This is a genomic window from Halobacillus sp. Marseille-P3879 (genome assembly GCF_900240285.1).
In the GTDB taxonomy this organism is placed as follows: Bacteria; Bacillota; Bacilli; order Bacillales; family Halobacillaceae; genus Halobacillus_A.
Genome location: NZ_OESS01000002.1, coordinates 1,150,946 through 1,208,616 on the forward strand (window position 1 = coordinate 1,150,946; position 57,671 = coordinate 1,208,616).

51 protein-coding genes, 2 tRNA genes and 2 other annotated features (2 of these 55 running past the window's edge) are annotated in these 57,671 nt (G+C 40.5%); of the genes, 5 read left to right on the forward strand and 48 right to left on the reverse strand.

The features are described from left to right. The 4 genes from C1A12_RS13765 to C1A12_RS13775 all read right to left on the reverse strand — a co-directional run. Positions 1-569, reverse strand: partial view of an A24 family peptidase gene (locus C1A12_RS13765; protein ID WP_101844469.1) — the 5' portion only. Its footprint begins 184 nt before the window's first position; the window shows 569 of its 753 coding nt (coding positions 1-569); it begins with the start codon at positions 567-569; the stop codon falls past the left edge of the window. Positions 570-713: 144 nt separating this feature from the next. After that, complete coding sequence (locus C1A12_RS21125) at positions 714-869, reverse strand: hypothetical protein (protein ID WP_159462194.1); 156 nt, start codon at positions 867-869, stop codon at positions 714-716. Between the two features lie 314 nt (positions 870-1,183). Next, complete coding sequence (locus C1A12_RS13770) at positions 1,184-2,464, reverse strand: folylpolyglutamate synthase/dihydrofolate synthase family protein (RefSeq protein ID WP_101844471.1); 1,281 nt, start codon at positions 2,462-2,464, stop codon at positions 1,184-1,186. A gap of 67 nt (positions 2,465-2,531) precedes the next feature. Further along, positions 2,532-5,174, reverse strand: coding sequence for a valine--tRNA ligase (locus C1A12_RS13775; protein ID WP_101844473.1), 2,643 nt, complete (start codon positions 5,172-5,174; stop codon positions 2,532-2,534). Between the two features lie 56 nt (positions 5,175-5,230). Next, positions 5,231-5,458, reverse strand: a binding site (T-box leader). An 86-nt stretch (positions 5,459-5,544) separates the two neighbouring features. On the opposite strand from C1A12_RS13775, the gene C1A12_RS13780 reads away from it, so the two are divergent. Next, positions 5,545-5,733: a hypothetical protein gene (locus C1A12_RS13780; RefSeq protein ID WP_101844475.1), complete on the forward strand. Its 189-nt coding sequence runs from the start codon at positions 5,545-5,547 to the stop codon at positions 5,731-5,733. Here the strand turns inward: C1A12_RS13780 and C1A12_RS13785 are convergent. From C1A12_RS13785 to hemA, 7 genes are all read right to left on the reverse strand, one after another. Next, positions 5,730-6,653 carry a LysM peptidoglycan-binding domain-containing protein gene (locus C1A12_RS13785; RefSeq protein WP_101844477.1) on the reverse strand — a complete coding sequence of 308 codons (924 nt, stop codon included), beginning with the start codon at positions 6,651-6,653 and terminating at the stop codon, positions 5,730-5,732. The genes C1A12_RS13780 and C1A12_RS13785 overlap by 4 nt on opposite strands. A 133-nt stretch (positions 6,654-6,786) precedes the next feature. Continuing rightward, entirely contained in the window at positions 6,787-8,070 is a 1,284-nt protein-coding gene (gene hemL, locus C1A12_RS13790; protein ID WP_101844479.1) for a glutamate-1-semialdehyde 2,1-aminomutase, read from the reverse strand. A gap of 17 nt (positions 8,071-8,087) precedes the next feature. Then, positions 8,088-9,065 carry a porphobilinogen synthase gene (gene hemB, locus C1A12_RS13795; RefSeq protein WP_101844481.1) on the reverse strand — a complete coding sequence of 326 codons (978 nt, stop codon included), beginning with the start codon at positions 9,063-9,065 and terminating at the stop codon, positions 8,088-8,090. A gap of 4 nt (positions 9,066-9,069) precedes the next feature. After that, entirely contained in the window at positions 9,070-9,831 is a 762-nt protein-coding gene (locus C1A12_RS13800; RefSeq protein WP_101844483.1) for a uroporphyrinogen-III synthase, read from the reverse strand. Further along, positions 9,831-10,760, reverse strand: coding sequence for a hydroxymethylbilane synthase (gene hemC / locus C1A12_RS13805; RefSeq protein ID WP_101844485.1), 930 nt, complete (start codon positions 10,758-10,760; stop codon positions 9,831-9,833). The genes C1A12_RS13800 and hemC overlap by 1 nt, the downstream gene beginning before the upstream one ends. A gap of 17 nt (positions 10,761-10,777) precedes the next feature. Then, positions 10,778-11,596 carry a cytochrome c biogenesis protein gene (locus C1A12_RS13810; protein ID WP_101844487.1) on the reverse strand — a complete coding sequence of 273 codons (819 nt, stop codon included), beginning with the start codon at positions 11,594-11,596 and terminating at the stop codon, positions 10,778-10,780. 14 nt (positions 11,597-11,610) lie between these two features. After that, a complete protein-coding gene (hemA, locus tag C1A12_RS13815) occupies positions 11,611-12,984 on the reverse strand; it encodes a glutamyl-tRNA reductase (protein WP_101844489.1) in 1,374 nt (457 codons plus the stop codon). 261 nt (positions 12,985-13,245) lie between these two features. Here hemA and C1A12_RS13820 point away from each other — a divergent pair, with 261 nt between their 5' ends. Continuing rightward, positions 13,246-13,725 (forward strand): LiaI-LiaF-like domain-containing protein, encoded by a 480-nt coding sequence (locus C1A12_RS13820; protein ID WP_101844491.1) that lies wholly within the window; start codon positions 13,246-13,248, stop codon positions 13,723-13,725. Between the two features lie 122 nt (positions 13,726-13,847). Here C1A12_RS13820 and yihA read toward each other — a convergent pair whose 3' ends face one another. The 7 genes from yihA to C1A12_RS13855 form a co-directional block, all read right to left on the reverse strand. Beyond that, positions 13,848-14,435, reverse strand: a complete 588-nt coding sequence (yihA, locus tag C1A12_RS13825) for a ribosome biogenesis GTP-binding protein YihA/YsxC (RefSeq protein ID WP_101844493.1) — start codon at positions 14,433-14,435, stop codon at positions 13,848-13,850. After that, entirely contained in the window at positions 14,425-16,689 is a 2,265-nt protein-coding gene (gene lon / locus C1A12_RS13830) for an endopeptidase La (RefSeq protein ID WP_373420470.1), read from the reverse strand. Before lon ends, yihA begins: the two co-directional genes overlap by 11 nt. A gap of 372 nt (positions 16,690-17,061) precedes the next feature. Then, on the reverse strand, positions 17,062-18,339 hold the full coding sequence (gene clpX / locus C1A12_RS13835; RefSeq protein WP_101844497.1) for an ATP-dependent protease ATP-binding subunit ClpX: 1,278 nt from the start codon (positions 18,337-18,339) through the stop codon (positions 17,062-17,064). Between the two features lie 301 nt (positions 18,340-18,640). Then, positions 18,641-19,927, reverse strand: coding sequence for a trigger factor (gene tig / locus C1A12_RS13840; RefSeq protein ID WP_101844499.1), 1,287 nt, complete (start codon positions 19,925-19,927; stop codon positions 18,641-18,643). A 174-nt stretch (positions 19,928-20,101) separates the two neighbouring features. Further along, entirely contained in the window at positions 20,102-21,082 is a 981-nt protein-coding gene (locus C1A12_RS13845) for a hypothetical protein (RefSeq protein WP_101844501.1), read from the reverse strand. Positions 21,083-21,345: 263 nt separating this feature from the next. Continuing rightward, complete coding sequence (locus C1A12_RS13850; protein WP_101844503.1) at positions 21,346-21,942, reverse strand: YitT family protein; 597 nt, start codon at positions 21,940-21,942, stop codon at positions 21,346-21,348. A gap of 288 nt (positions 21,943-22,230) precedes the next feature. Next, positions 22,231-25,638, reverse strand: coding sequence for a hypothetical protein (locus C1A12_RS13855; RefSeq protein ID WP_101844505.1), 3,408 nt, complete (start codon positions 25,636-25,638; stop codon positions 22,231-22,233). 186 nt (positions 25,639-25,824) lie between these two features. Here C1A12_RS13855 and C1A12_RS13860 point away from each other — a divergent pair, with 186 nt between their 5' ends. Further along, on the forward strand, positions 25,825-26,262 hold the full coding sequence (locus C1A12_RS13860; RefSeq protein ID WP_101844507.1) for a VOC family protein: 438 nt from the start codon (positions 25,825-25,827) through the stop codon (positions 26,260-26,262). Between the two features lie 190 nt (positions 26,263-26,452). On the opposite strand, the gene C1A12_RS13865 is transcribed toward C1A12_RS13860, so the two are convergent. The 16 genes from C1A12_RS13865 to C1A12_RS13940 form a co-directional block, all read right to left on the reverse strand. Then, positions 26,453-26,674: a hypothetical protein gene (locus C1A12_RS13865; protein ID WP_101844509.1), complete on the reverse strand. Its 222-nt coding sequence runs from the start codon at positions 26,672-26,674 to the stop codon at positions 26,453-26,455. 143 nt (positions 26,675-26,817) lie between these two features. Beyond that, a complete protein-coding gene (locus tag C1A12_RS13870; protein WP_101844511.1) occupies positions 26,818-27,024 on the reverse strand; it encodes a hypothetical protein in 207 nt (68 codons plus the stop codon). Positions 27,025-27,265: 241 nt separating this feature from the next. Then, a tRNA-Arg gene (locus C1A12_RS13875) sits at positions 27,266-27,339 on the reverse strand. Between the two features lie 22 nt (positions 27,340-27,361). Beyond that, positions 27,362-27,435: transfer RNA gene (locus C1A12_RS13880), tRNA-Gly, on the reverse strand. Between the two features lie 259 nt (positions 27,436-27,694). Further along, positions 27,695-28,219, reverse strand: coding sequence for a metallophosphoesterase (locus C1A12_RS13885; RefSeq protein ID WP_101844513.1), 525 nt, complete (start codon positions 28,217-28,219; stop codon positions 27,695-27,697). Between the two features lie 18 nt (positions 28,220-28,237). Further along, positions 28,238-28,834, reverse strand: a complete 597-nt coding sequence (locus tag C1A12_RS13890; protein ID WP_101844515.1) for an XTP/dITP diphosphatase — start codon at positions 28,832-28,834, stop codon at positions 28,238-28,240. A 2-nt stretch (positions 28,835-28,836) separates the two neighbouring features. Continuing rightward, positions 28,837-29,604 (reverse strand): ribonuclease PH, encoded by a 768-nt coding sequence (rph, locus tag C1A12_RS13895; protein WP_101844517.1) that lies wholly within the window; start codon positions 29,602-29,604, stop codon positions 28,837-28,839. Between the two features lie 118 nt (positions 29,605-29,722). Beyond that, the gene (locus C1A12_RS13900) at positions 29,723-30,802 is read right to left on the reverse strand and encodes a GerMN domain-containing protein (RefSeq protein ID WP_101844519.1); all 1,080 of its coding nucleotides are present in this window, start codon (positions 30,800-30,802) and stop codon (positions 29,723-29,725) included. Positions 30,803-30,887: 85 nt separating this feature from the next. Further along, positions 30,888-31,709 carry a glutamate racemase gene (gene racE / locus C1A12_RS13905; RefSeq protein WP_101844521.1) on the reverse strand — a complete coding sequence of 274 codons (822 nt, stop codon included), beginning with the start codon at positions 31,707-31,709 and terminating at the stop codon, positions 30,888-30,890. 23 nt (positions 31,710-31,732) lie between these two features. Beyond that, on the reverse strand, positions 31,733-32,176 hold the full coding sequence (locus C1A12_RS13910; RefSeq protein ID WP_235001599.1) for a MarR family winged helix-turn-helix transcriptional regulator: 444 nt from the start codon (positions 32,174-32,176) through the stop codon (positions 31,733-31,735). Between the two features lie 151 nt (positions 32,177-32,327). Beyond that, positions 32,328-32,552, reverse strand: coding sequence for a response regulator transcription factor (locus C1A12_RS13915; RefSeq protein ID WP_101844523.1), 225 nt, complete (start codon positions 32,550-32,552; stop codon positions 32,328-32,330). 93 nt (positions 32,553-32,645) lie between these two features. After that, entirely contained in the window at positions 32,646-33,293 is a 648-nt protein-coding gene (locus C1A12_RS13920) for a response regulator transcription factor (protein ID WP_101844525.1), read from the reverse strand. Next, positions 33,290-35,614, reverse strand: coding sequence for a sensor histidine kinase (locus C1A12_RS13925; protein WP_101844527.1), 2,325 nt, complete (start codon positions 35,612-35,614; stop codon positions 33,290-33,292). Before C1A12_RS13925 ends, C1A12_RS13920 begins: the two co-directional genes overlap by 4 nt. 122 nt (positions 35,615-35,736) lie before the next feature. Next, positions 35,737-36,501, reverse strand: a complete 765-nt coding sequence (sdhB, locus tag C1A12_RS13930) for a succinate dehydrogenase iron-sulfur subunit (protein ID WP_101844529.1) — start codon at positions 36,499-36,501, stop codon at positions 35,737-35,739. A 15-nt stretch (positions 36,502-36,516) separates the two neighbouring features. Continuing rightward, complete coding sequence (gene sdhA / locus C1A12_RS13935; protein WP_101844531.1) at positions 36,517-38,268, reverse strand: succinate dehydrogenase flavoprotein subunit; 1,752 nt, start codon at positions 38,266-38,268, stop codon at positions 36,517-36,519. A gap of 53 nt (positions 38,269-38,321) precedes the next feature. After that, positions 38,322-38,942, reverse strand: a complete 621-nt coding sequence (locus C1A12_RS13940) for a succinate dehydrogenase cytochrome b558 subunit (protein ID WP_101844533.1) — start codon at positions 38,940-38,942, stop codon at positions 38,322-38,324. Positions 38,943-39,235: 293 nt separating this feature from the next. Between C1A12_RS13940 and C1A12_RS13945 the strand changes: the two genes are divergently transcribed. Beyond that, on the forward strand, positions 39,236-39,670 hold the full coding sequence (locus tag C1A12_RS13945) for a YslB family protein (RefSeq protein WP_235001600.1): 435 nt from the start codon (positions 39,236-39,238) through the stop codon (positions 39,668-39,670). Positions 39,671-39,685: 15 nt separating this feature from the next. On the opposite strand, the gene uvrC is transcribed toward C1A12_RS13945, so the two are convergent. The 12 genes from uvrC to zapA all read right to left on the reverse strand — a co-directional run bounded on the left by uvrC (position 39,686) and on the right by zapA (position 52,849). Then, a complete protein-coding gene (gene uvrC, locus C1A12_RS13950; protein ID WP_101844536.1) occupies positions 39,686-41,476 on the reverse strand; it encodes an excinuclease ABC subunit UvrC in 1,791 nt (596 codons plus the stop codon). Positions 41,477-41,588: 112 nt separating this feature from the next. Continuing rightward, the gene (trxA, locus tag C1A12_RS13955; RefSeq protein ID WP_101844538.1) at positions 41,589-41,903 is read right to left on the reverse strand and encodes a thioredoxin; all 315 of its coding nucleotides are present in this window, start codon (positions 41,901-41,903) and stop codon (positions 41,589-41,591) included. A 228-nt stretch (positions 41,904-42,131) separates the two neighbouring features. Next, entirely contained in the window at positions 42,132-43,112 is a 981-nt protein-coding gene (locus tag C1A12_RS13960) for an electron transfer flavoprotein subunit alpha/FixB family protein (RefSeq protein WP_101844540.1), read from the reverse strand. A 27-nt stretch (positions 43,113-43,139) separates the two neighbouring features. Then, positions 43,140-43,913, reverse strand: a complete 774-nt coding sequence (locus C1A12_RS13965) for an electron transfer flavoprotein subunit beta/FixA family protein (protein ID WP_101844542.1) — start codon at positions 43,911-43,913, stop codon at positions 43,140-43,142. 17 nt (positions 43,914-43,930) lie between these two features. Next, positions 43,931-44,704, reverse strand: a complete 774-nt coding sequence (locus tag C1A12_RS13970) for an enoyl-CoA hydratase (RefSeq protein ID WP_101844544.1) — start codon at positions 44,702-44,704, stop codon at positions 43,931-43,933. A gap of 17 nt (positions 44,705-44,721) precedes the next feature. Next, positions 44,722-45,309 (reverse strand): TetR/AcrR family transcriptional regulator, encoded by a 588-nt coding sequence (locus C1A12_RS13975; protein ID WP_101844546.1) that lies wholly within the window; start codon positions 45,307-45,309, stop codon positions 44,722-44,724. Positions 45,310-45,395: 86 nt separating this feature from the next. Then, positions 45,396-47,105: an AMP-binding protein gene (locus C1A12_RS13980; protein WP_101844548.1), complete on the reverse strand. Its 1,710-nt coding sequence runs from the start codon at positions 47,103-47,105 to the stop codon at positions 45,396-45,398. Between the two features lie 210 nt (positions 47,106-47,315). Beyond that, the gene (locus C1A12_RS13985; RefSeq protein WP_101844550.1) at positions 47,316-47,723 is read right to left on the reverse strand and encodes a DUF350 domain-containing protein; all 408 of its coding nucleotides are present in this window, start codon (positions 47,721-47,723) and stop codon (positions 47,316-47,318) included. Positions 47,724-47,741: 18 nt separating this feature from the next. Next, the gene (locus C1A12_RS13990; protein ID WP_101844553.1) at positions 47,742-50,090 is read right to left on the reverse strand and encodes an endonuclease MutS2; all 2,349 of its coding nucleotides are present in this window, start codon (positions 50,088-50,090) and stop codon (positions 47,742-47,744) included. Between the two features lie 19 nt (positions 50,091-50,109). After that, entirely contained in the window at positions 50,110-51,825 is a 1,716-nt protein-coding gene (gene polX / locus C1A12_RS13995; RefSeq protein ID WP_101844555.1) for a DNA polymerase/3'-5' exonuclease PolX, read from the reverse strand. A 189-nt stretch (positions 51,826-52,014) separates the two neighbouring features. After that, the gene (locus tag C1A12_RS14000) at positions 52,015-52,563 is read right to left on the reverse strand and encodes a CvpA family protein (RefSeq protein WP_101844557.1); all 549 of its coding nucleotides are present in this window, start codon (positions 52,561-52,563) and stop codon (positions 52,015-52,017) included. 1 nt (position 52,564) lies between these two features. Then, the gene (zapA, locus tag C1A12_RS14005) at positions 52,565-52,849 is read right to left on the reverse strand and encodes a cell division protein ZapA (RefSeq protein ID WP_101844558.1); all 285 of its coding nucleotides are present in this window, start codon (positions 52,847-52,849) and stop codon (positions 52,565-52,567) included. A 135-nt stretch (positions 52,850-52,984) separates the two neighbouring features. Here zapA and rnhC point away from each other — a divergent pair, with 135 nt between their 5' ends. Next, positions 52,985-53,917: a ribonuclease HIII gene (rnhC, locus tag C1A12_RS14010; protein WP_101844560.1), complete on the forward strand. Its 933-nt coding sequence runs from the start codon at positions 52,985-52,987 to the stop codon at positions 53,915-53,917. 34 nt (positions 53,918-53,951) lie between these two features. Here the strand turns inward: rnhC and pheT are convergent, their stop codons facing one another. After that, entirely contained in the window at positions 53,952-56,378 is a 2,427-nt protein-coding gene (gene pheT / locus C1A12_RS14015; RefSeq protein WP_101844562.1) for a phenylalanine--tRNA ligase subunit beta, read from the reverse strand. A 12-nt stretch (positions 56,379-56,390) separates the two neighbouring features. Continuing rightward, positions 56,391-57,425, reverse strand: coding sequence for a phenylalanine--tRNA ligase subunit alpha (pheS, locus tag C1A12_RS14020; protein WP_101844564.1), 1,035 nt, complete (start codon positions 57,423-57,425; stop codon positions 56,391-56,393). Between the two features lie 44 nt (positions 57,426-57,469). Further along, positions 57,470-57,671, reverse strand: a binding site (T-box leader) (it continues 22 nt past the right edge of the window).

Genomic DNA, 57,671 nt, shown 5'->3' on the forward strand with positions numbered 1-57,671 from the left:
TTAGGCCCTAATGCTAATCCAATAACACCGAACAGCTTCATATCTCCTCCTCCCATGCCTCCACGGCTGACAAAAATAATTACCGCCGTTCCCATCAAACCGACAAACGCACCTGCGACCGAACTCCACCAGGGCTCTGCAGGAAAAATAAAGCGATACATAACAATGAGTCCTGTAAAGATTAATAAAACCTTATCTGGTATGATCATATATCTTAAATCGCTCACGAAAATGATATGAAACATAGATACTAACAACAAAGCCAGGAAAAGCGGGGGCTGAAATTCATACAAATAATAGCTGTAACTAAACCCGGCACCTGTAAAACATTCCATAGCTGGATAGATAGGAGAAATTTTTTGCAGACAATAACGGCAGCGGCCTTTTTGAATACAATAGGAAAAAACAGGAAAAAGCTCAAACCATTTCAATGTTACAAGACATTCAGGACAATAAGATCGGTTCCTCTTAAACAATTCTCCTTTAGGAACTCTCATTCCTACAACAGTGTAAAATGATCCAAGAATTAAGCCTGTGATCAGGAAATAAAAAAGAAGTAATATGTGCATATTTTGCTCCTTATGAGGTATTGTGGGGAAAAGGTAGAGGGGGATTTTTCTACCTTCATAGTTATTGTCTTATAATATAAAACCCATTGCTTCCATAGGGGAGGCTGGTTATCCTGAAGATTGCGGGGGGGGAGTATGTTAGAATTAACCCGGTACGCTGACCGAGCCATGTATGTGGATCTGTTTTAGCTTCTCATAGCTGGCGACACGGTTTCGGCCTCTTTGTTTGGCTGACAGTAATCGGAATACTTCTTCCTTGTATGTAATGCTTGCTTTTACCTTGTTCCCATGTATCACCACTAACACACTCCTCCTCTGTTAAATCAATCTCCGGCAGGCGTAAAAAGCTGACTCCGTTTGTTAGAAAGACAGGATGGTCTCCCATAAGTAATGGATAGAGAGCTACAATAGAAGCGAGGATAACAAATCCGATTATATCTATTTTGTACGCAGCAATTGGAAAGAAATTAAATACAGGGAGAGTGGCCAAACTGTCAGCCAGATTCCATAAATAAAGAGCTTCTTTTGCTTTGAAATCAATAGAGCCTCATTCTTTCTCTTTATGCATATTTTAGAAATTTCAAATAATTATAATAATACCACACCCCTTCTTTCTATTCAAAATATTTCCTAATATCGGAAATGAAATATAGAGATCCCGATATAACCAGGACATCATCCCTAGTCAAGTTATTTAAAATAGTTTTCAGGGCCTCCTGTTGATCATCGATAACAATACTAGGAGTGATCGGTGAAAGTTCGGCTATTTCCCTCGGGTGCAGAGCTTTTGGAAAGGAAAAGGTCGTAAACCATGCTCCGCTGATAATGGGTTCATACTCCCTTAGCATTTCTGTTACAGGTTTATCCTGGACAGCAGCATACAACAGGTATATTTTCTTATCTGGATAATGCGCTTTTAGTGTGTTTGTTAAAGCAACGGTTCCTTCACGATTATGGGCCCCATCCAGGATCACGGTTGGTTCTTCTTGAACGACTTCAAATCGCGCAGGCCAACTAGTAGAACTGATAGCACTTTGATAAAATTCTCTTTGAATTAAATAACCCAATTTCTTCAGCATCTCTATTGAAGCCAATGCAAGACCTGCATTATATATCTGATGTATCCCTTTCATTTGCGTATACAATTTAGCAGAGGAGTAGTCAGCTGATTGAAAATAAAACGATTCTCCTCTGGTCGTGCTCTCATCGTGAATAACCTTAAAATCTTTTCCTTCTGTTAAAAGATCAGCGTCCTGACTGAGGCATTCTTTTCTAATTACATTTAGGGCATCTACCTGCTTAACGCAAGTGAGAACGGGTTTTTCCTTTTTAATAATCCCGGCTTTTTGATAGGCAATCTCTTCATAAGACTCCCCGAGCAAGGATGTATGGTCCTTTCCAATATTTGTAATTATACTAAGGATAGGATCAACGATATTAGTTGAATCATAACGGCCGCCTAGTCCTGTCTCAAAAATAACAAAATCAATTCCACGTTCTTTAAAATATAAGAAAGCCATTGCAGTGATAACTTCAAACTCTGTTGGTTCTCCCCAAACCGTTTTTCCCAGTTCTTCGGCCAGAGGTTTTACAGTTAAAACGAGTTCTATCAATTCATAATCGGAAATTGGTTCTCCATTTATACTAATCCTTTCATTAAACCGAACAATATAGGGTGAAGTAAAGGTCCCAACAGAATACTCTTGTTCCTGTAATAAATTTCTTAAAAAAGACACGGTAGAGCCCTTCCCATTCGTTCCTGCCACATGTATGGCATTTAAATGGTGTTCTGGGTGCTCCATCTTATTCATCATCCATTCCATACGCTTTAAGCCAGGCTTCACTTTAAACTTCTCTCTAGTATGTATCCAGTGTAATGCATCATTATATTCCATGGACTCGACCTCCTTATTTCATAAAAGAGGAGAGTATTCCAAAAGCCGAATACCCTCCAAATTAGTTTTAAGCCTTTAATTCTTTCATTCTTGCTTCTACCTTTGCCCGTTTATCTAAATAATCATTTTCTTTCTTTCGTTCTTCGTCGACTACATGCTGAGGAGCTTTACTCACAAAGCCTTCATTAGCCAGTTTCTTCTGAACTCGAGCAACCTCTTTATCCCATTTTTCCCATTCTTTCTCTAATCGTTTAATTTCATCACTAATATTGATTAACCCTGCAAGTGGTAAATATAATTCGGCACCAGTCACGACAGCAGACATCGCTTTCTCAGGAGCCTGAAGGTCTACAGAGATTGTTAATTCACTAGGGTTACAAAACCGTTCTAAATAGCTTCGGTTATTTTCAAGTTCAGCAGCAACATCTTGATCTTTAGCTTGAATCAACAATTGAATTTCTTTTGACATAGGTGTATCTACTTCTGCACGGATGTTACGGACTGAACGAATAATCGACACCAATCGTTCCATTTCACTTACTGCCTGCTCATTGTGGAACTCTTTTCTTACGGCTGGCCATGAAGCCCGGGTAATCGATTCTCCTTTATGAGGCAGATGCTGCCAGATCTCCTCCGTAATGAACGGCATAAATGGATGAAGCATTCTCATTGTCTGATCTAGTGTATAAGCTAAAATGGAGCGAGTAGTATGAATACGCTGCTCATCTTCTCCATAGAGCGGAAGTTTTGCCATCTCTATATACCAGTCACAGAACTCATCCCAGATAAAGTTATATAAATGACGCCCCGCTTCCCCAAACTCATAGCGGTCGATGTTCTTTGTCACCTGTTCAATCGTCTGGTTTAAACGCGTTAAAATCCAATCATCAGCTACTGATTTTTCACCAGACAAATCGATATCATCATACTTAATATCACCCATGTTCATCAACGCAAAACGAGAAGCGTTCCAAATTTTGTTCGCAAAGTTCCATGTGGATTCTACTTTTTCCCACTGGAAACGCAAATCCTGACCGGGTGAAGACCCTGTGGAAAGAAAATAGCGTAAGGAGTCCGCACCGTATTTCTCGATAACATCCATAGGGTCTACGCCATTTCCTAACGATTTACTCATCTTTCTGCCTTCTGCGTCTCGTACCAATCCATGAATAAGCACATCTTCAAATGGGCGGCGATCAGTAAACTCGATAGATTGAAAAATCATACGGCTTACCCAAAAGAATATAATGTCATAACCTGTCACAAGTACATTGGTAGGGAAATAACGTTTAAAATCATCATTCGACTCATCAGGCCACCCCATTGTAGAGAACGGCCATAAAGCTGACGAGAACCACGTATCTAATACATCCTCATCTTGTTCCCAGTTTTCTGTGTCTGCTGGTGCTTCCTTCCCTACATAAAGTTCTCCTGTTTCTTTATGGTACCAGGCTGGAATACGGTGACCCCACCATAGTTGACGTGATATACACCAGTCACGAATGTTATCCATCCAGTTCAAGTAGGTTTTCTCAAAACGATCGGGAACAAAGCTGACCTTATCATCGGTGGATTGGAGGTCGATTGCCTGTTTAGCCAAAGGCTCCATGTTTACAAACCATTGTGTTGATAAATAAGGTTCTACAACAGCCCCGCTTCGCTCTGAATGTCCTACTGAATGTACGTGCTCTTCAATGTCAAAAAGGACACCACTTTCTTGAAGATCATTTACGATTTGTTTTCGGCACTCAAATCGATCCATGTCTTTATATTTTCCAGCATTCTCATTCATAGTCCCGTCTTCATTCATCACCAGCACACGCTCCAGGTCGTGGCGATTACCGATTTCAAAGTCATTGGGATCATGAGCAGGTGTAATCTTAACCGCTCCGGAGCCAAATTCCATATCAACATAGTCATCAGCAACGATATCAATTTCACGTCCTATAATAGGCAGGATGGCTTTTTTGCCGATTAAGTGCTTATACCTTTCATCTTTCGGATGTACAGCCACTGCCGTATCACCAAGCATTGTTTCCGGACGAGTAGTAGCGACTTCAATCGCACCTTCCTCATCTTTCAGTGGGTAGCGCATATGGTAAAAGGCGCCTTGAACATCTTTATACTCGACTTCAATATCGGAAAGAGCTGTTTTAGTGGAAGGATCCCAGTTAATAATGTATTCCCCACGATAAATAAGATCTCGTTCATATAGCTTCACGAAAACCTCTTTCACCGCTTCTGAAAGTCCTTCATCAAGAGTGAATCTTTCCCGGGAATAATCGAGGCCGAGGCCAAGCTTTTCCCATTGAGTACGGATAAACTGTGCATACTCTTTTTTCCATTCCCATGATTTATCAAGAAAAGCTTCTCTTCCAAGATCGTAACGCGAGGTCCCCTGTTCCTTTAATTTTGCTTCTACTTTAGCTTGAGTGGCGATTCCTGCATGATCCATACCAGGAAGCCAGAGTACATCGTACCCCTGCATTCTTTTAACGCGTGTGAGAATATCCTGAAGGGTTGTATCCCAGGCATGCCCCAAATGCAGTCTTCCTGTTACATTGGGCGGCGGAATTACGACCGTATAGGGTTCTTTGTTCTCATCCTGCTCAGCTTCAAAAAACTTTCCATCAATCCAGTATTTGTAGCGATCCTTCTCTACAGTAGAAGGGTCATATTTGGTCGGCATCGAAACATTTTTATCTTCCATCAATTTTCCTCCTTCATAATTCATAGCTAAAAAAACAAAAAATCCTTTTCGTCCCTAAAAAGGACGAAAAGGATTGCTTTTCCGTGGTACCACCTTTATTTGCAAATCGATATATTTGCACACTTCATAACAGATAACGGCTTCTAACCGGCCCCTTTTACTCTTCTTTCAAAGGAACTGCATCCCGGGCGACCTTCCATTAAACTGAATTCCGGAAAACTCTCACCAACTGTCTTCCTCTCTGAAGGATAGCTTAATGTACTCTTCCCATTCACGGCATTTCACATATAGTCATTAATATTCATATTGTATATAGAATGTATGGTTGAAGTCAACTATTTATAAAAATAAATGGAGAGGAGGAAAATAAATGAGCCGCATGTACCGCTACCGCCTGCCACCGTGGTGCCGTCACTGGCTGTATGTTATTGAGAAAGCTACTGTGCCGATATGCATTTACCAGCTTATCCGCACACTCATCTTCCCCACTACAATCGACGTCTTTCTTCTCGGATTATGCATTGGTTTACATTTAGCATTCCGATTTAAATGGATTTAATTCGGAATATACACAATTTGACCAGGTGCTACTTCATCCTCAACTTGATTGACTTTTTCTAATTGCTTAACAGGTACTTCATATCGCTCAGCAATCATTTCAATCGTTTCATCTTCTTGAACAATATACATTTTCATTTGAGAATACGTTTCATCTCTATTTGGAAAAAGGTGCTGAAATATTTGTTTAAATCCATTCACGGATGGGGGTGAATCCTCTTGCCCTCCCTCCGTTACGTCTATATCTTCATAAAACTCGGCATCTTGCTCCTGATTTTGTTCCACTTCTTCTGCATTATGATTTTCTTCCAGTTGAGGCTGAAAGAATTCAGAAAAGGACTGAGTGTGTTGTTTTCTACTGCTCTCGTCTAGTTCCTCTGTTTCTTCTTCTCTCATTTCTCCAGGAGTTTCGGTTTCTTGCTGCACTTCGTCTTTATAATGAACCGGACCGATTGTTATCACTTCATTGTCTCTTTGTTCAGGTTCTTTATTCTTCTCCTGAAGGATCCCATTCATATTCAATTGAGCATGAAGTGTTAAATTATTGGGTTCTGGAAGCTCGTAATCAAAGCCCTCAATATCAATAACCACTTCATCCATACTTAAAACGCGCTCTTTTGAAACTGTAATTTCCACAGGAAAAGAATGGGTAAATTCAGATACCCCTTCTTCTTCAGCGTCGTCAACATCAAGTACCCGGCCAACGGGCGGAGTTTCTGCATTACGGTAGGGTTCAACTGTATCATCCGCTACATATTCTCCATACAGCTCAACTGTTCCATGCAGTCTTACCTCACTGCCTAAATCAGTGATAGAAATATTAGGCTCCAGGGAGATACCAATTAATTCACTTACCCCCTGTCCTTCCTTAAACCAAAGCGATTCATCTAAATAAAATGAAAATTCCTGATTATTCTGCATTTCAAATGTCCCCTCCCTAATTAATCAACAAAGCCACCTATTACCACTCTATGCAGCAGTTTCTTTGATATACATAGGAAAGAAGATTACATAGAAAAAAGGCATAGCCAAATGACTACGCCTTCTCATTAGTTTATAGTGTTCTAAATACTGCATCAACAGCCTGGATTGTTTTTTCAATGTCCTCATCTGTATGGGCTGTTGAAAGAAACAAACCTTCAAACTGTGAAGGAGGAAGAAAGATCCCTTGGTCAATCATGCCTCGATAGTAAGCAGCAAAACGTTCTAGATCAGACTGTCCAGCCGTTTCAAAGTTCTCTACCGGACCTTCATTAAAGAAAACACCAACCATAGATCCAGCACGGTTAATTGTTAAAGGAACGGAATGTTCTTCAGCAGCCGCCTCAAAACCTTCTATTAAACGATCCACTTTTTTGCTAATACTGCTATACGCCGACTCATCCATCGCCTTAAGAGTTTCATAACCCGCTGTCATAGCTAGTGGATTTCCAGAAAGTGTACCAGCCTGGTAGATATCTCCAACAGGGGCAACACGCTCCATTATTTCGCGTTTACCTCCATAAGCTCCAACCGGAAGTCCACCTCCTATCACTTTTCCTAAACAAGTCATATCAGGAGTGACGCCAAAGTGACCTTGTGCACAGTGATAACCTACTCTAAACCCCGTCATAACTTCGTCAAAGATAAGAACAGTTCCATTTTCTTCAGTGAGCTGACGAAGCTCAGCGAGAAAACTTTCTTTAGGCGGCACAACTCCCATGTTTCCAGACACTGGCTCAATAATGACAGCCGCCAAATCATCTCCAAACTCATCGAATACATATTTTACACTTTCTAAGTCGTTATATGGCACTGTGATGGTATTTTGAGCTATAGACTCAGGTACACCAGGGGAATCTGGAAGGCCGAGCGTTGCCACACCAGAACCTGCTTTAATCAGCAGGGAATCACCATGACCATGATAGTTTCCTTCAAATTTCAGAATTTTATTTCTACCCGTATAACCTCGCGCTACACGAAGTGCACTCATGGTAGCTTCTGTGCCAGAGTTAACCATTCTAAGCATTTCTATCGATGGTACACGATCGATAACCAGGTTAGCCAGATCATTTTCCAGAGTCGTAGGAGCACCAAAACTGGTCCCTAATGCTGCAGCTTCTTTTAACGCCTCTACTACCCTGTCATCTGCATGCCCCAAAATAAGCGGGCCCCAGCTTAAGACATAATCAATGTACTCATTGCCATCAATATCGGTTATTTTAGAGCCTTTCCCTTTTTCCATAAAAATGGGGTCCATATCAACCGATTTGAATGCTCTTACTGGAGAGTTCACGCCACCAGGCATTAAATTCACAGCTTCTTTATAAGCTTCAACTGAACGATCAATTTTTTTCATAAATGAAACACCCTTCCTTACTGATCTAAATAGCGAGCTGCATCTTTGGCAAAATACGTGATAATTAAGTCAGCCCCTGCCCGTTTCATGGAGGTCAGCTTTTCCATTACGATTTCCTCTTCGTTTACCCACCCATTAGCTGCGGCAGCTTTAACCATCGAGTATTCACCACTGACGTTGTAGGCTACAAGGGGGAGGTTAAATCGGTCCTTCACTTCGCGCATAATATCAAGATAAGATAAAGCCGGTTTGACAATCAAAAAATCGGCTCCTTCCATTACATCGGACTCCGCTTCACGGATGGCTTCTATCCGATTAGCAGGATCCATTTGATACGCACGCCGATCTCCAAACTGCGGGGAGCTGTGAGCCGCATCCCGGAACGGTCCGTAATACGCCGATGCATACTTAACGGCATAAGACATCACTGGAATATGACTATACCCAGCTTCATCCAGCCCCTGTCTGATTGCTGCCACAAACCCGTCCATCATGTTTGAAGGAGCAATGATATCAGCTCCTGCTTCCGCCTGACTTACAGCAGTTTTGGCAAGCAACTCTAATGAATCATCATTGGCAATATCACCATCACGAACAATTCCGCAATGTCCGTGATCAGTGTATTGGCATAAGCACGTGTCAGCTACTACTGTTAACGAAGGGTGAGCTTCTTTAATGTGGCGAATAGCTCTTTGAACAATTCCATGCTCATTATAAGCTTCACTCCCTAACTCATCCTTCTCCTCCGGCACGCCAAATACAATCACAGACCTGATTCCCAGCTGTACCAGTTCAGTCATCTCTTCTGATAAGTGGTCTAAGGAAACATGATGTACTCCGGGCATGGACTTAACAGGGTTTCTAATATTTTCTCCTTCAACGACAAAAATAGGATAAATTAAGTCTTCCTTTTGTAACCTTGTTTCACGCACTAAAGACCTCATCGATTCGGTTCGCCGTAAGCGTCGATGCCGCTTAAATTGTAAATCTTTCATGTCATTAACCCTCTTTCAAAAAGTAATCAACCATTTGCTGTACCATTTCTTCAACAATAAATATCGAAGGAAAATAAACTTTTTCAAATCCAAGTTCAGCGGCTTTCTCAGCTGTCGTTGATCCTATACAAAAACACGGTATTTCTAAAACCGATTCTTTGCATTCTTTAGTAATGTTAGTAAATGCCTGCACTGTAGAAGGACTTGTAAAAGTTAAAGCATCAAGAGAAGAGAGGTGTGGAGTAACGGTCTCTGACTCTTTTAATAGTAGGGTATCATAGACGGTTATTGATTGAAAAAGAATCCCCTTTTTAACAAAGATATCAGAAATTGTGTCCCGCGAAAGATTCCCGCGTACATAGAGAACCTTACCTGGAGCAGAATCGGCAGTAACAAATTCTTTTGCCATATGGTCACCATCGTATGTAGAGGGATAAAAGTTAACTTTTAAGCCCTTTTTTTCGGCAGCCTCTTTTGTTTTCGTTCCAACCACAGCTATTTTACAATGTTCTGGAAAATTTATTATTCCACAACGATCCAGCCACTTCAAAAAAAACTTCACGCCATTGGAGCTTGTAAAAAACACCCAGTTATAGTCGTGAAGTTTAGATAAGATACGTACATTTTCTTTAGACTCATGTAATTGAAAATCGATAAGAGGTATGTGAACAGAATGAGCACCAGCCCGTTCCAATTGATTAATGAGAGCCCCGGCTTGAGACAAAGGCCTTGTTACCAGGACCTTTTTGCCTTTTAATGGCCTCATTATTCACCATACTCCTCTTTTGCCTTCTCCACGATTTCCACCGCTCCACGTTCCTTCAGAAGATCAGCAGCTTGTTTACCTACCGCGATCGGGTCCTTTCCTTTCACTGTTTCATGTAGAATAGCTGAACCATCCGGCTTCCCAACTAAAGCTGTCAATGTAATTTCTTCACCTTTAAGGGTAGCATACCCGCCAATCGGCACCTGACAGCCTCCGTTTAAATCATGAAGAAATTTCCGTTCGCAGGCTACCGTAATATCCGTATATTCGTCATTTATTTTTTTCAGATAGTCGATAAGTTCCTTATCATTCTCGCGGCATTGAATAGCAAGAGCCCCTTGTCCAACTGCGGGCACACACACGTCCGGCTCTAAATATTCAGTTACAAGCTCGCTGCTCCAGCCCATCCGCTTCAAACCGGCAGCTGCCAGTATAATTGCATCGAAGTCTTCTTCTTTAAGCTTACGTAATCTCGTATCAATATTACCTCTAATCCATTGAATCTCGAGATCAGGCCTAAATGCTTTTATCTGAGCCCCTCTGCGCAGGCTGCTCGTACCGACTACCGCACCCTCTTTGAGATCCTTTAAGCTAACGTGATCGTTTGAAATAAAGGCATCTCTGTGATCTTCACGCACAGGGACTGAAGCGACCATCAGTCCGTCAGCCACAACAGCAGGCATGTCCTTCATACTGTGGACCGCCATATCTATTTCTTTGTCGTACATAGCTTGTTCAATCTCTTTTATGAATAAACCCTTTCCGCCTACTTTAGAAAGCTGAACATCTAGAATACGGTCCCCTTTAGTGGAAATTCGTTTGATTTCAAAATCATAAGATGGATCAACCTGCTTCAATTGTTCAATCACCCATTCCGTCTGGGTAATCGCTAAATTACTTTTCCGTGAACCTATAACGATCTTACGCAATGAAAGTCCTCCTCAAGTTAAAAGTGAAAATTTGATAATGAGCCAAATAGAAAGAAATTAATGAGTAGAAATAGAAAAGCTGCACTATTGAAAATAGCAATCGCTCTTCCCTGGTAGCCTTTAACAACCCGCAGGAATAAGTAGACTCCATATACAATCAGTACAAGGATGGAACCCAGCGTTTTAGAATCATACCAGTAAAAACTGTCTTCGGACACATACCCCCATGTTACTCCCAGAATTAATCCAATTAATAAGAGAGGCATGGCTAGTACTATCGCTATATATGAGAAGTGATCTAACTTGGTAAGATCCCCTAGCCGAAATAATTTTGCGTTCCATTTCTTTTGTTTCAACAGTCGATACTGCAGCAGATACATAATTGAAAATATAAAAGACAGAGTGAAAAAACCGTAGGAAATAAGAGCAAGTGTAATGTGGACAACGAGCATTTCGTGTACCAAAGCCACACCTTGATCATCCAGTACACTTTGAGCCCGGGTTGATATGTGAATAAGCATAACAAAGAACCCAAGCAAATTGGTAAAGAACACAAGAAAATCCACCTTGAACAATCGGTTAATCACTAAGGAAAACGTTACAAGGATCCAGGCATAAAAATACAGTCCATCATATATATTCATTATGGGAAAGTTCCTGTTTATAAAAACCTGCACGAATAAAAAAAGGGTTTGTAAACCCCAGACCAAACTAAGTAACCAGAAGGCAGCTTGATTGGCCTTCCGGTTATTTTGTATAAAATCAATAAAGTATCCAATTAAACTAAGACCATATAGCAAGAGGACTAATTCATACACCCATTTGAGATCAAACATGGCTGACTCCACCCTTAAGAATTCACTATCTTGCTAAGTGTGGGGAAGGAAATAGATTCTTCTTCATTTGACTTTACGGTACTCTCGTTTTTTTTCTCCTGCTTTTGGGATTCCTTTTCCACTTGTTCCTTAATTCCGAAGATTTGAGTAAATAACCGCAAGGATTCTTCAGCATCCGATTTCGCACTCAATTCCTTCGCTTGAAGAATTGGCTCTTTAAGCATTTGGTTAATAATGCTCTTCGTGTGCTTTCGAAGCACTTTCTTTTCCCGCTCTGTCAAATCAGGCATTTTTCGCTCAATACTTTCCATCGTTTCCGCCTGAATATTTAATGCTTTTTCGCGTAGAGCTGAAATTACTGGTACCACTCCTATGGTTTGGAGCCATTCCTTGAATTCAACGATTTCCGCTTCGATCATTAAACTGATCTCTTCAGCTGCCTGCTTTCTAACCGCAAGGTTTGCATCAACAATTCCTTGTAAATCATCGATATCATATAAGAACACGCTTTCCAGATTTTCCATCGATGGATCAAGATCTCTAGGAACAGCAATATCAACAAAGAACAGCGGCTTTCCTTTACGGCTTTTGTGAATCGGCTCCATTTGCTCTTTCGTGAGGACATAGTCTGCAGCCCCTGTAGAACTGATGACAATATCAGCATCTTTTAAAACACCCTCAAGGTTTTCCATGGTGACCGCTTGTCCATTAAACTGCTGAGCTACCACTTGCGCTTTTGCCAATGTGCGATTCATTACAGTAACCTTTTTCACACCTGACCCGTGCAAATTCCTGGCCGCAAGCTCACCCATCTTTCCTGCCCCGATAATAACGATGTGTTTATGAACTAAATCACCAAAGATCTTACGGGCTAATTCAACAGCTGCATAACTGACTGATACTGCATTTTCTCCGATCCCAGTATCTTTATGAGCTTTTTTAGCCATCGTTACTGCCTGCTTAAACAGCTGGTTAAATATTGTGCCTGTGGCTTTAACTTCCTGGGCCTGTTGAAAAACCTGCTTAATCTGACCAAGTATTTGGGTTTCACCAAGCACCATGGAATCAAGTCCAGACGTTACACGGAATAAATGCTCAATCGCTCCATCCGCTTCATATACAGTGAGAAACGGAGAAAAGTCTTCCTTCTCCATCTCAAACCAATCTGCTAAGAATTGTTTAATGTAGTAACGTCCAGTATGAAGCTGATCTACCACTGCATATATCTCCGTACGGTTGCAGGTAGAAATAATAACATTTTCCAGAACACTCTTCTGGCTGTTCAAATGCTTCATCGCCTCTGAGAGCTGCTCTTCTGAGAAAGTAAGCTTTTCCCGAATTTCCACAGGGGCTGTTTTAAAGTTTAGGCCGATTGTTATGATATGCATTCCATCCACCCCTATCTAAAACGTTCCTATCTAATCACATATCACTCATTATAACATGGAAGATCATTATTCTAAGAGAAAAATATGAACAGATTTCGAATTTCTTATGTTAGGATATATTTATCTTATCTTGTTACAAATACTTTAACCATTTTCAGATTAGAACGAGTCTAAATTATAACCCGTTTGTAATATATCAAATCCTGACAAAATGCGCAAGACAAGTACTCGATAGTATGTAAGTCTGGAGGACGATTTTTAATGAAAAAACAAAACGTATTTGCCGGTTATCTCATCATCGGCCTGGGAATATATTTCCTCCTTCGCCAATTAAATATACCCTATTTTGCTTCTTTTTACTCGTGGCCCACCATCTTAATCATTATAGGAGCAGCGTTTCTCCTTCATTCCTTCACATCTAAGGACTATTCAAACGTCATTCCCGGGACTATTATCTTCGGGCTTGGAGTTCACTTTCACGGCAAAGATCATTACCCCTTTTGGATTGACCACTGGGCGATTTACCCTTTAATTGTAGGGCTTGCTTTTCTTTTAAAATACACTAAAACAAAATCCGGACTTCTACCCACAATCCTGCTGCTTGGCTTGGCCGGATTTGGACTGTTTTCCACATCTAATCCGGGATGGTTTAGTTTCCTTTATACTATTATTAACTGGATTGAACAATTCTGGCCGGTTGTACTTATTGTATTAGGAATTTATTTATTTAAAAAACGATAATCAAACCAGCCGTGCACGGCTGGTTTTTATCTCTTCTTATACATGCATCTTTTAATTTGTTTCTCATTAATTTTAATTATTTTCCCATTGAAAAACACCACCCAAGGAGGAGTGGTGTCGGATTAGAATTGCATATAAGATAACATCGTGCTCCATGCTTTGTCTTTACCTTCGCCCGTTTCTGCAGAGAAAGGAATCAATTGATCTTCTTCCTCCATCTGCAGGGTAGATGATATTAGCTGCAGCTGTTTATTTCGCTGACCCTTTTTAATTTTATCAAGCTTGGTCGCAATAACCATAACCGGCAGCTCAAAGTGCTTAAGAAAATCATACATCATACAATCATCTTCGGTTGGCTTATGCCGGATATCTATTACCAGTGCTGTTGCACAGAGTTGTTCACGTCCGGCAAAATACTCTTCCATCATTTGACCCCATTTGGCACGTTCCTTTTTGGAGACCTTCGCATAGCCATAACCCGGTACATCTACAAAATGAAACTTCTCGTTAATTCTGTAAAAGTTTAATGTCTGGGTTTTACCCGGCTTTGACGAAGTCCTTGCCAGGTTTTTCCTTTGAATCATTTTATTAATAAACGATGATTTTCCTACATTGGACCTGCCTGCAAGAGCAATTTCTGGAATCGGATCGCCTGGATACTGCTTCTTACTTGCTGCACTTATTATAATCTCTGCATGATTAACCTTCATAACTTCTCTCCGTCAATGCTTGGTCAAGCACTTCATCCAGGTGTTTAACCGGGATAAAGGTAAGACCTTCACGTACGCTTTCAGGAATGTCCTCAAGATCCTTTTCATTTTCAGATGGGATAATAATCTTCGATAACCCTGCCCGGTGAGCACTCAAAGATTTTTCTTTTAAGCCGCCAATTGGAAGGACACGCCCGCGTAATGTAATCTCTCCAGTCATTCCTACCTCTTTTTTCACAGCTCTTCCAGTCAGAGCTGATACTAATGCAGTAGCCATTGTTATTCCTGCAGACGGACCGTCTTTTGGAGTAGCACCTTCAGGGACGTGAATATGAATATCATTCTTTTCTGCAAAATCATGATCAATCTTTAAGTCATCAGACCTTGAACGAATGTAACTAAATGCAGCTTGTGCTGATTCCTTCATAACATCTCCCAGTTTTCCTGTAAGTGTCAGGTTTCCTTTTCCGGGATAAATAGAAACTTCAATGGAAAGCGTATCGCCACCAGCAGAAGTGTAAGCTAACCCTGTTGCGGCACCGACTTGGTCTTCAAGCTCCGCCTGACCATAACGGAACTTCGGACGACCTAGAAGTTCTTCTAGCTGCTTCTCAGTAACAACTACTCTTTTCTTCTGTCCTGACACGATAATCTTGGCTGCTTTTCTGCACACCCCAGCTAATTCGCGTTCTAAATTACGAACTCCTGCTTCACGCGTATACATACGAATCAGTTTCAGCAATGCTTCATCTTTAAATTGCACTTTGCTTTTCGTTAATCCATTTTCTTTAATTTGCTTAGGAAGCAGATGCTCTTTAGCAATATGAAGTTTTTCTACTTCTGTGTATCCGGCAATGGAAATAACCTCCATACGGTCTAAGAGCGGACCTGGTATGGATGTCATCGTATTTGCTGTAGCAACAAACATCACGTTAGAGAGATCATAGTGTTCTTCGATGAAATGATCACTAAATGTGCTATTCTGCTCTGGATCTAAAACTTCAAGCATGGCAGATGATGGATCTCCGCGAAAATCACTTGCCATTTTATCGATTTCATCTAGAAGAAAAACAGGATTAATGGTCTCGGCGCGTTTCATTCCTTGAATAATACGGCCGGGCATGGCTCCAATATAAGTTCTCCTATGTCCGCGAATCTCTGCTTCATCACGAATCCCGCCCAGTGAAATACGAACAAATTTGCGATTAATTGCCCTGGCAATGGACTTGGCTAATGACGTTTTACCCACTCCCGGGGGACCTACCAGACAAAGGATCGGGCCTTTAATGGACTGAGTCAGCTGTTGTACAGCTAAGTATTCTAATACACGTTCTTTCACCTTTTCGAGGCCGTAATGATCTTCATCAAGGATCGTTTCAGCATGATTGACATCCAAATTGTCTTCAGTCTCCTGTGACCATGGCAGCGACACCAGCCACTCAATATAATTACGGATGACTGAGCTTTCTGCAGAACTTTGCGGAACTTTTTCATATCGGCCGAGCTCTTTTTCAGCGACTTTTTGAACCCGTTCCGGCATTTCTGATTCTTCAATTTTTTCACGAAGTTCACTGACTTCTCCCGATTTTCCGTCTTTATCGCCTAGTTCGTTTTGTATAGCTTTCATTTGCTCTCGCAAGTAGTATTCCTTTTGAGTTTTCTCCATCGACTTTTTCACGCGCTGCCCAATTTTTTGTTCGATTTGGAGAACATCTCTTTCATTGCCGATCAGTTCGATTAAATGCTTCAACCTTTGCTTCACATTAGATGTTTCAAGAACTTTTTGTTTATCTTTTATTTTAATGGGCAGGTGGGAGGTTATCTGATCAGCTAAGTGACCAGGAGAATCTACATCTGCCACTGTATTGTACGTTTCTTTGCTTACTTTTTTTGATACTTTGACATATTGTTCAAATTGACTCAGAAGCGTGCGCATTAGAGCTTCTTCTTCCTTGTGATCATCATGAATGTCCTCTAACTTTTGTACATCAGCTTCGTAGTATTCTTCACCTTCTTGTATGTGATCAACGCTTGCTCTATAAAGTCCTTCCACAAGGACACGGTTTGTTCCATTTGGAAGCTTTACCATCTGCTTCACACGGGCTACCGTACCGATCTCATACATATCACTAACAGTTGGGTCATCGATATTTACTTCTTTTTGGGAAACAAGAAAAATTTGATTATCATCAATCATAGCTTGTTCTAAAGCGTTCACAGATTTATCACGACCTACATCAAGGTGCAGTACCATCGAAGGGTACACTAATAGACCTCTAAGAGGAAGGAGGGGGAGCTTGATACTATGTTTTTCAGACAAATTGTGCACCTCCAAATAATGCTAATTGTAAGTTAATCATATAGAAATCTTATGAGAAAGTAAAACGTAAGGAATAGGCAGAAAGCCCGCGTTCTTCTTTCTAAAGCTTAATTTTATTATAAACACCCAACAGTATAATCATGCTAAAAAGAAATTATGTAGGGCAAAAGCTTTCCAAGCTTTAAAGGTTACTATCCCAAGGTAATGTGTTTAAGTTTCCTAAAATCACAACAGAAACCGCGCTACAAAAAATTCGCAGCGCGGTTTATTAAAATAAAGATTGTATTTACCTAAAACAATGCTTTATTAAGCACTTTCTTTAGGAGTTTCTTTATTCTCATCTTCCACTGTTCCATCCGTTAGGATTAACTTAGGATAACTGCTCTCTTCTTTAACGGTATCCTTCGTAATAATACATTTTTCAATATCATCACGGGACGGCAGTTCATACATAACATCAAGCATGATGCCTTCAATAATTGAACGAAGTCCACGAGCTCCAGTCTTACGCTCAATTGCCAGACGTGCAATCTCACGAAGGGCTTCTTCTTCAAATTCGAGTTCCACATGATCAATCTGAAGAAGTTTCTGGTATTGTTTTACAAGAGCGTTCTTAGGTGCTGTCAAGATCTCTACCAGTGCTTCTTCATCTAATTGTTCAAGGCTTCCGATTACCGGGAGACGACCGATAAATTCAGGAATAAGACCATAACTTAACAAGTCTTCAGGTAAAACTTTTGTTAAAAGCTCACTCTTCTCAGCATCAACATCGGTCTGTCCTGCACCGAAACCAATTACTTTCTTTCCAAGACGGCGTTTAATGATTTGTTCAATCCCATCAAACGCTCCGCCTACGATAAATAAAACATTGGTTGTATCAATCTGTATAAATTCCTGATGAGGATGCTTTCTTCCGCCTTGTGGAGGAACGCTTGCCTGGGTACCTTCTAGAATTTTCAGCAAGGCCTGCTGAACACCTTCCCCTGATACATCCCGGGTAATTGAAGGGTTCTCAGATTTACGTGCAACTTTGTCAATCTCATCGATATAAATAATACCTTTTTCCGCTTTCTCCACGTCATAATCTGCTGCCTGAATAAGTTTAAGAAGAATATTCTCCACGTCTTCTCCAACATAACCAGCTTCAGTTAAGGAGGTAGCGTCTGCTATAGCAAAAGGAACATTTAATATACGTGCAAGAGTCTGAGCGAGAAGCGTCTTACCGCTCCCTGTTGGCCCAAGCATAAGAATATTACTCTTAGCAAGTTCAACGTCATCGCTTTTCACCCCGGCATTAATACGCTTATAGTGGTTATAAACCGCCACTGATAAATTCTTTTTCGCCTGATCCTGCCCAATTACATAATCATTCAAGATGCCGCGGATCTCCTGTGGTTTTGGAACTTCTTTAAATTCCACTTCTTCTTCATTACCCAGCTCTTCTTCCACGATTTCAGTACACAATTCAATACATTCATCACATATATAAACGCCAGGTCCAGCTACTAACTTACGAACTTGTTCTTGACTTTTTCCGCAAAATGAGCATTTAAGCTGTCCCTTTTCTTCATTAAATTTAAACATACCATTCACCCCTTTATAAAATGACGCAATAGCTGCGACTGTGTAATAACCCTGGATGCTGTGCATTCGTGTCTTTTGCCCATCATACCAGATTAATTAAAAACAAAAAAGCAATACCTATATAGAGGTGTGCGATTACTATTACATCAACCTCATTATGTAGACATATCGACTATAAGTCAAACGATAGGTACATCATTAGTATATGTAAAAACAAGACACATTCATTCACCTTACATAAAGAATGAAAAATATAGGAGAAGACAAGGAGCTTTTTCTGGCCCCTTGCCTTCTAAACAAATTATTCAGCTTTACTATTTTCATCCAGTACATCAATCGCTTTACGCACTTTAAGATCTTCTTTAACCATGTCTGTATTACCGCCAAGCATTTGCGTCAGCTGCGCAACATCAGTCTGGTACATAGAAGCCATGTTTTCAAGCTCAGAATTAACGTCTTCCTCAGTTGCTTCTACGTTTTCTGCTTCAGCAATTGCTTCAAGAGTCAGGTTGGTTTTAACGCGCTTACTTGCATCTTCCTGCATTTGTTCGCGTAAAGCATCTTCGTCTTGACCCGTAAACTGGAAGTACATGTCTTTAGTCATGCCCTGCATTTGAAGGCGTTGTTCAAATTCACTAACCATGCGGTCAAGTTCTGTATCAACCATTGCCTGTGGTATTTCAACTTCAGCATTTTCAGAAGCTTTCTGCACAAGTGTATCACGCTTTTGGTTTTCAGCATCAGTTTTCTTCTGTTCTTCTAAACGGTCACGTGTTTTCTTTTTAAGCTCGTCTAAAGATTCAACTTCTTCGTCGACATCTTTCGCAAACTCATCATCTAGCTCCGGAAGTTCTTTTCCTTTAATTTCATGAATTTTAACTTTAAATGTTGCCTCTTTACCAGCAAGATCCTCAGCGTGGTATTCTTCAGGGAACGTAACCTGTACATCGGCTTCTTCTCCGGCAGCCTTACCAACAAGCTGTTCTTCAAACCCTGGAATGAACGACCCGGATCCGATTTCAAGAGAATAGTTATCGGCTTGGCCGCCTTCGAATGCTTCACCATCTACAAAGCCTTCAAAATCCATAACTACTGTATCGCCATCTTCAACCGTTCCTTCTTCTTTAACCACTAACTCAGCCTGGCGTTCCTGCTGTTGTTTCAATTCATTTTCAACATCTTCTTCAGTTACTTCAGTGCTCTGCTCTTCATAAGTAAGACCTTTGTAATCTCCTAGCTTCACTTCAGGTTTAACGGTTACGTCGGCAGTAAACACAAGAGGTTGTCCTTTTTCAATTTGCTGTACATCGACTTCAGGACGATCAACCGGTTCAATACCAGTTTCTTCAACAGCATCAGAGTACGCTTTTGGCAGTACGATATCGATCGCATCCTGATAAAGAGATTCTACACCAAAACGTTGTTCAAACAGCTTACGAGGTACTTTCCCCTTACGGAACCCAGGTACCTGTACCTGTTTAACAACCTTTTTAAAAGCTTCATCTAAAGCTTTGTTGAAATCTTCAGAAGGCACTTCTACTGTAAGTGTCCCCTGATTACCTTCTTTTTTTTCCCACTTTGCTGACATAAAAAATTCCCTCCAACATCTATAATTTCCTGCTCGCCTAAATAGCGATCCATAATTGTTTCTATGATTCTATTTCCAACGAATCTCATATGCAACCACTACATTATAACATAATGAACCGTGCTTTCAACAATTGTCCTACAGCTGCAAATAAAAACTTCATTTGAAAATATTTTACTGACCAACCAAAATCATATAATGCTGCTCACATAACTGAATTTCTTCCTTGTATTTGTTTACCTCTGGATGACTGTCTTGCTCTTCATAAGGCAGTTGTAAATATTCATGACCGAGCTGCTTTAGCGCTTTTACTATATAATTGACTTCTTCTTCGGAAGGGAAAAGCGGATAACGTACATAGCAGTAATGATCCAGTAAATCATGAATGACCTGAAACATAGTCGGATTATTTTGTTCAACTGCACCAAGTCTCATTTTGATCTGTTGTATTATATAATCTGATTGAAAACTATTCAGCTGAGATGGAGTGACTTCCAGTTTGTGACCAAATTTAATAATAGTAACTGATTCAGTACAACCTTCTTCCCTTAACCACAAGATTAAACCTGTTTTGATTATAGGATGTATGTCCTTATCTTCAAGACATTCTTTAAAATATTCCAGGTTTTCAGGAAGAGGCTGCTTTCTTAACTGGTTAACAGCTACCCATTGCTTCTGCAAATCACCTTTTTCAAAAGACTTCTTCAATTCATCTACTAATCGATCACTTTCTTTCTTATGTACGTCCTGCAATAATTTTTTGGCCACTTCATACATCTGCCATAACTGTGTTCTATTTTGGTGAGGTATATCTTCAGTCTCGAAGACTTCATCCAGTAGATCAATTAATTCCTGATAACGGTTGGATTGGAAAAGTATAGTGATATAAATATGTAAATACTGATAATAATACTCTTCTTCTTTTTTCATTTGTTCCTGACATAATTCTTCCGCTTCAGAGTATTTTCCAAGCTCAATCCAACTCATCAGTAACCCTGTAATTACTTCGTGACCAGCTACTCCGTGTTCGAGAAGCAGCTCAAAGCTTTCTGCTGAATCCTTAAATCTTTTTTCTTTTATTGCTTCAAAGCCAGTGTTTTCAAGTGTAGATTTCCATTTGGGGAATAATACTATATCCCCGTTTTGTTTTTCCATAAGACACCCTTCCCATAATAACCATACTCACCTATACATTCTTTCCAATTTCCTTCACTTTAAAACGACAAAATTATTTAGAATAAATTCATAATAAACACCCTTAATGTCCAACAGAGCTTCGAACGCTATTAACGTACCTCCCCCTAAATAAATATAGAGAAGAGGCGTCCGATTCGGCGCCTCTTTTTTGTCTTGTTTAAGCAGGTATGTATTGCAGCAAGTATAGCATACAATCCTTTGTAAATCACTTTCGCTATATTTTATTCCAACATCGTGGGAATGAGCCGCTGAGAGGTTAAGAGCATTGTTGATAAGGCTACACTGATAATGGTTATAACCGACAAGATAAAGGTATCCGCTGAAAATAAGTATCCCCCAGCTGCAATTACCGCTAAATCAATGAAGAGAATAACAAACCCTACATTTATTTTAAATAAATTTGCTATTATTTGAGCCAGCAGATCTGTTCCGCCAGTACTGGTCTGATGACGGAGCATATAGCCGATCCCTCCTCCTACTAACACCCCTCCTATAATAGAACTGACAGCAGGATCTAACGGAAAATGGTAGTTCCTAATAGAACTTAACCAGTCGATTAAGAAAGAAGAGACTAACAAACCATGTAGACTATTATAAAAATATGACCGAAAAGAAAACCATGCCAGAGCAAATATTGGAACACTTATACAAATAATCGTAAATCCCACTTTAATATTCCAAATGTAATTTGCTATTAAACCAAGTCCGATTACCCCTCCATCTAATATTTGATCAGGAATTAAAAACAAATTAATCCCAATGGACAGCAGTAAACTTCCTATTAATATAGCTAATGTCTTTTTAAGCAGGGTTTTCATAAGCATTCCCCTTACAACGTCTCTTCTTACACTATATGCACAGAGACAGAATAAATGAGACATGCTCTTTAGATGATCTTTCCTACCAATTCATAATTGACGCTCCAAAGCACTTTCTCCCTTGAAGAAATTTCTTAACTTTTGTCATTACTCCTTTCACCTATACCTTATAGGGGATAGGCTGGCATCTCGAGGAATGAGCGGTCTTCACTGCATACAATAAAAAAGCGCTGAACTATCACTATAAAAAGTTCAGCGCCTTTAAATGCAGGAGGACTTACCAAATATTTAATTCCAACTTTTAAGAGAAAGCCACATCTTTTTGATTTTCCGCTCAATTGGCTTGTTAGAGTGATGCTCCTGCTTCTGCCACTCATTATAACTGGCGATAGTTATTAGCAGGATCCCTGCAGTCAGCAGATAAACCCACCATGGTACGTTTCCCCAATAAGGACGAGTCTGGTAAATCACATTAAAGATTAAGACTCCCATTCCCACAAAAAAATAAGATTTAACTTTATACTGCATACCGAGAATCATAGAAAGCAGAGATAAACCACCTATCATCCAGGCATCCCAAATAGTGTGGCTTTGAATGGCATCGACTAATAAATAGACCGCAACCATTAAAACGACTGCAAATTGAATATGGTACATTGTAATATAAATTGCCTGCCATAAATACTTCTTTATCCAAAAGAATATTACCAGGAGAGGTAATACTTGAAGCTCAGCTTCTATCAAATCAGGTACCCAGGCTCGATAATCCATCAAAATCATAAGGTAAACTCCATAACTGCATACCGTACCCGCAGTATAAAAAGCTTTTTGGGCAATGGTTGATTTCCACCTGCCGGCATTCCAGAAAAACCAAATACCTAGACCAATTAAAGGCAGGATGCGAACCCAGATTAAGTTATCAAATAAAGTGTAAGTAATTAAATACGCAATATAGCCGAGCGCTGTCCATGAATACGCGTCCACTCTTTCTTTTGGGCCAATTAAATACTTATGAAAAATCCTTCCAGCCTGAAGGAGAATTATTATACAACTAAAAAGCAGAATGATTAGATAAATTCTATCCAGTAAGTGACTTACTCTCTCCCACAAACCAAGAGTAAGAAGCAAAGGGGCAAAGCGAACTACGGACCACTCTCTAATATGAAGAAAGAAAAGAATGATAAGTACGTAGCCCAGAACAGGAATGGTTTCCATAACCATCCACTCCCCATCCTTGCTGAGAATTGACAGGAGTCCAATAATTGAAAATGGTATCACATACCATTCTATCCGTTTCTTCCAAGCTTGAGGAAGACTTATCCATAACACAGCAATAACAAAGCTCGTAATAAGAAAAGCATATTCCTCATCTGCTTGAGACCAAACGTCATAATATCCGGGTCCGGAATAAAATAAAAGGGCCATGACTGTTAATCCTGTATAAATCATCAGTTTAATCTGCCATTCATTTACGGCCCTGATTGCGCTGAATAGATACACGCTTAAAGGAATTAGCAAAATAACAGGATGCACTTTGGCTGCACTTAAATGCTCCAGCATAAACAAGGCAATGATAAGCGGCTGTACGGTATGCCCCAGCCAATAAAAGTACGGATACATATCTCTCCATTTTCTGCACCCGAGTTCTGCTGCCAGCAATAAAAACACAGGTGCAAAAATAAGATAAACAAGAAAACTTTCAAAAGAATCTATCGGAAGAGGATTCAGCAAAGAAATGTAGAAAGCTAAAGATGTCAGTGAGACAATACACCACATAAATGACTGTTTAAGATATTGGACGAACCAGAACGTAACCCCAATTCCTATCAGCAGTATTAGCGGACGTACGATTACACCATCAACACCTGGCGAATGAAGCAGTAAAACCATTGCCAGAATGTAAGCACACTGCCCCGTATAGAATACCGCTTGCGCCAGCTTCAACTTATCTCTACGCCTCCAAAATAAATGAAGACAAAGCAGCATTAAACCTATAATGGATAAATGAAAGGGCTGTGAAAATACCCTCTCATAAGCAGGCTCCCATGTTACCACTGGGTTATACCAAAGCCATCCTGCCATTAATAAAGTAATAGAATGCGTCCAAGCCGCAGCGTCTTGTATATCCTTTTGATTTATTTCTCTCACAAAACCAGCAATAATACCAATAATCAGAAACATACAAGCACTATAACCGTATAATTCTGAATAGAGAGCATACCAGACCGATCCAGCAGCGATTAACAGTGAGACATAAAAAGAGCTCTCCTGTATGATTTTAATCCAAGGATTAACAGTCCAAAGCCCTATATAAACAAGAGACAGACACGCCCCGGCAAACATAAAGAAAAACAAAGGTCCAATGTTAACTAATGTCCATAACTGCCATAAAAAGACAAAGAGAAACACCGGCGCGCCGTATACAAAAGCTGTAAATTTAGTAATATTAGCAAGTACAAGGTAATTAGAAGCAATGACAGCATAAGCTGCAAGCAATTGCCAGGAACTCTCTTCCCCTCTTAAAGCTATACTTTCATAGCTTATATAAACAAATGCCAAAAACGAAACTATTCCGCTTGTATACCTAAAGACTTTATCGATATTACTATGCTTTCTAAACACATATGAAAAAACTAAATAAACCAGGCCAACTAGTCCATAAAGAACCAATCCAGCCGAGTGAAGCATTGTATGCTCTATCAGCATATAAACCGCATAAGAGATCATAACGGAAAAAACAAACTGGTATTCTTTCTGTTGATAAACAAATACCATCGCCATATAAATGGCTGCCGTTATGATCAAATTAAAACTATAAAAAACCTCGCTTTCAAAGAATAACAGCATCAGCAGTGTAGAAATCACGAGATTCAACTGCCCGTATAACGGCAGTTCCTCCATAAATAACTTTAACTTCTTCGCATCCTTATATCGCACGTAGCCAAAGACCAGGGCACCATTAAATAACATAAGGAGCAAGTAAAAGACATCTACAGACACCGGAAGCGCTCCGGCTACACAACCTGCCGACAATGTTAAAAACAAAAAAGAAATCCATACAAATAAACGTGAATTGTGGGCTAAACCATGACGAATATAGAGAGGTAATGGGAGAAGAGCCCCCGTTAAGCCTAAAAGAAACCTTCCCTTTCCAAATAAAGAAAAATAACTTCCCAGCAGTTCAAAGTAGCCAATCGTAAGAATTCCAATCGGTATAAATAAGCTGCCTAAAGTCAAAAAGGCAAATGCGGTTTGTTTAATTTTAAGAATTCTACCTGAAATATAACTTAATCCAAAGAAAAGCAAGGAAACACCAGTAATCGCGAATACTTTCATACCTGGCCCCATTTGAGCCCACTGACTAGTTGCAACAATTAAGCCGGTAATCAGTAAAAGAGACACCCCTAAAATAAGCGACCACGTAATATTCCTCTCCCGAATCTCCTCCGTTGATTTTATTCTTTTCTCTTTTTTAGGGACTTTGGGAACTGGCTTCTCTTTAAGCTCCCATTCTTCGATTTTCACTTCATCAGTTTCTGCCTTCAGAGACTGACTGACCTTACTATCATATATGTACAATTGATTAGCTTCTTTTAAACTTTTATACTCCTGCTGGGATATGTAGCCGTTATTCCAAAGTTGGGTAAGCTTTTCTTCAAAAATTTTATCTTTCTTTTCTTCTGAAATATATCCCATTCTCTCCCCCCTTATGTTGAATTACTACTATATTTCCTCTACACCAATCATTACAAATAATGGATAATAACACAATCTTTTCTTTTAAATTGAACGAATATTTTGAACTTAAACTTGCAATCTCCTCGAAACAATATTAAAATGTTAACGAACATATGTTCCTAATTTTCGAAAGAGGTGGAAAAAATGATTACCGGAATTCATCCGTATCTAGTTTTAGACGGCCGCGGCCAGGAAGCAATTAATTTTTACAAAGAAGCTTTAGACGCAGAAATAACCGAGCTGCATACATTTGACGACATGCCTGAGGACCCGGATTTCTCTCTCCCGGAAGGTGCAGCACAACTCGTGATGAATGCCCAATTAAAAGTAGGCGGTACCGAGCTTTTTATGCTGTCCGATATTTTTCCAGGCATGCCCTATCAGTTAGGTTCCCAAGTAACCGTCGCACTCATAATAGATGAAAAAGCACAAGCAAAAGTAATCTTTGATAATCTAAAAGATGGAGGAGAAATCGGCATGGAGCTGCAGGAGACGTTTTGGAGTCCAGCCTATGGACAGGTCACTGACAAATTTGGAGTAAGCTGGCAGATTTCCACTGAACAGTCTAATCATAATGTGTAAATAAAAGCTGCTTTTTATAAAAGAAAAATACTTACACGGATGAAATGTAAAAGTGGGAGCTGAATTAAAACATGAGCATCCCAGCAAAACAGTTTTCTCAAGAGATCCCTAATCTTTTTGTCACCCTGAGAGGAGCAACCTTTTATTTAATTGAAATTAAAAAAAAGCATCCACTTTGGGATGCTTCCTTTCAGGGCACATATTTTTTTGCATCATTATTGATCCGCGCCATCTTTTTTTCACTAGCTTCTACGGAAATGACATGATCTTTTAAAAATGATATTCCGCCTTCATTAAATTTACCGCTGCCTTCTAAAAACTCTTCAATAACCGATTCGACATTTTCTCTTTCAAGCACCATTTTGATAACATGGCCATTACTTAAAGATACAGTTGCAGCAATTTCTTTCAAAAATAACACCTCCCTTTCTGACAACCTTCGACACGAGGCGATATTTTCCTGCTGTTGGAATGGTTTTTAGAGCATGCTAAACCATCGAGAGATTTAAGTGGTAAATTATAAGAAAATACACGTTAAGCATGCCTGGGTATTTACTACTCTTTGATTTCACCTGTCTCTAAAAAGTCATATACATTCCCACTGTCTTCCTCAAATACTTTATCAAACCGCTCAGCAACTTCTTCTTCAGTAAGTATATTTTTATCTACAAGCAATTGTTTTAATGCCGACACCTGTGCAAAGTTAGTAGTTATTTGGTTAATCATATTAGCGAGTGTGTTATTTTCTTCTTGATTTTGCATCTTGATTCCTCCTTTTAACTTTATCATCCCTCCTATCAATTAAAAATATTCCACCAATATAACTGTAATTCTTCTCTGGTTTAATAGAATTCATTCACAAAGGTTTCACCATTTATACAGTCCGTAATCCGCATAGGCAAATACTAAACTTCAGAGCTGGAACTCAAAATCCGGTTCTTTCTTGAATTAACAAAACGCTGAATCCCTTGATACACAAGAGATTCAGCGTTTTATTGTTTAGCGTCCCAGGCAGGATTCGAACCTGCGACCCACAGCTTAGAAGGCTGTTGCTCTATCCAGCTGAGCTACTGGGACATTAAATTATGTATGTCTATTATGGAGCGGGTGAAGGGAATCGAACCCTCGTCATCAGCTTGGAAGGCTGAGGTTTTACCATTAAACTACACCCGCGTTATTATAATTTCATTAGCCTTGTCTGAACATGCACCTTCCTCTAACAGTCTGTTCTAGGAAGCTGGTTCGTCGGGGCAACTCGTAGCTTTCGGTTGATGCCTCGCTCGTGACTGAGGTACTACCATTAAACTACAAGAAGCATCATTATCTTTAATTAACTTCGTTCCTACTTTAATTATGTAACGCCCTGTTTTTTCGGACAAGAATAAGTATATAAACTATATGACTTTTTGTCAACAGTCTTACAGCAAAGAATTTAATCTTTTGCTGTAAGAGTTGTTTCTAAATGCAGCTCCGGCATTGGCTCCCCATTTACATGGTAGAATTGTAATTTTACTTTCGATAAGTCATCCCATTCCAGGATGGCGTACGTTGGCTCTTGCCGGTCCCTCGGAAGATGTGCGCTTCCAGGGTTGATGAAAAGCTTATTGTCTATTTTCTCTGCACCGGCCATATGTGAATGACCAAAGCATGCAATAGATGCTCCTTTTTCTTCAGCCCGATAAGATAGCGGCATGAGGGTGGATTTAATTTGATGAAGGTGACCATGTACTACTAAGAAGGTAAGATCACCTATAGAAAATACTTGTTCATTTTCCATATCAGGCTCAAAATCACAGTTTCCTTTAGCGTAGTAGAATCCTTTTAATTCTTCGGAATCAGCGGAAAGCTCTGAGTCACCGCAGTGTATCATAGCATCTGCGTCCTTATGTCGGTTTTTAATTTCGATCACTTCATCTGTAAGTCCGTGTGTATCACTTATAATTAATACTTTTGGCATCTTCCTCACCCTCACCTCTTAGGATAGTTGTTGCAGCCATTCTTCAATTTTAACAATTGCATTCCTGCGATGGCTGATCAAGTTTTTCTCTTTTGAGGAATGTTCGGCCATTGTACGGGCAGAACCAGCAGGTATAAAAATCGGATCGTATCCAAATCCTTCGCTGCCGCTTGGCGCTACAGCAATGGATCCTTCACACGTTCCTATTTTAACAAAAGTTTCGTGCCCCGGTCGAGTTACAGCGACAGCACAAACAAACCTTGCTGTTCGTTCACTTGCAGGGATTCCTTCTAATTCACTAAGTACCTTTTCCAAATTTTTTTGATCGTTTTTCTCTTCTCCTGCATAACGGGCAGAATAAATTCCAGGCCGCCCTTCCAATGCATCAATTTCCAAACCTGAATCATCCGCTACTACCGGTATATTATACTCTGTGGAAATGGCTTCGGCTTTGATTTTTGCATTGTCTTCAAAGGTTTTACCATCTTCTACAATATCTTTCACAGGTTCTGGGAAATCTAATAATGACTTTACCTCAATTCCATAAGCAGAAAACATTGCACGGAATTCTTCGACTTTTCCCTGGTTCTTTGTGGCAACTACTAGTTCTTTCATTACTATTCACCTGCCACGCTGGATGATTGTTTTTGATCGATCACTTCAGCCCACTTGCCGATGGCTTCCTTTTGCAAAGTTACTAATTCATTTACCCCTTGTTCAGCGAGGGAAAGCATCTTTTGGAGCTGGGTCATTGAAAATGTCGCTTCTTCTCCTGTGCCCTGAAGCTCCACAAACTCCCCTTTCCCTGTCATCACGACGTTCATATCGACTTCGGCTTTACTATCTTCTTCATAGCAAAGATCCAGAATTTCTTTTTCATTTTCCAATACACCAACAGAAATAGCTGTGAGATAATCTTGGATCGGGAGCTGCTTAATGGTTCCTTTGTCTACTAATTTTCCAAAGGCTAAGACTACCGCTACAAATGCCCCTGTGATCGATGCTGTGCGAGTACCTCCATCTGCCTGAATTACGTCACAATCAACCCACAGAGTTCGTTCACCAATTTTATCCAGATCTACTACTGCTCGAAGCGAACGTCCGATTAGGCGCTGAATTTCCATCGTACGGCCGGATACCTTTCCTTTTGAAGACTCTCTTATGTTCCGCTGTTCTGTGGCTCTAGGTAACATCGCGTATTCCGCAGTGATCCAGCCTTTTCCCTGATTTCTTAGAAAAGGAGGAACGCGGTCCTCGACGCTGGCATTGCAAATTACTTTAGTATCGCCAAAGCTGATTAATACAGACCCCTCAGGGTGCTTCACATAATCGGTTTCTATTGTTATTTTTCTTAGTTCATTACTATCTCTTTGATCATTTCTCATCGACGGTTCCTCCTAGTTAAACAAGGTTCATCCTAGCTAATATTAACACAATAAGCCTTTTGTTTACAGAATCAAAAAAAGAGCCACTACTGTAATAGAGTGGCTCGCGTTGTGAAAATTATAAGCCTTTTACATCTGTCACATCATTTAGTGTAACAGGCTCGCTGATGACTTCACCAGCTTCATTTAAAACTTCTTCTACACCTTCTACTTTTACCTGGACAGATTCTACATCCTCCATATTCGTCAAACTCATCACTAAACTAGTTAATGCTTCTTCAGACAAAGCCTTTGTTTCTTCTCCCGTCAGCATAGCTTCATTGAAGGAAACTTCCAGGACACCATCATTTAATTGAGCTTCCTTCACCTCAGCCCCTTCATTAAACGGCTGCAGCAACGAGGTACCCAGTTCAGGCCCGCTTAGTAACGTTTGAATAACGGATGTATATAGATCGTCTCCACTAGCAACACGAGTAGTAACAGGCACATGGTAGGCCTCTTGTCCATCCTGCTGAGAAGGGTAATAAACGGTTACAGGTTCACTGTTCACAATGTCGTTAACAGCGCTTTCCTGGATATTAATCCCGTCAGAGCGGGAAACCCCTTCTGAAATTGGGGTTCCGCTCACAGGCATAGTTTCCTGCTCATGACCATTTATCCATAATTTGATTCGTTCCACTCCATCAAATTGTGTAAGAGTGTACGTCATCGCTTGAAGAATCTTCTCTTCCTGTTCAGCTTCATATTCTTCAAATTCCGGTGAAACGTCCACAATCATAGTGCCATCATCTTTTAAGTTTACTCCTAGAATCTGAGTTCCCGCGGGAAGGACTGCTTGAAAACCTGAAGGCAGTAACTCAGTGACCGGACCATCTTTCACTAAATATTCTAAAGCTTGAGCCGCTACCGTTTCAGACGCTGGCAGCTCGAGCGTTTGAGGTGCGATCATTCCATTTGAATCCTGTAAATACAATTCTCTTTCAACTGTGGAAGACGCTTCTTCCTCGCTTTCTTCCTCTATTTCTTCTCCCTCTTCCTCAACACCTTCATCATTAATAACCTCTGTATTTTCAGCTTCTTCCTCAGGAGGTCCATCCATCTCCTCTAAGGATTGCTCCCCCTCAAACAGGCAGCCTGTCAGCAAGCCCATACAAATCACAGCTATAATTGATAAGGGCCTAATCCCCCATGTTTTCATGCCTTTCCCTCCCATGATAGTTTGTACTATCATATATACGAGCTATTTGAAGGAATAGACCAAACGAAAAAGAAAAAACTCCACTTTAATTAGCAGAGCTTTGGATTGGATCTAATTCTACAAGTTCTAGTACTTGAATTGGAGCATCAAACCAGCTGTTAGCTACATTTCGGAACTTTTCCATATCTCCTGTGGTGTAAAATTCGTGAACAGGGATAGAATTCCCTTGTTGAAGAAGACCATGATAAGCAAGAATTAAACTTGCCTCTCTAGCTGTTTCTTCTCCGGAGCTGATAACCTGAATGTCCACACCCATCTCAGCTTGGACTAAATGCTTAATTAAAGGGTAATGAGTACACCCCAAAATCAATGTATCCATTTTATTTCCCTTTTTTAGCGGCTTCAGGGTGGTGGAGACAATCTTCTCTGCTTCTTCCCCTGACAATATACCACTTTCAATCATTGGAACAAATGACGGACAAGCTAACCCGTCAACAGAAATAGAATGATCAATGGCTTTTAAGGTTTTGGGATAAGCTTCACTGCTAATCGTTCCTTCTGTGCCTATAACTCCAATCTGCTTATTTTGACTGCTTTTTATCGCGGCCCGTGCGCCTGGCTCAATGACCCCGATCACGGGTATAGCCAAAGTTTGTTGCAGTTCCTGCAAAGTATAGGCCGTTGCTGTGTTGCACGCGACAATCAGCATTTTAATATTTTCTTCTAACAAATAGTGAACCATCTGCCATGTATATCGTTTAACCTGTTCTTTTGGCCGTGGTCCGTATGGGCAGCGCCTTGTATCTCCTAAGTAGATAAACTTTTCCTTTGGAAGCTGCCTCATTAATTCTCTCGCAACGGTCAGACCCCCGACCCCTGAATCAATCACACCAATTGGTTGTTGCAATTTAATCCCTCTCTTCGTTGTTTTCACTTAGATGTTTCAAGCATATTTTCATGTAATAAACCCAGTAATTTGTTTAAAGTTTCCACATCTTCCGCGGAGATGTCCTCGAGAACACCCTTCAGGTATTCTTGTCGTTTATCTATAACTTCACGAATTATTTGTTTCCCTTTATCCAGAACATGGATGCGGACAACACGTCTGTCTTTTGGATCACGAACCCGCTCAACTAACATGTTCTTCTCCATTCGATCAACTAAATCAGTTGTTGTACTGCACGCTAAATGAATATGGCTGGAAAGCTCCCCAATCGTCAAGTCCCCTTTTTCCAACAGCCACTGCAAGGCAACAAACTGAGGTGCAGTAATAGGATAATGATTCAGGATCTCTCTTCCCTTTTGTTTAATAATCCCTGATATGTACCTTAATTCTTTTTCAACTTCAGCAATCGTTGATGTTGGATGTGACACAAACAGCACTCCTTGCAAATTAATCTATTCCTATATTCTTACCGTTTTCTACGCATATTTCAAGATAAACCTTTTTTAAAATGAAAATCCTCCCAGGCATGGAAGGATTTCCATACCTGAAAGGTCTTCTGCGACGTTTTATCCCCTGCAGCTAAAGCTTTAGTTCACCCATACGTAGTAACTCCACTACTGCTTGAGATCTCCCTTTCACGCCTAATTTCTGCATCGCGTTAGAGATGTGATTCCTCACTGTTTTTTCAGAAATGAACAATTCTTCAGCTATTTCTTTCGTCGTCTTATCTTGCACTAAAAGCTCGAAAACTTCGCGCTCGCGTTTAGTAAGAATTTGTGCTGGCCTATAGCCCTCCTCCTTCACAAGCGTACCCCTCCTTGTTATCTAGAGCTTTATCGGAGGGAATTATTTAGTCATAATATCGTATGAAGAGAAGGATTGCCCTGTGCCGGTCGTTTACGTTTTAGACACAAGCCCTAATTCCTGGGCCTTAAATAGAGCCTCAGTTCTTGATTTGACGGACAACTTATTAAAGATTCCCGTCAGTGTATATTCTACGCTTCGCTGTGACATGTGCAAGGTTTGGGCAATTTCCCGATTGGTCAGCCCCGAAGCCACTTCCTTTAAAATTGATTGTTCTTTTTCATTCAATGATAAATTAACCCCTGCGGATTCAGACTCATGACTAATGCTCGCTTCAGAGCGGCGCAGTTGTTTAAATAAATGCAGCGGCAGAACCACCTCATCACGCAGGGCACAGCGAATCACATTAATAAGCTGCTCACTGGATGCCGTTTTACTGACAAACCCATTAATATTAGCTTCTACAATCATATTAAAGTGGGTGCTTAAATCGAAGCCGGTATAAATTAAAATGACTAAATCCGGGTGATTTTTGCGAAGTTTTTTCGCAAGATCGACCCCGCTCATACCTGGCATATATAAATCAAGCAGTACGATATCATATACATCGTTATCCAATATTGCCTCTGTTTGTTCAGGCTGAGAGATAACGTTGACCATCATATCCTCTTCCTGTTCAAGCATAGATTTCGTCCCTGCTCCTACTGCAGGATGATCGTCGACAATCAGTACTCGTGTCATACTGTGGCCTCCTTACTGACGGTACATGGAAAGGTTATAGTAGATTTAAATCCGCTGCCCGGTGACGTATTGATCGTAAGGCTTCCATTTAACCCGTGCACCCGCTGTTCAATTCCCGATAAACCTATATGAGAAAATAAATCTCTTTGGAAAGAATAATCCATTCCCCGACCATCATCCGAATAGATAAGAGTTACTCCCTGCCTATCATTTCTCAGGCTTAATTTAACAATTTTAGCATCTGAATGCTTCATTGCATTCGAGAGAAGCTCTTGAACGATACGAAAAATAGCCAGGATACGCTCCTGATCAAGGTCGGCTTGAAAACCTTCATGGGAAAAATAAACGGTGAAATTGGAGCGCAATTGATATTGTTCTATTAAGTCCTCAAGAGCATGCACTAACCCCAGTTCTTCAATAAAAGCAGGCCGAAGTTCGTTACACGTTTCTCGAATTAAATGAATGCTGTCTAGTATCGATTCTTTAAACATATTTAATTCTGAGTTTAAAGTTTTGGGTAAATCTTTTCGTTTGCTTATCAAGTCATCCATCCTCCTATACAAATACAACTGCTCCTGCAGTACCGTATCATGCAGGTCAATGGAAAGCTGTTTACGCTGATTCTCAGCGATAGAGAACAGCAGTCTTGAAAGCCAGGCTGGATATTGCTGGGTTTGATCACTTCTAAGTGTTCTTAATTCTTTTAATAAATCTTCTATTAAATTCATATTTTCAATCGCAATATTTGCATTATGAGAAATCGTTTGTAAATAGGTTTTCTCATCGCGGTTTAGAGTTGTAAAATCTTTCTTCCCTCTGCACCAAAGCATTGTAATTTTTTCAAGGGAATACCCAACGATAACTCCGAAGCCTTTCTCCGTTTCAATGATAGACCCAATATCATAGCTGTGATTTGAAAATTGATCCTCGAAATGGTCAAGAAAGTCTTCAGGTATCGGATCGTATACACAATAGAGTGCTTTTTTGTTATGCTTCGAATAGATATAAATATCCCGAACGTTCAAAACGTTACTAATTTCATTTCGCAGCACCTTCATTAAATCTACTGCGTTCGTTTGATTCTTCATATTCTTAGACATTCGGTGCATGCTTTCCTGATAACTGTAGCGGGCAGCAAATAAATACTGCTGCAGCTTAAAATCAAGCAGTTCTTTGATTGATAGAAAGACAATTAAAGTGATTTCTAATACTATAAAAACTTCTATATAACGAATAAATGATAAAGAATTCATTATTAATACAGAAAGAGCAATCGTCAGAACCAGACTCGGAACGATTGACAAAAATGCATAGTATCGTAAGCGGCCCATATAAAAGTTGATGTCAATCAACTGTTCTCTCGTAACAAGGTACATAAAAGTTACAGGCAATGCAATCAGAAAAGATGCTGCAAATTCAAGCGGAATAAGCTTAACGCCTATAGTGAGTGTCGGAATAAGATATAACATGATATAAGGAAGAAATGCGATCGACATCCCTACGCTCACATATTTAAATAGCGTTCCATAAGCATCATCTTTGTGTAAATAAAGTCCTCTGTAAATAATCAAGAATAAAATAATATATAAACCAAGCAACAATATTCGTAACACCTGATAAATTAGTGCAGGGTATAGACCATTAATTAATAAGAGACCTTCAACAATGGTTACTGTACCTACAAGACTATATAATGCAATATACCAATTCTTTGAAAACCAAAAAATATTAAGTTCTGCAAAATATTTATATAAGAAATGTATGAGAATAACGCACGCGGCTAAAAACAAACTTGTGTTTAAAAACACACTATACAAGTCATACCTTACAGCCCCGCTGTTACTAATATAACCTAGTCCGATCGTCAAAAAGAAAAGCATGAGTAAATGAACGGAATAACGAGGATCAACTTTCTTATACACAAGATGAGAGATCCAAAGTACTCCTGTTAAGAATAATAAAGGAATGACTACAAAGAAAACCCAATGAGTGGCGGATGGATTTTCAATATTATCGTAGCTGAGAATTTCCCCCTCATGGTTCAAAGTAAATGAGCCTGCATTCTCTAAATTGTGAAACATAGGGATACTGTAATGCTCTTCCGGAACATCCCCATTAACTGACGCTAACGAAGCACCGATAGGTACATTCTGTTTTTCCGCCCAGCTGTCTCCTTTTATATTCGTAATTACCCAATCATTACCCTCGTTCCCTACTTCTATTCCTAAATAAGGCTGAGTGAGAGAGACAAAGGTAATATAACTCACTGATCCTAAAATAAACAATAAAATGAATAGTTCTTTTTTATTAATTGAAGCCATCTCTACTCCATCCTTTTATATGTCAATCCCTTCTATTATACTACTCACGTTAAGAGCGACAACCCTTTTAATCAATAAAAAATACCCCTGCTTTAAATAGCAGGAGTATTTCATGTCTTCTATTAAACCCGTTGATCGCTGCCAAAGAAACTCTTAAATGATTCAATAGCCGTATCACGGTTTAATGCAGCAATTGATGTTGTTAAAGGGATTCCTTTTGGACAGGATTCCACACAGTTTTGAGCATTTCCGCAGCCCATTAGGCCTTCTTCATCCATAATGGTTTGCAGACGCTCACTCTTGTTCATTGCCCCGGTTGGATGAGAGTTAAACAGCCGCACCTGAGAAAGTGGTGCAGGACCAATGAAATCAGATTTGCTGTTTACGTTAGGACAAGCCTCCAGACAAACTCCACAGGTCATACATTTCGAAAGCTCGTAAGCCCACTGGCGTTTGCTTTCTGGCATTTTAGGACCGGGCCCTAAATCGTGCGTACCGTCAATAGGAACCCAGGCTTTTACTTTCTTCAAGGAATCGAACATGCGGCTGCGGTCTACAGCTAAGTCCCTCATGACCGGAAAGGTAGTCATAGGAGCTAAACGAATTGGCTGTTCTAGTTGATCAACCAGAGCTGTACATGATTGTCTGGGTTTTCCATTAATCACCATCGAACAAGCCCCACAGACTTCTTCTAAACAACCCATATCCCAATACACAGGTGTAGTGGCTTTGCCCTCTGCATTTATCGGGTTACGGCGTACTTCCATTAAAGCTGAAATAACGTTCATATTCTTTCGATAAGGAATCTCAAAAGTTTCCTCATAAGGCTGGGATTCCGGATCGTCCTGTCGAGTGATAATAAACGTTATCGTTTTATCTTCGCTCATGATGATGGACCTCCTTTATTTGCTCTTCGAGTAATCACGTTTACGCGGCTCGATCAAACTTGTATCTACTGGATCATAACGGAAAACCGGCTTATCATTTTCCTTGTCATAGCTGGCAACTGTTGTTTTCAGCCAGTCTTCATCATTTCGCTCAGGGAAATCCGGTTTGTAATGAGCACCACGGCTTTCATTACGGTTATAAGCTCCCTGGGTAATGACACGCGCAAGCTGAAGCATATTCCATAATTGACGGGTAAACATAGCTCCCTGATTACTCCACCTGGATGTATCATTAATGTTAATACGCTTATATCTCTCCATTAACTCAACAATCTTTTCATCCGTCTGAAGAAGCTTCTCATTATCACGAACCACTGTTACATTATCAGTCATCCATTCACCGAGTTCTCTATGAAGCTGATAGGCATTCTCGTCGCCATCCATATTCATAATTCCCTCAAATTTTTCCTGTTCTTCTTTTACTTTTTGGTCGAACAGGGCTGAACTCATATCTTCAGAAATAGTTTCTAAATCTTCCGTGTACTTAACAGCATTAGGGCCAGCTACCATCCCACCATAAATAGAGGATAACAAGGAATTGGCACCTAAACGGTTTGCACCATGCTGGCTGTAATCACATTCCCCTGCAGCAAAAATTCCCGGGATATTAGTCATCTGATCAAAATCAACCCACATACCGCCCATTGAATAATGGACAGCCGGGAAGATCTTCATCGGTACTTTTCGAGGGTCTTCGCCTACAAATTTTTCATAGATTTCGATAATACCGCCCAATTTAACATCCAATTCTTTAGGGTCCTTATGAGATAAGTCCAGATAGACCATATTCTCACCGTTAATCCCAAGCTTCTGGTTTACACACACATCAAAGATTTCACGAGTAGCAATGTCTCGAGGCACGAGATTACCATAAGCAGGATATTTCTCCTCGAGGAAATACCATGGCTCTCCATCTTTATATGTCCATACCCGTCCACCTTCTCCACGTGCAGATTCGCTCATAAGACGGAGTTTATCGTCACCGGGAATTGCGGTAGGGTGAATTTGGATGAATTCACCATTGGCATAATTAACACCTTGTTGATAAAGGGCAGCAGCAGCTGAACCTGTGTTAATTACAGAGTTTGTTGATTTACCAAAGATAATTCCAGGTCCTCCTGTTGCCATTATAACAGCATCGGCAGGGAAAGCTTTAATTTCGTGATCGCTTAAATTTTGGCCGATCACTCCTCGACCGACACCTTTTTCGTCAATAATGGCGGATAGGAATTCCCAATTTTCATATTTCGTTACAAGTCCATTTACTTCATGACGGCGGACTTGTTCATCCAAAGCATATAAGAGCTGCTGACCGGTAGTTGCACCGGCAAAAGCTGTTCTATGGTGTTGTGTACCACCAAAGCGACGGAAATCAAGCAGGCCTTCAGGCGTACGGTTAAACATAACACCCATACGATCTAATAAGTGGATAATACCCGGGGCCGCATCACACATTGCTTTAACCGGCGGCTGGTTTGCTAAGAAGTCTCCTCCATATACCGTATCATCAAAGTGTTCCCAAGGTGAATCTCCTTCACCTTTTGTATTAACAGCACCGTTAATACCACCTTGTGCACAAACAGAGTGAGAGCGTTTAACAGGTACTACTGAGAGCAAGTCAACATGAACGCCTTGCTCTGCTGCTTTAATTGTTGCCATCAGCCCGGCTAGACCTCCGCCAACAATTACTATATTTCGATTACTCATAATTAATGCTCACTCCCTTGACTTTCTCTATCACATTTCAAATCGAAGAAACGTTATGCTCCATAGGCGAACTGAATTAAGGTGCGTACGCCTACATAAGAAATTGCAACAAATACAATGATGCTCACGTATGTCATAACAAGCTGTGAGCGCGGTGAAACAGTAAGACCCCAGCTTACAAAGAAGGACCAAAGGCCATTAGAGAAGTGGAACGTTGTGGAGATGACCCCTACTATGTAAAACCAGAAAAAGAATGGATCAGTAAGGATGCCTTCCATCAGCTGATAGTTCAATTCAGCCCAGCCAAATCCAATCGCAATACGAGTTTCCCACACGTGCCACGCTATGAAGATAAGCGTAATGATCCCTGTGACTCTTTGCAGCATAAACATCCAGTTTCTAAAATAACCAAAGGTTTTAAGATTACTTTTAGCCGTGAATGCAATGTATACTCCATAAATGGAGTGAAACAACAGTGGTAAAAAGATAATAAAAATCTCCAGAACGTATCGGTATGGCAGACTCTCCATAAAATGAGCCGCTGCATTAAACGCTTCTGGTCCACGTGTTGCAAAAAAGTTCACAGTTAAATGCTGGATGAGGAATATTCCAATTGGAACAACCCCCAATAGTGAATGTAATCTTCGGTTTACGTATCCGCGTGTTCCTGCCATGTTTACCCCCCTCAAGATGATTGCTAAATATAGCGATGTACATTTTTTCAGACAGTTAAGCGCTTTTATAAGCGAAAAAAAAAGATAGGAAACCCCCATATTTCCTTTTTCAAAACTGCTGAATGTACAATTTGTGACACGTTTATTGTACTTCTATCATGCAAGACCGTCAAGAAAACCTGTTCATTATTTAAGAAATGAAGCAATTATCACAATTCCCTTAAAATGTATAAAATACGGTTGCGCCTTTTTCTGTTTCAAGGGATAATAATAAGCGGAAAGGAATGAGCGTCATGAAAGAAACAGCCAAGTTATCGACAGAGAATATTTCATCGCTGGTCGCTACCGGGGCGGGATTTGATCTGCTCCGATATTTTACTTTGCCTGATTTTCTCGGTAAGGATGCCCCTTATCTTCTTTACTTTATGGGCAAAAATATTGCCAGGGAAACGACAATTGAAACATATGAAGAATTATTTGAGTTTTTTCAGTACCTGGGGTGGGGCGAACTTCAACTTATTAAAGAGAAAAGAAGAGAGTTAGTCTTTCACTTACAAGGACATATCGTAGAAAAAAGGCTTAATCAAAAAATTTATCCAATAGACTTTCGCTTGGAATGCGGCTTTTTGGCCGAAGCTTTACAGACGATCACAGAGGATACATACGAGTGCATAGAAGAAGTCCATCCGAAAGACCATATCATCGAAATCAAAGCAACCAAAGAATAAGCGAAGAGCCAGCTGTTATTCCTCAGCTGGCTCTTCTTCATTAAGGGAATCAAGGATCGTCTGAGCAACCGGAGCTGGAACTCCAAGCCTAGTAATATCTTCTGGAGAGGCTTCTTTAATCTCTTTAATTGATTTAAAATGCCTCAATAATAATTTCCGCCGTTTCTGCCCTACTCCCGGAATTTGGTCGAGCTCAGACTGAATCGCTCCTTTACCTCTAAGTTGACGATGAAATGAAATGGCAAACCTGTGTACTTCGTCCTGAATACGCTGCACGAGGTAGAATTCCTGTGAATTACGCTCCAAATCAACTACAGAAGGATGATCACCATACAGCAATTCACTTGTTTTGTGCTTCTCATCTTTTGCTAATCCAGCCAACGGAATATCAAGACCCAGTTCATTTTCCAGAACGTCTAAAGCGGCTGTCATTTGACCTTTACCTCCATCCACTATAATAAGGTCAGGAAGCGGGAGGTTTTCTTTTAAAACCCGAGTGTACCGTCTTCTAATCACCTCACGCATTGTCTCGTAATCGTCTGGCCCCTGGACATTTTTCACTTTATATTTGCGGTACTCCTTTTTATTCGGCTTGCCGTCGATAAAAACAACCATGGCTGAAACAGGATCTGCTCCTTGAATATTTGAATTGTCAAAGGCCTCAATTCGATGCGGCACTTCAATGTTCAGCTTTTCTCCCAAGGTCTCAACAGCTTTTATTGTTCTCTCCTCGTCCCTTTCAATTAAAGCAAACTTCTCCTCAAGCGAAATTTCAGCATTCTTCATTGCTAACTGAACGAGTTCTTTCTTACGTCCCCGCATCGGGATCATAACTTTTGTATCTACCACACCTTCCAGAACATCTGTGTTTGTCCCCACTGGTACGAGCAGCTCCTTAGGATACGGGTGGTTCTGATGCAGGTAGAAACGGCCAATATAGCTGAGGAAGGTATCTTGTGGATCATCGAAGAAAGGAAACAGGGCTACATCCCGTTCAATCAGCTTTCCTTGACGAATGAAAAATACCTGGACACACATCCATCCTTTGTTGTAAGAATACCCGAACACATCCCGGTCCACTTGATCATTCATGGTCATCTTCTGCTGTTCCATTACCGACTCAATATGTTCGATTTGATCTCGATATTCCTTTGCTCTCTCAAAGTCCAGTTTTTCAGAGGCTTCCTCCATCTTGCTCTTTAACTCGTTTTTAATCTCTTTATGACCGCCGCTTAAAAAAGAAGTAATGCTCTGTACGATATCATGGTTCGTTTCTTTAGACACATGAAATTCGCATGGACCGAGACATTGGTGCATGTGGTAATATAAACAAACACGATCAGGCATCGTGTTACATTTTCTTAACGGGTATAAACGATCCAATAATTTCTTTGTCTCCCGGGCTGCAATTACATTCGGATAAGGGCCGAAATATTTCCCTTTATCCTTTTTTACTTTGCGAGTGACGATTAGTTTTGGGTGCCGTTCAGATGTCACCTTCAAGTATGGATAAGTTTTATCGTCCTTCAACATTACGTTGTATTTAGGATCATGCTTCTTTATTAAATTCATTTCCAAAATCAATGCTTCAATCTCAGAAGTGGTTACTATATATTCAAAGTCTGTAATTTCCTGAACTAAGCGCTGTGTTTTTCCATCATGAGCACCTGTAAAGTACGATCTTACTCTGCTTTTTAGCAGTTTTGCTTTGCCAACATAAATAATCGTATCGTGCCTATCCTTCATAAGATAGCATCCCGGTTGGCCTGGCAGCACAGCAAGTTTTTCTTTTATATTGTTGTTCATATTTTCCCCACCCCGCTCTCTTAGAGGTTCTTATAGAAAAGGTACCACATTCAGGAAGTATAATACACCAAAAAGCCACGCTGCATAAGCAGCGTGGCCGTGAATGTTTAAATTAAGAATGTTTTGTAATTAATTCGGCAAGAGCTTCTTTAGGCTGGAAACCAATAACCTGGTCTACAACTTTACCATCTTTAAATAGAAGAAGCGTAGGGATACTCATAACCCCAAATTTACTTGCTGTTTCCTGGTTCTCGTCAACATCAAGTTTAACAATCTTAACCTGATCACTCATTTCCTCATCAAGCTCTTCAAGTACTGGAGCAATCATTTTGCAAGGGCCGCACCATGGCGCCCAAAAATCTGCAAGGACTAAACCTTCACTAGTTTCATCTGTAAAATTTTGATCTGTTGCTTTCACAAGTGCCATTGTTAAAAACCTCCTCGTTCATTTAGTCTGATCAAAGTATATCACTTTCTATTTTGACTGACTAACAATTTGTTTATGCGAATATCAATGGTGCCCTGAAAGGCTCAGCGCGCACAATCTTTGGATAAGTACTAATAAGATATTGTGGAAGCTAAGAAAACGTAAAATCTAATAAAAAAAGCTAGGGCAGAGAGTCTCTGCCTTAGCTTCACTAGCATATTTATAATGTTATGCGTTTACTTTCACTTGTTTAATCTCTTCAATCAATTTAGGAACAACATCAAATAAATCACCAACGATACCATAGTCTGCCACATTAAAGATGTTAGCTTCAGGGTCCTTATTTATCGCTACAATTACTTTAGAGTTCGACATCCCTGCTAAGTGCTGAATGGCCCCAGAGATCCCGCAGGCAATATACAGATCAGGTGTAACCACTTTACCTGTCTGGCCAATTTGTAAGGAATAGTCACAATATCCTGCATCACATGCCCCACGGGATGCTCCTACCGTCCCCCCTAGAGCTTGAGCAAGCTCTTCTAAAGGTTTAAACCCTTCAGAACTCTTCACACCACGTCCGCCGGCTACAATTACTTTAGCTTCTGACAAGTCTACCCCATCAGAAGACTTTCGAATAATATCTTTAATAATGGTACGGATATTTGTTATTTCAACTTCTTTCTCCGTAACTTCCCCTATTCGTGTATCATCACGCGGCTCGGCCGGAATGTTGTTCGGACGAATTGTGGCAAAAGTAATGCCATCTGTAATTTCTTTCTTCTCAAACGCTTTCCCAGAGTAAATAGGCCTCGTAAACACGACCTTACCATTTTCTACTACAACTTCTGTCGCATCAGAAATCAAACCTGATTCGAGTCGGCTTGCGATCTTAGGAGTAATGTCTTTCCCAATTGATGTGTGCCCCATTACAATTGCTTCAGGGGTTTCGTCATCAATTACAGCTTGCAGCGCCTGACCATAACCGTCAGATGTATACGTTTTCAAATTTTCATTTGAAACAGTGAGCACCCGGTCAGCTCCGTGATAAACCATTTCTTTACCCATATCCTCTAACTGTCCATCTCCACAAATAACTCCTACAACATCTCCGCCGTCGCTGATTATATTTGCCGCAGCAATCGCTTCAAATGTAACGTTTCTAAGTGAACCTTCCCGAGCTTCCCCGATTACTAAAACTTTTTTACTCATGATTAATCCCCTTTCCGAAAAGCAATCTTATAAGACTTTAGCTTCAGTTTTTAGCAGCGATACCAATTCTTTAACTTGAGCCTCTGTTTCTCCTTCAAGTACTTTACCAGCCTGTTTCTCTGGTGGAAGAAAAACTTCCGTCGTTCGTGTTTTTGCTTCTACATCGGCTTCTTCTAAATCAAGATCATCAATTTCAAGCTCTTCCAATGGCTTCTTCTTCGCTTTCATAATTCCCGGCAAAGAAGGATATCTCGGTTCATTCAAACCTTGTTGACAGGTGACGATTAAAGGTAGAGAAGTTGCCACTTTTTCAACGTCACCTTCAACATCGCGTTCAATTTGAACGTCAGTTCCATTAACTTCAATATTTGTAATAGTCGTCACACAGGGGATATTCAGTCGTTCTGCAAGTCGAGGTCCGACCTGTCCGCTGGCCTCATCAATAGCTACATTACCGCCAAGAATTAGGTCAACTTCTTTATCTTCAAAGAATGCTTCAAGAATTTTTACCGTCGTAAATTGATCGCCTTCTTCAAGGTCTTCTTCAGTATTAATTAAAACAGCTTTATCCGCTCCCATGGCTAATGCAGTCCGCAACTGTTTCTCAGCTTCTTCTTCTCCAATGGTCACCACAGTCACTTCTCCACCATGAGTGTCACGTAAGTTAATCGCTTCTTCAACAGCATACTCATCATATGGATTGATGATAAATTCTGCCCCATCTTCCTCAATTCTTCCATTACTGATCGAGATCTTCTCTTCAGTATCAAAAGTTCTCTTTAAAAGTACAAAAATGTTCATTACAGTTCCCTCCTACACTATTGATCCTTAAACTGTGGCTTTCTTTTTTCAATAAAGGCTTGAACGCCTTCTTTAGCATCTTCGTTTTTAAATACATCTGCAAAAGCTTCAGCCTCTTTCTCGATCCCCTCTTGAAGCTGAGTGGTATATGCATACGGAACTAACTTCATTACCTGTTTAATTGCCGGACCGCTCTTGCCTGCGATCAGCTGAGCTGTTTTTTCCGCTTCCTCAAAAAGGGTTTCATCCTTATAGCTTCGATTGGCAAGGCCGGCAGAAACTGCTTCAGTGCCAGAAATGGGTACACCTGTTAAAATCATTTCATAAGCTTTAGCTGCTCCTACATATCTAGGCAGTCTCTGTGTTCCTGCAAATCCTGGAATAATACCTAAGTTCAATTCTGGAAGGCCCAGCTTGGCGTCCTCTGATACGTAACGAATATGACAAGCCATCGCCAGCTCTAATCCACCGCCTAATGCTGCTCCATGAATGGCCGCAATAACAGGAATGTGAAAGTTTTCTATTCTGTCAAATAATTCTTGCCCTTTACCTGCCAGACTTCCCGAATCTTGTGAACTTTGAAAAGAGGTGAATTCTTTTATGTCAGCCCCTGCCGAGAAAAACTTCCCCTCCCCTTTAAGGAGAATGGCTTTGATATTTTTATTGTTTTCTACTTCATCCAGCTCGTGTGCTAAATCAATTAAGATTGAGCTTGAGAGTGCATTAGCCGGTGGACTTTGAATGGTAATAACGGCTACATTACCTTTCGTTTCTACATATAAAGTGGACAATTCCTATCTCTCCTTCATCAACGGGGTTCGGCCAATCCATAGACAATTAAGCTATGGACGTCTTTTGCTTGCTCTTCTAAGTTATACTTCTGATCCTTCATCACCCAATTAGTCACAGCTTCATCCATCATTCCAAAAATTAGCTGACGGACAAGTCTGCGATTAAGGTTATCTCTGAACAGATTTTCTTGAATCCCTTCATCCACGATGTGATCAATAACGGCTAAATACCTCTTTAGTACGTTGTTTATTTTCTGACGAAGCTCTTTGTTCGATTGTCGTAATTCGAGTTGTGTTACAATAGCTAAATGATGATCAGCAGCCAACTGTTTGAAATGAGTTTCAACCAAGGATAGAAGTTTTTCCTCAGCTGACTGCCGCGAAGTGGTTTCAAGTTCAATTTTCTCTATGAATTGGCCCATCTTGTCTTGAAAAAGTGAAACTAAAATATCTTCTTTATTTTTGAAATACAAGTAAATAGTACCATCCGCCACTCCTGCCTGTCTGGCAATTTTAGATACCTGCGAGGAGTGATATCCATTTTCAGCAATGACGACCACCGCTGCATCAATAATTTGTCTGTATTTAGGTTTGTTTTTATTCATGTAATCCCCTGCCTTAAAGAAAATGAATGAATGGTCATTCACTTATTATATTACATTCCAAAAATTATTCTGTCAACAAAGAAAAACTATGAACTTTGAAGTGGTTCTGAATCTTCGGTTTTCTTTTTTTCCTCTTCGATGAGTGTTCTTCTTAAAATCTTACCAACAGCAGTCTTAGGAAGCTCATTCCTGAATTCATATAAGCGCGGCACTTTAAATGCAGCCATATTAGCTCTGCAGAATTCATTCAGCTCTTCTTCTGTAATGGTCTGTCCGGGCTTTTGCACAATAAATGCTTTTACAGTTTCTCCACGGTATGGATCAGGGATACCGATAATTACTGCTTCCTGGACAGCTTCGTGCTCATAGAGTACTTCTTCCACTTCCCGCGGATAAATGTTATAACCGCCGGCAATAATCATATCTTTCTTACGGTCAACTACATAAAAATACCCATCGTCGCTCACGTAACCCATATCTCCCGTACGGAACCAGCCATCTTCGCTCAGGACCTGATCTGTTTCTTCCTTTCTGTTCCAATAGCCTTTCATAACCTGCGGTCCTTTTACAGCTATTTCACCAATCTCTCCGGATTCAGCTTCTTCATTTCCTTCCATCTTAAAGATTTTGGCATCGGTATCGGGCCAGGGCACTCCAATACTCCCGCTTACTCGGTTCGTCCAGATAAAGTTAGAATGTGTAACTGGAGACGTTTCAGTTAATCCATACCCTTCTACTAATTTTCCTCCTGTGACCTCCTCGAATTTTTCCTGTACTTCTTTTGGAAGTGGTGCTGAACCGCTGATACAAGCTTCGATCGAAGATAGATCATACTTTCTTAAATCGGGATGATTCAAAAGAGCAATATATATCGTAGGCGCTCCTGGAAATAAAGTCGGCCTCTGTTTGTTTATCACCTTTAATACATCTTCAGCTTCGAATTTAGGCATGAGAATCATTCGGTTGCCCATCATGACAGTCAAGTTCATTACAGAAGTCATTCCGTATACATGAAAAAATGGCAATATTGCTAAAACAGTTTCTTTTCCTGGCTGACATTTATAAAGCCATTTCATTGACATTTGTGTATTCGCTACTAAATTAAAGTGAGTCAGCATTACTCCTTTTGGAAATCCTGTCGTGCCCCCGGTGTATTGCAATAAAGCTAAATCCACTTTTACATCTATATCAACAGGGGAGACTTGACCGCTGCTCTCATTTAACATGTGACGCCATAGATGAGTATCTGTGGATTGCTCTGGCATAACCAGCATTTGATACTGTCTTCTTTGGATAAATGGATAGATTTTGTTTTTAGGAAATGGAAGGTAATCTTTGATCCCGGTGACGATAACATGCTCAATTGCTGTATCTCCTTTGACATTCGCCACTTTTGGATACAATACGTCTAAACAAAGAATCATTCTTGCCCCAGAATCCTTAAGCTGGTATTCCAGCTCTCGTTCCATGTAAAGCGGATTCGTTTGTACAACTGTACCTCCAGCCATTAGGACTCCATAATAAGCAATTACTGATTGAGGACAATTTGGAAGCATAATAGCTACACGATCCCCTTTTTCAAGGCCAAGCTTTTGCAAATAACTCGCAAACAACTTTGTATCTTCATATACTTCGTTATATGTGAGTTCTTTCCCCATAAAATAAAGCGCTTTCTTTTCTCCGTAGTTTAAAGCACTTTCTTCTAAAAATTGTTGAAGTGGTTTTTCATCGTACTTCAGGCTAGTTGGGATCTCAGGTGGGTAATGCACATGCCAAGGACGTGTTCCAATTGTCATTTTACTTCCCTCCCACAGTATTGTACTTTCATTATAACGATATATCCGAAAAATTTGAAATATTATTTAAATTATTACAGTCCTTTAATCAAAAAAGCTTTCCTCTTACAGGAAAGCTTTAAATGAGCACCATATATACTACCCCAATTATAATGAATAAGGCAGCTACAACCATCAATATTTTTGCTAAAGTTTCCAACTTCAGCCTCCTCACATAATGTTAGCTCCGATCACATAAGACAGACCTATTGAAATAACTAATGAGATAAAACCTACAGCCTTATTATTAGATGCAATTTCTTTATCAATTTTAAAAGAGGGGGTAAGGAATTCAAATATAAAATAACCAAACAACAATAAAAGAAAACCATAAATCCCCCAGCCCATCGTCTGGAGCAAAGTATCATTGTGTTCAATCGAATATCTAAAGATATTGGCAATTCCAAATATCTTTCCACCCGTTGCCATCGCTACAGCTATATTACCTGCTTTAATCTCCTCCCAGTTGTTATAAGAAGTAACAACTTCAAAAATAGCCATAAATACAATTAAACATAGGACAACGACACTGTAGCTGGCGGCTGTCTCTACGAAAGTGTTCTCCCAAAAACCTGTCATTTTAGTCCCCCTGACTCATCACTTAAGCTCTAAGACCGTAACACCGCTTCCTCCTTCATTCATTCCACCAAATCTAAAGGATGATATAGAACGATGTTTTTTAGCATAATTCTGCACGGCCGTGCGTAAAGCTCCAGTGCCTTTCCCATGAATGATTGAAACTGTTGGATATCCAGCAAGCAATGCATCATCCACGTATTTTTCCAATTGCTTTAAGGCATCTTCATACCGCTCCCCGCGTAAATCGAGTTCTGGTTTAACATGATGACTTTTACCTCTTACCGTAGCCATAGGTTTCTCATTGACTGGCTGTTTTGATTTCACAAACTCAATATCTTTTCTCTTTGCCTTAACCTTCATCATCCCGACCTGTACCTGAAATTCATTATCACCAGTTTGATCCACTATCGTTCCCTGCTGATTCAAGGTAAGAAGCTTAACTTCATCCCCTGACTTTAATTCCTTCTGAGGCTGAGAGGATGTGATAGTTTGTTTGCGTTTCTCCTTACTGGATAATTGCGGCTGTGCGTCATCAAGCATTTTTCGTGCTTCTATCCATTCATGCTCTTTAAGTTCAGCACTATTTTTCATATTCCGAATTTCATTAACTATTTCTTCTGCTTCTTCTCTTGCCTTGCGAATTGCTTTTTCTGCTTTTTCCTCTGCCTTCTTATACAGCTTTTCCTTCTTTTCTTCAAATTGTTTCCATTGATCCTGTAATTCCTTGTGCAGCTGCTCGGATTCTTCTAATTTCAAAGCTGCCTTTTCATAATCTTTCTCAGCTTCTCTAGTTGAAGCTTCCAGTGAAGCGATCATGTTTTCCACACTTTGGGAGTCTACTCCCACATGCTGTTTAGCTGTTTCTATAATTGATTCTTCAAGACCAAGTCGGCTTGAAATCTCAAACGCATTACTTCGACCAGGGACACCGATAAGTAATCGATAAGTCGGCTTTAAGGTTTGTATATCAAATTCAACTGAAGCATTAACAACCCCTTCACGATTGTAGCCATAGGCTTTCAGTTCAGGATAATGAGTTGTCGCAATAACCCGGGCCTCACGACGAACTACTTCATCTAATATAGCCATTGCCAGTGCCGCCCCTTCTTGAGGATCTGTCCCTGCCCCAAGTTCGTCAAATAATACGAGGGTACGGCTATTCACGTGCTTAAGGATTTCAACAATATTTGTCATATGAGAAGAAAACGTAGATAAACTCTGCTCGATGGATTGTTCGTCCCCAATATCAGCAAACACTTGCTCGAATACAGCAAGCTCTCCCCCATCCATGGCCGGCACTTGAAGACCTGACTGAGCCATTAACGTAAAGAGACCTAATAACTTTAAAGTGACTGTTTTGCCCCCAGTATTTGGTCCTGTAATAACAATCGAGTTAAACTCCCCGCCAATCTCAATATCATTTGGTACTACTTCTTGCGGAGGAATAAGAGGGTGACGTGCCTGCTTTATATTCACACGTCCCTCGTTGTTCATAACAGGCATGGACGCTTTCATCGAAGCTCCAAGTTTCGCCCGGGAAAACATAAAATCAATATGCCCCAAAATATCAACGTTCTTGTATAGACTGCTTTGCTCCTCAGCAACAGCCTGAGAGAGTTCAGCCAATATACGTTCTACTTCTTGTTTTTCTTCTACACGTGCCTGCTGCAATTGGTTATTAACATCAACAACAGATTGGGGTTCGATGAACAGTGTGGCACCTGATGCAGATTGGTCATGAACAATTCCCCCGATTGAACCTCGATATTCTTGTTTAACAGGAAGCACATAACGTTCATTACGAATCGTTACTATGGCATCGGAGAGCATTTTTGTTTTTGACTTCGTGTAACCATCAAGTTTATCCCTGACCCTGCTTTCTGAGGTGCGGATTCTTGACCGAATCGTACGTAACCGCTCTGAAGCCCCATCCATTACTGTGCCATGCTCATCAACACAGCTCTTAATCCGACGCTCCAATTCTGTTAGGGGAACCAGTCCATCAATTAATTCTCTAAGAATCGGCATTTCCGGCTCTTCCATATCTTCGATAAATCGTTTTAACTGTCGACCACCGTAAATCGTACTTGCGACATCAAGGCACTCCATGGCACTTAATATACCGCCTATCATAGTTCGTTTAATGCTGGGCTTGATATCAAAAATTCCGCCCAAAGGAACATGGCCTTTTAAACGAAGTACTTGCGCAGCTTCATCTGTTTCATTCTGCAGCTTTACTACTTCCTCCAAATGAATAGACGGTTTTAAAGCAGAAGTCTTTTCCTTTCCCAGTGAGGAAGCCGTATGCTCCATTAATTGAGCGATAATTTTGTTATATTCTAAAACCTCTAGAATTCTTCCATTCATAATGGCAGCTCCTTTTATACTAACTAAGTCCAAATCGCTTTTTTAACTGATTTGTTGTCATGGTGTTAATTACTGTTTCTTTTTGCAGCCAGCCTTTTCGAGCTGTACCTACACCTATTTCCATATGATCAAGCATAGGATAACTATGGGCATCTGTATTAATAGCAATTTCCACACCCTGCTCCTGTGCAGTTCGAATCCATTCAGAGTTTAAATCTAAACGGTTGGGATTGGCATTAAGTTCTAATATTGTTCCAGTTTCTTTAGCACCTTCAATCAACTGTTCTACATTTACGCGATATCCGCTTCTACGTCCAATCAACCTCCCCGTTGGATGGGCAATCATATCCACGTGCGGATTCTCTAAAGCATTTCTGAGTCTCTTCATAATCAAGTTTTCTGCCTGGCTAAAGCTTGAATGAATTGAACCAATCACGAAATCCATTTCCTCTAAAAAATTGTCACTGAAATCGAGTGACCCATCCGGTAGAACATCCATTTCAATACCACAAAAAATGTGAAAATCCTTCATCTCTTCGTTAATTTTTTCAATTTCTTCTCTTTGCATACGAAGACGCTTTTCATCTAAACCGTTAGCCACCCTCAAGTACTTAGAGTGATCTGTAATCGCAATGTAGTCATAGCCTTTTTCTTTACTCTGCTGCGCCATCTCTCTAATCGACTGGGCACCGTCACTCCAGGTTGAGTGCATGTGAAGGTCCCCTTTGATATCCTTGAGTTCTAATAGAGGTACACTCTCACTAAATGCTTCAATCTCCCCTGTAGCTTCACGCACTTCTGGAGGAATGTACTGAAGACCAAAGTGATGGAAAAACTCTTCTTCGGATTTAAAGGTTACAATTTTTCCAGTTTCCATATTTTCAATTCCATATTCGCTTATTTTTTCGTTTTTTTCTTTAGCCAGCTGTCTCATCGCAACGTTATGGTCTTTTGACCCTGTAAAATGATGCAGAGTAGTAATGAACTCCTCCGGTTCAACAATTCTAAAATCTACCCCGATATCGTAACCTTCATGAACAACTACCGACACTTTGGTTTCTCCTGAAGCAATAACCTCCTTTATTTCAGAAAAGCTTAATAATTCATCCCTGGTAGCAGGTGCATCCTCTGAAGCAATGATAAAATCTAAATCTCTGATCGTTTCTTTCATTCTTCTCACACTGCCTGCCTTTGAAAACCTGACAGGTGTCTTTAAATCAGCTAAAAAACTCTCGATTTTCTCGGCAATTGGAAGCATTCTGGCAATCGGAAGCCGTTCGGGCCGTGAACCTGCTTCTTCTAAAGATTTCAACATTTTTTCTGCCGATTTTTTCCCGAATCCTTCCAGCTGTTCGACCTTACCTGAAGATAATGCTTCCTTTAGAGACTCAGCATCCGTAACTCCTAACTGTTGATAAAGCTTGGCCAGTTTTTTCCCACCAAGACCTGGCAACTCTAAAAGCGGGACTAAGCCAGCGGGTACCTCTGCTTCCAATTGACGTAAGGTTTCAGATTCGCCATTCTGTACGTATTCATCAATAACAGCAGCTGTACCTTTTCCAATTCCTTTCATCTTAGTAAAGTCTTCAATTTCACTCAAAGAATGGTCATCTCGCTCTAAAGCCTGAGCGGCTTTACGATAAGCAGATATTTTAAAGGGGTTTTCCCCTTTAAGCTCCAAGTATACTGCTATTTTTTCAAGTAATTGAATAACTTGCTTTTTATTCACTGACATGACCCTGTCTCCTCTCCTCATTCTTCTGAAACATCGGTAACAAACTACGGCTTCTCTTTCCTCTGTATTACGGCAGGTCCTTATATCCCCAGGCTAACTTGCTTAAACTTTAGTCCTTTAACAAAGTTAAACACTCTTAAAGTACAAGAAAGAGCCGCTATTCCTATAGCGGCTCCTTACACCTTTACATTAGAACTTTCCTGCCACTTGTTCTATCCATAAATCCTGTAATCGAGCAGACAGAACCGGGGTATTCTCAATAATCAACTGAGCTAGAAATGATCCATCAATTGCGTTCTGGACCGATGCCGCTGGAATAAGGGCTGCAAGATACAACAGAATAAACACCATCACGTAACGCTGCACAAACCCAAGTATGCCTCCTAGTAATCCGTTGATTGAACTTAAAATCGGCAGATCTGCGACGAAATCAAGCATTGAAGCTACAATTTGTAAAATGATTTTTACCCCAATAAAAATAATGACGAAAGCTATTGCATTGTAGAACCCTGTTTCCAACGGTAAATTTTCTAAAAAGACTGCCCAAGTACTATCCTCGGGTAAATCCGGGTAAGGGATCCAAAGTACCAGCTTAGGTGCAAGGTCATCATAATACAGCACCCCTACAACAAACGCTGCAACAAAACCTATAAGATGAAATAACTGCAATATAAATCCACGCTTAAATCCTGTAAAAATACCAAGTAGTAAAATAATTAAAATAAGTAAATCAATCATGTTAAGTGTCGTCCTCTTCCTCTAGCTTCTCGATGTAATTCATTAAATCAGTACACTCTTCCTTAAGCTTTATGTACTCATTCATAGTATTTACAGCTGTCAACACAGCTAGTTTAGATGTATCCAGTGTTGGATTAGCTTCATGTATTTCACGCATTTTCTGATCGACAAGGTTAGAAACCATGCGGATATGATGTGGTTCTTCTTTGCCTATTACAGTGTATGAGCGGTTATAAATTTCAACGGTTATCCGTTTACGTTCCTGGTCTGAGTGGGACACATCCATACCCCCTTGATTCTAATATCCTACGCTTAATACTAACACGAAGGAGTTCAATTAGGAAACCAATAAGATTGATTCCCTGCCCCATGCTTTTATTTGCTATACTAGATGTACATTTTTTAATGAAAGGGACTCATTATGCCACAAGTTGTACTAACCTTACCGAAATATAAACTAACTGAATTAAAAGAACACTACCGAACATCTTTGAAAAGCAGCATCCCTGCCCATGCTGCTTTTTCAGCTAAGACTTCTAATTGTACGATTACCGCTTATACTTCTGGAAAAGTACTCTTCCAGGGTCGGAATCCTGAAGCAGAAGCTGATAAATGGGGGGACGGAACAAGCAGGGGAAAAAAGGAAAAAAGCCAGTCCCGACGTCAACATAGCTTCCATCCACCAGAAAGCTTATTCACAAGTTCTCATATCGGTTCTGACGAGGCTGGCACAGGTGATTTCTTTGGTCCGATAACAGTTGCTGCTGCCTACGTACAAGATCATCAAATCGGCCAGCTTAAAGCAATCGGGGTTAAGGACTCAAAGCACCTCTCAGACAATCAAATCACTCATATCGCAAAACAAATTGTCCAGATGAACATTCCTTACTCTTTAATGAGACTGAATAATACTAAATATAATGAGTGGCAGGAGAAAGGGTGGACACAGGGAAAAATGAAAACCCTTCTTCATCACCAGGCTATTGATAAGCTGTTGGCCAAAATTGAGCCGCACCGACCTGAAGGAATTCTAATTGATCAATTTTCGCAGCCTGAAGTATACCAAAAACATTTGAGGTCTGAGAAAAAGAGGCTTCAGGATAAGGTCTATTTTATGACGAAAGCTGAAAGCTACTCTTTATCAGTAGCTGTTGCATCGATCTTAGCAAGATCGAGCTTTGTTAAAGCCATGAAACAAATGGAATTGGATACCGGCCTCACTATACCAAAAGGAGCTTCACCCGCAGTCGACAGAGCTGCCGCAAAAGTTATTAAGCTATACGGGGAAGATAAACTGCGTGAAGTTGCTAAATTCCATTTTGCTAATCGAGAAAAAGCAAAAAAATTACTGTAAGTAAATGAAGAAGCGGGCAGAAAGCCCGCTTCTTTTATCCTCTAAGTTCAGCATTATGCTTTTCTTTTACTTCTTTTAATATTTGTTCATGGGCCGCTTCAACCTCTTCATCCTTCAGTGTTCTTTGAGGATCAAGGTAAAGTAATCGGTAAGCAAGCGACTTCATTCCTTCTTCTAAATGTTGCCCTTGATACACGTCAAACACACTCACCTGTTTTACTAAAGGTGCACCCGCTTCATAAATTGTTTTTTCAATTTCACCTGCAGGTATCTCTTCATTAACTACCAGTGCAATATCTCGATTGACGCTTGGGAATCGAGGAATCGTCTCAAAACCTTCTTCTTTTTGATACAAGTTCATTAGTTTTTCAACATTTAAATCAAATACATACGTATCCTTAATTCCCCATTCCTTCTGAAGTTTCGGGTGAACCTGCCCTGTGAAACCGATGATATTTTCCTCGGCAGTAATCACCGCTGTCCGGCCTGGGTGCATACCGTTGATTTTTGATTTCGAAAACTCCACTTTGATGTCCAGTAATTGCGCTAGTCCTTCTACGATCCCTTTAACAACAAAGAAATCTGCTTCCTTCTTCTCCTGCTGCCATGGATGAGAAATCCACTCTCCCGTAACAGCACCAGCAGCTCTCAGCATTTCATGGGGCTGCCTGGTCACTTGCTCCTCATTACTTAGGAATACCGTCCCTAGTTCGTAATAGGCTATATTCTGCTGTTTACGAGCCGCATTATAGGCAACGGATTGAAGCAGCTCTGGTAAGATACTTAACCTTAGATGACTGTGGTCTTCACTCATAGGCATTGCAAGCCTTACAGGATTTTCAGCCTGTTTTTCTACTTCCTTACTTACGAGCATGGAAGCTTGCTTTTTGCTGGTTAGGGAGTACGTAATCGTTTCATCCAGACCAGCTCCCTCAAAGTAAGCTTTCATACGACGTTTCAATGTTTGCTCTAGTGACAGACCGCCGGCTTGAGCTGTTCCACTTGGCAATGTAAAAGGGAGATTATCGTAGCCGTAAATACGGGCCACTTCTTCTAACATATCCTCAAAGCGTTCTATATCTCCTCTTCTCGTTGGCGCAAATACCGTAAAGTCGTCTCCATCTTGTTCAAAATGAAATTGTAATCGATCTAAGATTTTTTCAATTTCTTCATTTGAAATAGTAGTTCCCAGTCGATCATTAATTCTCTCAGTGTTCATCTCTACTTTCCGTTCTGAACGGTCAAGCTGATCGAACTTAGAAACTCCTTCAAGCACAGTAGCTCCAGCATATTGCTGAAGGAGTTCGCAGGCACGTATACCCGCTCTTTCCACCCGGTTAGGGTCGACCCCTTTTTCAAACCGTGTACTGGCTTCACTGCGCAACCCATGATCCTTAGCACTCTGTCTTACAATAGCTTGATTGAAATAGGCGGCTTCCAGCAGAATCGTAGTCGTATCTTCCTGTACTTCAGATTCAGCACCACCCATTACTCCTGCAATCGCGTGAGCTGTTTCACCATTTGTGATCACTAAGTGTTCTGGACTGAGCGTTCGCTCCTGGTCATCTAATGTAACCATCTTTTCTCCTTTACGAGCCCGGCGGGTAACCACTTTAGAAGACCCGAAACGATCGAAATCAAACGCATGCAAAGGCTGTCCATACTCTAATAAAACATAGTTGGTAATATCAACTACATTATTGATAGGACGTATTCCAGCAGCGGTCAAACGGTTCTGCAACCATAATGGCGACGTCCCTACTTTGACATCTTTTAATACAAACGCACCATAATAAGGATTCGCCTGGGGATCTTCTACTTCTACTTTTACTACTTCGTCAGCTTGTTCCTCAGCGGTTTTGACCGTTTCCTCAGCTAGCTGATAATCCCGTCCCAGTGCTGCAGCCACTTCATATGCTACTCCTGCCATACTTAGGCAGTCCGCACGATTGGGCGTTAGTCCAAGCTCAATTATGATATCATTTAAGTTCAACAGTGAGATTGCATCTTCTCCTGTCTGGGCCTCTTCAGGAAAAACATAAATCCCATCCTGATATTCTTTAGGTACCTCTTTCTCATCTACTCCCAGCTCCTGCAAAGAACAAATCATGCCGTTTGAAACTTCCCCACGAAGCTTCGTTTTTTTTATCTTAAAGTTGCCAGGTAAAACAGCCCCAGGAATAGCGACAGGCACTTTCTGTCCTTCCGCAATGTTTGGTGCTCCACACACAATCTGAAGCACCCCTTCCCCTACATCAACCTGGCACAAAGACAACTTGTCCGCATTAGGATGCTGCTCACAAGTTACAACATGTCCGACAATAACACCTGAGGCAGCCTCCGCGACAGGCTCTACGCTTTCTACTTCGATTCCTGTTTTTGTTATTATTTCTGCCAGTTCTTCCGGCTTATAGTCACTTACATCAATATAGTCATTCAGCCAATTTAATGAAACTAACATCGTTATTCCTCCCTATGCCTTATGGTATTGCTTTAAGAATCGTTGGTCATTGATATAGAAATTACGAATGTCATCGACACCATATTTCAGCATCGCAATTCTTTCAGGTCCCATTCCAAAAGCAAATCCAGAGTATTCTGTTGGATCATATCCTGCCATTTCCAACACATTCGGGTGAACCATACCAGCGCCTAGTATCTCTATCCAGCCAGTTCCTTTACAAACAGAACAGCCTGCCCCTCCACACATTTTACAAGAAATGTCCATCTCAACTGACGGCTCTGTAAAAGGGAAGAAACTTGGTCGAAGTCGGATTTCACGCTCGGCTCCAAACATCTGCTTAGCAAATGTATTAAGTACACCTTTTAAGTCACTCATTCGAACGTGCTTATCAACAAGAAGGCCTTCGATTTGGGTAAACTGGTGGGAGTGTGTTGCATCATCGGTATCACGTCGGTATACCTTTCCGGGGCATATCATCTTGACAGGCTCGCTGCCATTCTTCACTCCCATTGTTCTCGCTTGCACCGGAGAGGTGTGTGTTCTTAATAACAGCTCCTCTGTGATATAGAAGGAATCCTGCATATCACGAGCCGGATGACCTTTTGGAAGGTTTAAAGCTTCAAAATTGTAATAATCTGTTTCGACTTCAGGTCCTTCTTTAATTTCAAAGCCCATTCCAATAAATAAGTCTTCTATTTCTTCCACTATACTCGTAAGCAGGTGAGGGCCGCCGACTTGAACAGGACGTCCAGGAAGAGTCACATCTACACTCTCAGCTTCAAGCTGCTTCTCCAAAGCTGTTTCTTCTAACCTTGACTGCTTTTCTTCAATCGCCTGGGCAATTTCTTCCCGCACATCATTAGCCAGCTGGCCGATAACAGGACGTTCTTCTTTTGATAGCTTTCCCATCCCTCTTAAGACTTCTGTAATCGGGCCTTTCTTACCTAAGTACTTTACTCGAACATCTTTTAGATCTTGAATTTCCTCAGCCTCGTTCACTTTATTTAACGCTTCAGTCTGTAATTCCTGCAAACGCTCCTTCATAGTTAAGCTCCTCCTTAATAAAACTAAAAAAAGCCCCATCCCAAAAAAGGGACGAGACTTAGTATAAATTGTTTCGCGGTACCACCCTTGTTGACACATTCGTGTCCACTTAGATCGTTAGATAACGGACTTTTTATCCGGAACGTCAAATGACGCCAGCTCCAGAGTGAAATTTCAATTACCGCCACGTTAAAATGCTTTCAGTCATAGGCATTTCTCCCTAAAAACGCTGATGCAGCCATTTAC

Excerpts from the sequence above, each read along its gene's own strand:
- C1A12_RS13770 (WP_101844471.1), bottom strand. The coding sequence starts at position 2,464 with ATGGAATATAATGATGCATTACACTGGATACATACTAGAGAGAAGTTT.
- C1A12_RS13775 (WP_101844473.1), bottom strand. The coding sequence starts at position 5,174 with ATGGAAGATAAAAATGTTTCGATGCCGACCAAATATGACCCTTCTACT.
- C1A12_RS13780 (WP_101844475.1), top strand. The coding sequence starts at position 5,545 with ATGAGCCGCATGTACCGCTACCGCCTGCCACCGTGGTGCCGTCACTGG.
- C1A12_RS13785 (WP_101844477.1), bottom strand. The coding sequence starts at position 6,653 with ATGCAGAATAATCAGGAATTTTCATTTTATTTAGATGAATCGCTTTGG.
- hemL (WP_101844479.1), bottom strand. The coding sequence starts at position 8,070 with ATGAAAAAAATTGATCGTTCAGTTGAAGCTTATAAAGAAGCTGTGAAT.
- hemB (WP_101844481.1), bottom strand. The coding sequence starts at position 9,065 with ATGAAAGATTTACAATTTAAGCGGCATCGACGCTTACGGCGAACCGAA.
- C1A12_RS13800 (WP_101844483.1), bottom strand. The coding sequence starts at position 9,831 with ATGAGGCCATTAAAAGGCAAAAAGGTCCTGGTAACAAGGCCTTTGTCT.
- C1A12_RS13810 (WP_101844487.1), bottom strand. The coding sequence starts at position 11,596 with ATGTTTGATCTCAAATGGGTGTATGAATTAGTCCTCTTGCTATATGGT.
- hemA (WP_101844489.1), bottom strand. The coding sequence starts at position 12,984 with ATGCATATCATAACAATCGGCCTAAACTTTAAAACAGCCCCTGTGGAA.
- C1A12_RS13820 (WP_101844491.1), top strand. The coding sequence starts at position 13,246 with ATGAAAAAACAAAACGTATTTGCCGGTTATCTCATCATCGGCCTGGGA.
- yihA (WP_101844493.1), bottom strand. The coding sequence starts at position 14,435 with ATGAAGGTTAATCATGCAGAGATTATAATAAGTGCAGCAAGTAAGAAG.
- lon (WP_373420470.1), bottom strand. The coding sequence starts at position 16,689 with ATGGTACTGCACCTTGATGTAGGTCGTGATAAATCTGTGAACGCTTTA.
- clpX (WP_101844497.1), bottom strand. The coding sequence starts at position 18,339 with ATGTTTAAATTTAATGAAGAAAAGGGACAGCTTAAATGCTCATTTTGC.
- tig (WP_101844499.1), bottom strand. The coding sequence starts at position 19,927 with ATGTCAGCAAAGTGGGAAAAAAAAGAAGGTAATCAGGGGACACTTACA.
- C1A12_RS13845 (WP_101844501.1), bottom strand. The coding sequence starts at position 21,082 with ATGGAAAAACAAAACGGGGATATAGTATTATTCCCCAAATGGAAATCT.
- C1A12_RS13850 (WP_101844503.1), bottom strand. The coding sequence starts at position 21,942 with ATGAAAACCCTGCTTAAAAAGACATTAGCTATATTAATAGGAAGTTTA.
- C1A12_RS13855 (WP_101844505.1), bottom strand. The coding sequence starts at position 25,638 with ATGGGATATATTTCAGAAGAAAAGAAAGATAAAATTTTTGAAGAAAAG.
- C1A12_RS13860 (WP_101844507.1), top strand. The coding sequence starts at position 25,825 with ATGATTACCGGAATTCATCCGTATCTAGTTTTAGACGGCCGCGGCCAG.
- C1A12_RS13870 (WP_101844511.1), bottom strand. The coding sequence starts at position 27,024 with ATGCAAAATCAAGAAGAAAATAACACACTCGCTAATATGATTAACCAA.
- C1A12_RS13885 (WP_101844513.1), bottom strand. The coding sequence starts at position 28,219 with ATGCCAAAAGTATTAATTATAAGTGATACACACGGACTTACAGATGAA.
- C1A12_RS13890 (WP_101844515.1), bottom strand. The coding sequence starts at position 28,834 with ATGAAAGAACTAGTAGTTGCCACAAAGAACCAGGGAAAAGTCGAAGAA.
- rph (WP_101844517.1), bottom strand. The coding sequence starts at position 29,604 with ATGAGAAATGATCAAAGAGATAGTAATGAACTAAGAAAAATAACAATA.
- C1A12_RS13900 (WP_101844519.1), bottom strand. The coding sequence starts at position 30,802 with ATGAAAACATGGGGGATTAGGCCCTTATCAATTATAGCTGTGATTTGT.
- C1A12_RS13920 (WP_101844525.1), bottom strand. The coding sequence starts at position 33,293 with ATGACACGAGTACTGATTGTCGACGATCATCCTGCAGTAGGAGCAGGG.
- C1A12_RS13925 (WP_101844527.1), bottom strand. The coding sequence starts at position 35,614 with ATGGCTTCAATTAATAAAAAAGAACTATTCATTTTATTGTTTATTTTA.
- sdhB (WP_101844529.1), bottom strand. The coding sequence starts at position 36,501 with ATGAGCGAAGATAAAACGATAACGTTTATTATCACTCGACAGGACGAT.
- sdhA (WP_101844531.1), bottom strand. The coding sequence starts at position 38,268 with ATGAGTAATCGAAATATAGTAATTGTTGGCGGAGGTCTAGCCGGGCTG.
- C1A12_RS13940 (WP_101844533.1), bottom strand. The coding sequence starts at position 38,942 with ATGGCAGGAACACGCGGATACGTAAACCGAAGATTACATTCACTATTG.
- C1A12_RS13945 (WP_235001600.1), top strand. The coding sequence starts at position 39,236 with ATGAAAGAAACAGCCAAGTTATCGACAGAGAATATTTCATCGCTGGTC.
- uvrC (WP_101844536.1), bottom strand. The coding sequence starts at position 41,476 with ATGAACAACAATATAAAAGAAAAACTTGCTGTGCTGCCAGGCCAACCG.
- trxA (WP_101844538.1), bottom strand. The coding sequence starts at position 41,903 with ATGGCACTTGTGAAAGCAACAGATCAAAATTTTACAGATGAAACTAGT.
- C1A12_RS13960 (WP_101844540.1), bottom strand. The coding sequence starts at position 43,112 with ATGAGTAAAAAAGTTTTAGTAATCGGGGAAGCTCGGGAAGGTTCACTT.
- C1A12_RS13965 (WP_101844542.1), bottom strand. The coding sequence starts at position 43,913 with ATGAACATTTTTGTACTTTTAAAGAGAACTTTTGATACTGAAGAGAAG.
- C1A12_RS13975 (WP_101844546.1), bottom strand. The coding sequence starts at position 45,309 with ATGAATAAAAACAAACCTAAATACAGACAAATTATTGATGCAGCGGTG.
- C1A12_RS13980 (WP_101844548.1), bottom strand. The coding sequence starts at position 47,105 with ATGACAATTGGAACACGTCCTTGGCATGTGCATTACCCACCTGAGATC.
- C1A12_RS13985 (WP_101844550.1), bottom strand. The coding sequence starts at position 47,723 with ATGACAGGTTTTTGGGAGAACACTTTCGTAGAGACAGCCGCCAGCTAC.
- C1A12_RS13990 (WP_101844553.1), bottom strand. The coding sequence starts at position 50,090 with ATGAATGGAAGAATTCTAGAGGTTTTAGAATATAACAAAATTATCGCT.
- polX (WP_101844555.1), bottom strand. The coding sequence starts at position 51,825 with ATGTCAGTGAATAAAAAGCAAGTTATTCAATTACTTGAAAAAATAGCA.
- C1A12_RS14000 (WP_101844557.1), bottom strand. The coding sequence starts at position 52,563 with ATGATTGATTTACTTATTTTAATTATTTTACTACTTGGTATTTTTACA.
- zapA (WP_101844558.1), bottom strand. The coding sequence starts at position 52,849 with ATGGATGTGTCCCACTCAGACCAGGAACGTAAACGGATAACCGTTGAA.
- rnhC (WP_101844560.1), top strand. The coding sequence starts at position 52,985 with ATGCCACAAGTTGTACTAACCTTACCGAAATATAAACTAACTGAATTA.
- pheT (WP_101844562.1), bottom strand. The coding sequence starts at position 56,378 with ATGTTAGTTTCATTAAATTGGCTGAATGACTATATTGATGTAAGTGAC.
- pheS (WP_101844564.1), bottom strand. The coding sequence starts at position 57,425 with ATGAAGGAGCGTTTGCAGGAATTACAGACTGAAGCGTTAAATAAAGTG.